This window comes from Pseudarthrobacter phenanthrenivorans (assembly GCF_000813845.1).
GTDB classification, from domain to species: domain Bacteria; phylum Actinomycetota; class Actinomycetes; order Actinomycetales; family Micrococcaceae; genus Arthrobacter; species Arthrobacter phenanthrenivorans_B.
In genome coordinates, this window is sequence record NZ_JWTB01000020.1 from 56,747 (window position 1) to 101,198 (window position 44,452).

The window sequence follows — 44,452 nt, forward strand, 5'->3', positions numbered from 1 at the left end:
CGGTGCTGCTGATCGCCGTCGGACTTATTGTCACCCGGATGGTGCCGCTGTTCCGCAAGATGCAGGCCCGGATCGATACCGTGAACCGCGTCCTGCGGGAGCAGTTGACGGGCATCCGCGTGGTGCGCGCCTTCGTGCGGGAGGACATGGAAACCGCGCGCTTCGCCCGCGCCAACACGGACGTCACGGACGTGGCCCTCCGCGCCGGCCAGCTGATGGCGCTCATGTTCCCCGTAGTAATGCTGGTCCTGAACGTTTCCAGCGTGGCGGTGATCTGGTTCGGCTCGTTCCGGATCGAGGACGGGTCCATGCAGGTGGGCACCCTGATCGCGTTCCTGAGCTACCTGATGCAGATCCTGATGTCCGTCATGATGGCCACCTTCATGGCGGTGATGATTCCGCGCGCGTCGGTGTCCGCGGACCGCATTGGCGAGGTGCTGGGCACCAGCTCCAGCGTGGTGCCGCCCAAGGCGCCGGTCACCAGCGCGGTCCGGCGCGGTGAGCTGGAAATGCGCGACGTCGGATTCGCCTACCCGGGTGCCGACCAGCCCGTCCTGTCCGGGATCAGCTTCACCGCCCGCGCGGGGGAGACGACGGCGATCATCGGCAGCACCGGCTCGGGCAAGACCACCCTGGTGAACCTCATGCCCCGGCTCTTCGATGTCACTTCCGGCGCCGTGCTGATGGACGGCGTGGACGTGCGGGACCTGGACCCGGACCTGCTGTGGGGGCACATTGGCCTGGTGCCGCAGAAGCCTTACCTGTTCTCCGGCACCGTGCGCAGCAACCTGTTGTACGGCAACCCGGACGCCACCGAGGATGAGTTGTGGGACGCGCTGGAGATCGCCCAGGCCCGCGACTTCGTGGAGCAGATGGAGGATGGCCTGGACGCGGCCATCTCCCAGGGCGGTACCAACGTCTCCGGCGGGCAGCGGCAACGGCTGGCGATTGCACGGGCGCTGGTGAAGCGGCCCGAGCTCTACATCTTTGACGATTCGTTCTCGTCCCTGGACACCGGGACGGACGCCCGGCTGCGGCAGGCGCTCAAGCGCAGCACCGCCGGTGCCACCATGGTGATCATCGCCCAGCGCGTGTCCAGCATTACGGACGCGGACCAGATTTTGGTGCTCGACGACGGCAGGATCGTTGCGCACGGCACGCACCATGAGTTGCTGGAGAGTTCGGGGACATACCGCGAGATTGTCTCCTCCCAGCTGGCGGCGGAGGAGACGGTATGAGCCACGGACCCACTCCAGTGCGCGGTGCCAAAGGCGCGCCCTCTGGTACCGCAGGCGGGGGCAAAGCCGGCCAGGCCGACGTCGTACGCATTCCGCGCCCGGCAGGCGGACCCGGAAGGGGCGGACCCTTTGCCGGGATGAATGTCCCGGCGGAGAAGGCAATGAACTTCAGTGGCTCCGCCAAGCGGCTGCTGGCTACCCTGCGGCCGGAACGCGCGTGGCTGATCCTGGTGCTGGTCATGGCCGTGGCGGGTGTGGTGCTGCAGGTCATCGGGCCGCGGCTGCTGGGTGAAGGCACCAACCTGATCTTCGCCGGGGTCGTGTCCAAGCAGCTGCCGCCGGGCATGACGCAGGCGCAGCTGATTGCGATGCTGCGGGCGTCGGGGGAGAACCAGAAGGCAGACATGCTCAGCGCCATGACGCTGACGCCGGGAATGGGGATCGACTTCGGGGCGCTGGCCAGTGTGCTGACGTGGGCGCTGGTGCTGTACGTGCTGGGTTCGGCGTTCATGTGGGGGCAGGCGTATGTGCTGAACGGCGTGGTGCAGCGGACGGTGTTCGGGCTGCGGGAAAAGATCGAGGCGAAGATCAACCGGCTGCCGCTGCGGTACTTCGACTCGATCCAGCGCGGTGAGCTGCTCAGCCGGGTGACCAACGATGTGGACAACATTTCGCAGAGCCTGCAGCAGTCCATCAGCCAGGCGGTGACGTCGCTGCTGACGGTGCTGGGCGTGCTGGTGATGATGTTCATCCTCTCGCCCACGCTGGCGCTGATCGCTCTGGTGACCATTCCGCTGACGCTCGGCATCACGGCCCTTATTGCCAAGCGATCGCAGAAACTGTTCGTGCAGCAGTGGAAGAACACGGGCGAGCTGAACGGGCAGATCGAGGAGACGTACACCGGGCATGCGCTGGTGAAGGTGTTCGGTCGGCAGCGTGAGGTGGGGGAGCGGTTCCGGCAGAAGAATGCCGAGCTGTATGACGCCAGCTTCGGTGCGCAGTTCATTTCCGGGCTGATCATGCCGGCCATGACGTTTATCGGGAACCTGGTGTATGTGGGGATCGCCGTGGTGGGTGGCCTGCAGGTGGCGTCCGGTGCGATGCAGCTGGGCGATGTGCAGGCGTTCATCCAGTACTCACGGCAGTTCACGCAGCCGCTGGCGCAGCTGGGATCCATGGCGAACCTGCTGCAGTCCGGGGTGGCCTCTGCGGAGCGGGTGTTTGAGCTGCTGGACACGGAGGAACAGACCGCCGATCCCGTGGGAGCTGGGTTGCAGAGCCCGGATAGTGCCGTGCGCGGGCGGCTGGTGTTTGAGGATGTGTACTTCTCCTATTCGCCGGACAAGCCGCTGATTTCCGGGCTTTCGTTGGTGGCGGAGCCGGGGCAGACGGTGGCGATTGTGGGGCCGACCGGTGCGGGCAAGACCACGCTGGTGAACCTGATGATGCGGTTCTATGAGCTGGATGCCGGCCGGATCACGCTGGACGGCGTGGATATCACCACCATGAGCCGAAATGACCTGCGCTCGCGGATGGGGATGGTGCTGCAGGATACGTGGCTGTTCGGCGGGACCATCCGGGACAACATCGCGTACGGCCGGCCCACTGCTTCCTCGGAGGAGGTGCTTGAGGCCGCGCGGGCAACGTATGTGGACCGGTTCGTGAAGTCCCTGCCCGAGGGGTACGACACCGTGCTGGACGACGAAGGTGCCAACGTATCCGCCGGTGAGAAGCAGTTGCTGACGATCGCGCGGGCGTTCCTGGCTTCGCCTTCTGTTTTGATCCTGGACGAGGCCACATCTTCCGTGGACACCCGGACCGAGGTGCTGGTGCAGAAGGCGATGAGCGCTTTGCGGTCCGACAGGACGTCCTTTGTGATTGCGCACCGCCTGTCCACGATCCGCGACGCCGACCTCATCCTGGTCATGGAGAACGGGCAGATCGTGGAGCAAGGGAACCACGGTTCTTTGTTGGCCGCCGGCGGGGCTTACGCGCGGCTGTACGAGGCCCAGTTCGCGGCGCCCGTGGCGGAGGTTTGAAGGCGGTTTTCAGGTATAGGGACGCTTCTGTGGTGACAATGCCGTGCCATTTAATTACTTGATGATGAGACGTGAGGGGAGGGATAAGGAAGAGTTTTTGTCCCCGGAGCTGCAGGAAACTCCGCGCTGTTCGGAACTAGATTCAGTCCTAAGCTTCGCTTCGCTTTATCTAGTTGTCCGCTGGATCCAGATCTGAGGCCATTAATTCCTGAGTCAGAGGTCCGTCGGGGGATACAATGTATTGATCCTTCCAGACCGGATCAATGATAATAAGGGTTTTGTCATTTCCCGGAAATTCGGCCTGATAATAATGTTGTATTGCGCGTTTCTCAATTTCACTCAAAGCCGTACTAGAATCAAGGACGTCCAAATTTTCATTCACTGTTCTAAAATCTAGGATCGCAGTGCGCCCCCTAATAACCTTGTAGGCTTTGGTCGTGAAACTTTGTCCCTTGTAACGTTCACCGACGGAGACGGGGGTCGGGTTAATAACGGGCACCGTAAGTGCTTTGTCAAAGTCTCTAACAATGCGCAGCAGCTCATCAATTTTCTCGGTATCGGGCCGCTCGGGAGTTTTCGTCCTAGTTGCGGCTTCCTTCTTAAGCTTCTCGACAGCATCTTGTAGCTGCGGCCATTCCATGTCTATACGGGAATCTAAGGTTTCCTGCTTGATATTTGGGCCATATTCATTCAAGGACTTCATTAGTGATTTGAAGCCCTGTATGTTAGCCATCTTCATTTGGAAATTTTTGAAAGGACCAGCGACGTCGCTTGTGTCTTCAAAGTTTAGGAGGAGTACCCCTAGGCGCTTCCTGCGGTCCGAAACTTGCCGCGACAATGCTCCGGCCTCATAGTTCAGCCACTGTTCTAGTTGATTCTCTCTTGATACGCATATGATCCCAAAATCCGTATCATTGAGCTCCTCCTCAATTTGCGCCAGCCATTGCTCCCCCGCGGGAATCTCTGGGCTGTAAAAAGTAGTAACGGTGTCAAAAAGTCGTCCGATTGCCTCATTGAGCACCCCTGCAAAGTGGCAGGAGTTTTTGGACCAACTAATAAAGACTTTCAAAACGGTTCATCTCCCAGGGAGTTCGCGCTTATCGGTGACAGTATCAACTCGGCTGGCTTGAGTGGCTGGAACTTTATAGGTAGCTCTTCACCGTGGCCCGAAGAGCCTCAGTGTGTTCGTAGATCTCCTCGAGCGAGTTGATGGGCACTCGAGTCTCTTCTTTGCTTTCGTCAAAGATGCCGATGTACTTCTGCGTTCGGTTGAAGTGCAACCGGGCAATGGGCTTGCGGTTGTTGTCGTCGAGGAGCACCGCGAAATAGGACTTTGCATCACGCTGGGCCACCCGAGCCGGTTTGACCTCGCTGCAGACAATTGCGCGCACGATTTGGTAGCCCTCGATTTCTTCAAGCGTCGTCTCGAGTCCATCGGCTTCCGCGAGGTCGGCTTCTGCGACCGGGGCGCTGGTGACAGCCAAGGGTGCGGCGGTGTCCTCAGTTTGCGGGAATCCAGGATTGCCCAAGGCCTTCTTCAACCGCTCGTTCACTTGGTCATTGAGGAACTGCTTTGTAGCCTTTCCGACCAGCGTTGTGAACTGCTCCCGCACTTTTTGCGTGTACGGCCCGGAATAGACCCTGGCTGTCAGGAACTTGACCCATTCATCTTCAGGCTCCTTGAACTGTGCTGCCAGGGTCCGCTTGAGCTCGCCGATGTATTTAAGTTCGCCGGCGGCACTAATAATCGAGTCGAGGTCGAAAACGTCCTTGGACAGCTTCTGCAGCTCAGGGATAAGCGACTGGTCGATGTCGTTCAAGTCCAGCACAAGGAAAGGCTTGGCATCCATGCGGTTTGGTGCGTCAAGGTCCGTGAAGAACTGGTAAACCTCGCCGTTAGTAAGGATGGCGATCCGCGCGTTGGTGACGGCAAAGTAGCGGAAGAGCTGTGATGCGTGCTCGATCTTCACGGGCTCCGTGGACTTCTTGCACTCAATCAGGATCTGCACCTCGCCGTCCTTGACGATGGCGTAGTCGATCTTTTCGCCCTTCTTAAGGCCGACATCGGCAATGAACTCGGGAACGACCTCCAGCGGATTGAAGACGTCATAGCCAAGAATCGTCGAGATGAACGGCATCACGAAGGCGTTCTTTGTTGCCTCTTCTGTCTGGATTACGCCCCGCTGCTGACGCACCTTTGCCGCCAAAGCTGAAAGCTTCTCTGCGAATTCCATTTCGTACCCCCAGTAAGTTTCCTGTAGCCGGACACCACCATGTGCCCGACAGCAATTTCAAGCTGCTGCAGCAAAACTTACATCCGAGGAGCGACATTTACACGCAAGTGGCTAATGGCCGTCGTCATGTTGCACACAGTCGCCATCAGCTAGAGGCGGGGGGATTGAACCCCATCCCACGCACGAACAAAAGCGGACGACGCCGTGTCCCCACCCACCGTCGTCCGCTCCCTCCAAGCGGTCCGGGGCGGCTGGGTGCCGGAAGCCAAAATGTCACACCCCCCTGCCAAGCTTTGGGTATGGAAACCTGGGCGGTGGTGGATGCAGGAGGCAGTGCCGGACTGCCCGCTGCCGTTACCTCCATAAGGGGGCTGGCGGACGAGCTGGTTGACGTCCTTGGCCCGTCTTCAGGAGATTCGGACGGCGATCACCGGGATGCTTACGATCCACTGGGCCAACTTGCTGATTCGTACCTGGACGGTCTGGGTGTTGTGGCCCGGATCGAAGCCGCCATCGCCGCCGTCAAAGTGCGCCTCCTCGCCGGGTATGCGGAGGCAACCGCTGCCATGGAGGGACCGGCGGACAGCGCATATGAGTCCTCAGCACGCGAGATGAGCCTGGTGGCGGAAGTCGCCTGCGTCCTGACTGTTGGGGAGCGTGCCGCGGCGGCACTGCTGGGTGAGGCGCACGCGCTGACCACAACGTTGCCCGCGGCACTGGATGCGTTGCAGTCGGGAAAGATTTCCTGGCAGCACGCCCGGATCATCGTCGATGAAACCACCGGCCTGGACAAGACCGCCGCCTCCGCGCTGGAGGCGCATTTCCTGGACCCGGAGGCTCCGAATGCGGCCAGGGGTGCCGCGGCAGGGGAGCTGGCGCCAGCCCGGTTTAGGCGGAAGGTACGGGCCTGGCGGGAACGCCATCAACCCGAATCCCTTGAGATCAGGCACATGAGGTCCGTGGAAGACCGGCGGATGGAATACTCTCCGGACCGCAATGGCATGGCATGGGTCTCGCTCTATATGCCTGCGGACAAGGCCTGCGCCATTTGGAACAAGGCCACAGCCCTGGCGCGTGGACTGCAGGGACCGGAAGAACCGCGGACCCTCACCCAAATCAGGGTCGACGAGGCCGCCAGATTGTTGCTTGGCACCTCAGGCGGGAATGCCGGGGCCGGGCCATCCCTCACAGCGGACGTCCTGGTCACAGTGCCGGTCTTCTCCCTCTTGGGCGCCACGGATGAACCCGCGGACCTTGACAACTACGGACCCATCCCGGCATCGATGGCTCGCAAACTCGTCGCGGAAGGTGCCGGTTCCTTCTACCGGGTGTTGGTGGACCCGCGGGACGGGGCGCCGCTGGAAATCGGCCGCACGAGCTACCGGCTTCCGGAATCCTTGAAGCGGTGGCTGCGGATGCGCGATGGAAAGTGCACGTTTCCCGGCTGCAGCAATCCGAGCCAGGACAATGAGGCGGACCACCTCACGGCTTGGGAGCATGGAGGCGCCACGGGGATCAGCAACCTGGGTCAGTTGTGTCCCAAGCATCATCGGCTCAAGCATCGAACCCGCTGGGGTCCGGGACCTGCGGCCAGGAATGAACCGCCCGGCTGGGTCTCGCCGTCGGGCCGCAAATACAACGCCGAACGAGCGGACCGGGAACCAACGCTCTGGCCTCCAGGGTGCCTCCCGAACGGAAACAGCCCGTTGGAGTCACTCATCGTTGATTTCCTCGTTGCCTCGTAACCGTCCCACTGGGCCCGGGCGCAGCAAACCGCTGCTGTGCCCGGGCATGCGGGGAGGTCTCGCGCTTCCCGTGCCGTTCACCAGCCGTCAACCAGCAGGCCCCACAGCGTTTCGGCAGACCCAGCAGTCTTTTCACGCACCCTCCCGCCCGGCACCCCCAGCCTGGACGGTCATCCCCAAGGCACCAGGAGTCTTCCGTGTTCGTGAAAAGAACCATCGCTGCCGTCGCTGCCCTCACTTTCCTGGCCGGGACAGCCGCCCCAGCCCAGGCGCAGACGCAAGCCCAAACCCAGGCCCCGGCTGAGGCACCCAAGCCGGCTCCCGTCGTCGTCGGCCAACCCCTCGCCGGAACACACGCCCACAACGATTACGAGCACGACCGCCCCCTGCACGACGCGCTGGAGCACGGCTTCACCAGCGTTGAGGCGGACGTATGGCTGGTGGACGGCGAGCTGCGCGTGGCCCACGACCTCGCGGATGCCAAGCAGGGCGTCACCCTGGAGAGCCTCTACCTTGACCCGCTCCAGGACCTGGTCCGCAGCACGCCCGGGCACAGCGTCTACCCCCACTGGGACGGCAGCCTGCAGCTCCTCATCGACATCAAGAGCGAGGGCGAGGCCACCTACGCTGCCGTCGAGCAGGAACTGGCCGAACACCGCGACATCATGAGCCGCTACACCAATGGCAACGTCAAGACCGGCCCGGTCACCGCGGTGATCAGCGGCAACCGCCCGCTGGCCACCATGCAGGCGCAAACCCAGCGCTCCAGCTTCTACGACGGCCGCTCCACCGACCTCGCCTCCGGCCTGCCCGCCTCCCTGATGCCGCTGGTCAGCGACAACTGGACCAAGCTCTTCACCTGGCAGGGCGTCGGCCCCATGCCAGAGGCCGAGCGCGCTAAATTGCGCGCCTTCGTGGCCACCGCCCACGCCAATGGCTACCGCGTCCGCTTTTGGGCCACCCCGGACCAGCCCGGCGCCGCCCGCGATGCCCTTTGGACCGAGCTCGCCAATGCAGGCGTGGACCACATCAACACCGACGACCTCGCCGGCCTCCAGCAGTTCCTCACCGCCCGCGCAGCCTAGGCAACCAGCAGAAACAGGAGCAATTCCATGCCCACAAAGATCGTGAAAACCACGACGGCGGCGCTCGCCCTGGCGCTCGGCCTCCTTGCGTCCCAGCCCGCCTTCGCCCAAACAGCACAAGCGGACAGCACCAGCAACGACAACCAGGCCTTCACCTTCGCCGCCATCGGCGACATCCCCTACGGCGCCGCGGAGATCGCCAAGTTCCCGTCCCGCATCCAGGATCTCAACGCGGACAAGGACCTGACGTTTGTAGCACACGTGGGCGATATCAAGAACGGTTCCTCCGTTTGCTCGGACGAGTACTTCTCCTCCATCCGCGCCCAGTTCAACACCTTCACCCATCCTCTGGTCTACACGCCCGGCGACAACGAGTGGGTGGACTGCCACCGGACCAACAATGGCGCCTACAACCCGCTGGAGCGCCTCGACAAGCTCCGGGAGATCTTCTTCAACCAGCCCGGCAAAACCCTTGGTGCCACCATGCCCGTGAAGAGCCAGGAGAACCTGGGACTCCCGGAGGACGTCAGCTTCACCAGGAACCGGGTGGCCTTCTCCGTGCTCAACGTCCAGGGCAGCAACAACTCCCTCCTGCCATGGACGGGCCTGGGCAAGACGGCGCCCACCCCGGAGCAGTTGGCGGAGGTGGACTACCGGACGGATGCGGTCATCGCCCAGATCCGCCAGACCTTCGCCGATGCGCGGCGCAGCAATGACCGGGCCGTGGTCCTTCTGCAGCAGGCGGACATGTTCGACCCCTCGCTGCTCGAGGCAGCGACCGCCAACCCGGACACGGTCTCCGGTTTCCGCCGGATCGTGCAGGCCATCGTCGAAGAGACCAACCGCTTCGACGCCCCGGTCTACCTGGTGAACGGCGACAGCCACGTTTTCGCCGAGAACCAGCCCCTCGCCGCGGGCTCACCCTGGCTGGACATCTACGGCTCACCGGCTGCGGACAACCTGCAGCGCATCACCGTGGACGGCGCCAACAACGCCGTGGACTATGTCCGCTTCACGGTCGCCGGCAACGGCGCCAAAGGCGCTGACGTGCTGAGCTGGGAAAAGGTCCCCTTCAGCCAGTAGCCACCTGGCGGAAACGGACGACGGCGGGTGCCCACCCGCCGTCGTCCGCTGTGGATTATTGGGTCTGGACACAGGTGGCCGCCGGATTTATTGTGCAAGCGTGGCGGCTGCCTGACTGGCAGGATGGCAAGCTCTGCCGGTCCGCTGTTGCAGCCGTCCATCATGAGGAGGCAGCAGATGACACACGTTGAAGAGGTTGAGGAGACCGTGGAAGTGGCTGTCCCGGTTCGGACGGCTTACAACCAGTGGACCCAGTTCGAATCCTTTCCGCAGTTCATGTCCGGCGTCGAGTCGATCACCCAGCTGACTGATACCACCAACCACTGGGTCACCAACGTGGGCGGCGCGAAGCGGGAGTTCGACACTGAAATCGTCGACCAGGAGCCGGATGACAGGATCGCCTGGCGCAGCACCGACGGCAAGTCGCACGCCGGCATCATCAGGTTCACGCCGATGGATGCCAACCACACCAAGGTCAAAGTGCACTTCGAATGGACTCCGGAAAACGCCACGGAAAAGGTAGGCGCGGCCCTGAAGATCGACGAGATGCAGGTCAAGGCCGACATGCGCAGGTTCAAGGAATTCATCGAATCGCGCGGCACGGAAACCGGTGGCTGGCGCGGCGACGTCTAGGAATGAAGTCCAGGAAAACGGAAGCGGGCGACGGCGGCTGCCCACCCGCCGTCGTCCGCTTTCCTTATGTGCCTGGCAGGTGCCTGGCTAGAGTCGGAGCTCCATGAAGACGCTGTTTGGGTCCGGCACGTAGTCGGCGAAGGGCGGGCATTCGGTGAAGCCGTGGCGGGCGTAGAGGCGGCGCGCGGGTGCGAAGTAGTCCTCGGTCCCGGTTTCCAGGCAGACCCGCTCCAGGTTCCTGGCCCTCGCGTCGTCGAGGATGTGCCGGAGCATGCGGGTGGCTACGCCACGGCTCCGGGCGGATTCTGTGGTGCGCATGGACTTGAGTTCGCCATCCGTTGCCTGGCCCGTGGGGGAGTCCAGGAGCTTCAGGGCGCCGCATCCCAGCAGGTTCCCGTCCTCCCGGGCCGTCCAGAAAGTGATCGACGGCGCGGACAGCGCGGAGTGGTCCAGGGCGTGGACGCTTTCGGCCGGCGAGGTGGCGAACATGTCCGCCAGGTGTTCGCTGAGGAGCTGCTGGACATCACTGCGTGCGGCGTGGTCCCGGTCAATGGAAATCATCGCCCTCAAATGTACCCGTTGCGCGGCGCGGTCCGGTGTGCCATGATTCCCGTGATCGTGACCCGTCCCCAGGAGGTGAGACCCATGAAAGCTGTATCCGTAATGGGTGCTCCCTCGCAGCCCACGATCACGCGGCTGAACTAGTCGCCGCCGGGAGCGCCGCACAGGCAATTCGCGAAAGGCGACTCCCATGAATTCAACACCTTCTTCCATCGCACAGTCCGTGCCGGCCTCCCGCCGCGCCCTGGTCCTCGGCGGCGGCGGATCAACCGGCAACGCATGGCTGATCGGCGTCCTTGCCGGCGTGGCCGATGCCGGGCTGGATGTGACCACTGCTGACCTGGTCATCGGAACCTCGGCCGGATCCACCGCGGCGGCCCAAGTTTCCGGCGCCGCGCCGGCGGACCTGTACGCCGCCGTCGTTGACGCCGCGCCTCAGCAGCGAACGGCTCCGGCCGGGGCAGCCGGTGGGGTCCCCGCCGCCAGGCCGGTGTCCGACCACCTTGAGCGGACCGGCCGGATTATTGCCTCCGCTGAAGACCCGGCCGACATGCGGCGCCGGATGGGCGCCCTGGCGCTGGACCTTGCTGCCGGACACGACGCCTCGGGGCGGTGGCGTGCCACCGTGGCGGCCCGATTGCCTGCAGCGTCCTGGCCGCAGCATGATCTGCTCATCACCGCCGTCGACGCACACACCGGCGAGCCGGCGGTGTTTCACCGCGACAGCGGCATCGACCTGGTGGATGCGGTTGCCGCCAGCTGTTCCAGTGGTTCGGCCTACCGGATCGGTGCCAACAGCTATATCGACGGCGGCTACCGGCGCAACGAGAACGCGGACCTGGCCGCCGGTTGTGGGCGCGTCCTGGTCCTGTCGCCCTTTGGCGGCAGGACGCGGATGCCGCTGGAGTGGGGCATGCAGCTTGCGGCGCAGGTCGAGGAGTTGCGGGCGGGCGGGAGCATGGTGGAAACAGTCTTCCCGGAGGGCGACGCCGAGTACATGTTCGGCGCCAACGCCATGGACCTGTCCCTGCGTCCGGCCGCCGCCCAGGCGGGGTACAACCAGGGGAAAGGCCTGGCGGGAAAGCTCGCGGAATTCTGGCGCTGACTGCCTGGGAAGTAGGGAAGCGAAAGCAGCGGGAAGCCAGGCAGAGCACACGAAGGAGGCGGACGGCGCCGGGGATGTCCCGGCGTCATCCGCCTCCGTGCGCCTGCTAGTCCTCGATGGTGACCCCGCGCCAGAACGCCACCCGGTCCTCGATGTGCTTGGCGCGCGGCTTGGGCTCCGGGTAATACCAGGCCGCGGCCTCATTCAGCGCACCGTCCACCTCGAGCGTGTGGTAGCTGGCCTGGCCCTTCCAAGGGCAAAACGTATTCTTGTCGCTGTCCCGCAGGTAGTCGGCCTTCACGGCGTCACGCGGGAAATAGTGGTTGCCCTCCACCACCACGGTGTCCGCGGATTCGGCGATGACTTTTCCGTTCCAAATAGCCCTGACCATAGGGTTCCCTTCCGTGGCTGCCGCATGCTGCAGGCAGTGCTTCCTAGAGCTTCCAACGGTGCGGGCCACCCGCTTGTTCCCGGAAGTCCACGGCCCGGCACGCCTGAAGCGGTGCCCGGGTGTTCCGCAAAGGGTACATTCTGGACTCATGACAGAAATCCGGTGGCTGGAGGCATTCGTCGCAGTAGCGGAAGAGCTGCACTTCGGCCGGGCGGCAGAGCGCCTCCACACCTCGCAGTCCCCGCTGAGCCAGGTCATCCGAAAGCTCGAGGCGGACCTGGGCACCCGCCTCTTCGAGCGCAACACCAGGAGCGTGGCCCTCACCCCGGCCGGACATGCCCTCCTGCCCCGGGCCTACAGGGTCCTCCGGGAAATGCGGTTGGCGCGGGAAGCCGCCCAAGCCGAAGTTGAGGGGGTCCGGGGCAGCATCAGGATCGGATTCTCGGGTGCGGTAAACCACCTGACCCTTCCGCCGCTGACGCGGGCCGTCCGCCGCCGCTACCCGGATATCAAAATGGAACTCACCAGCCGGGTGCGCACGGCCGATGGCCTGGCCAGCGTTGCGAACGGAACGCTGGACCTCGCTTTCGTCGGTCTTCCCGAGAATCCGGGCCCGTCCGTGCTGACCCGCCTGGTGGCAAGCGAGGAAATTGGCGCTGTGCTCCCGCTGGACCACCCGCTCGCGGGGAAGGAGTCGATTCCCCTGCGGTCATTGGCCGGCGATGATTTCATTTCACCGCCGCTGGATGGCTCCTCGTCGATGACGGAAGTGATGCTTGCCTCCTGCCTCGCGGCTGGATTCCGCCCGCGTGTGGTCCAGGAGCTCTCCGACCCCTACATGGTGTTGACCTTCGTGGCGGCCGGCGTGGGGGTCACCCTGATGAGCAGCGGGATATCCGGCATCATCCCCTCAGGAGCAACATATGTGCCCCTCGACGACCCGCCGCACTTCATGAACCACGCCATCGCCTGGTCTGCCGAAAACGATTCACCCGTCCTGGCCGCCGTCCTCGCCGTCGTCGAAGAGGTCTTTCCGGACAGCGCGCACACTTCATCGGGATTAAGTGAAAATCACACAAAGTGATAGACCGTTTTAGTCGTGGACTTACTAAGTGATGGCAGCCACACTGGATGAAGAAGCCGCCTAACGCGGCAAACCATCCTGCGGCCAGGACCGTCCCCAGGGCCCCCGGGACGGTCCTGGCCATAAGAAAGGGAACACCATGTCAGTGTCGACAGTGGGTACAGTGCGCCCAAAAAACAATGCAAAAATCGCTGCAGTTTCAGGGTTCGTAGGCAGCGCCCTTGAGTACTACGACTTCTTCATCTTCGGCTCGGCGGCCGCCCTGATCTTCGGAAAGCTGTTCTTCGCCCCGGGTCCGTCGTCCATGCTGTTGTCCTTTGCAACGGTAGGGGTGGCCTACGTAGCCCGCCCGCTGGGAGCCGTGATCTGCGGACACTTGGGCGACAAGTTCGGCCGTAAACGGGTCCTGCTCCTTACCCTCCTGCTGATGGGCACCTCCACCTTCCTCATCGGCTGCCTGCCCACCTACAGCCAGATCGGAATGGCAGCGCCTGTCCTCATTGTGGTTCTCCGCCTGGTCCAGGGGTTGTCGGCCGGCGGCGAATCACCCGGCTCAAGTTCGCTCACCCTTGAGCACGCCCCGGACCGGAAGCGCGCCTTCTACACCAGCTGGACCATGAGCGGCATCATGTTCGGCATCGTGCTTTCCACCCTCGTCTTCATCCCGGTGGCGTCCATGCCTGAGGACCAACTGCTCTCCTGGGGCTGGCGGATTCCCTTCCTTGCCAGCGCCGTGGTTACGGTCGTCGCGTTCATCCTTCGCCGCCTCCTCGAAGAACCCACAGTGTTCGCCGAAGTCAAGGAACACGACGACGTGGTGAAGGTACCGCTCATCACCCTGTTCCGGCACCACTGGGCCACCGTCCTGCGTGTCACCATGATGTCCCTCTTCACCATCATCAACACGATCATCAACGTCTTCGCCCTCTCCTACGCGACTTCCGTTGTGGGCGTGGAAAAAGGGCTGATGCTCACGGTCATCGCCGTAGCCAACCTTGCCGCCGTCGGGATGGGCCCGCTGACCGGGATGCTTGCGGACCGGATCGGCCGCAAACCCGTCTTCGTCTCCGGGCTCCTGCTGCAGACGGGCATGGTCTACGTGTTCTTCACGGCCCTCACGTCCGCCAACGTCCCGCTGATCTTCGTCACCGGCATCCTGCTGATCGGCGTTGCCTACACCGCCACCAACTCGATCTACCCCGCGTACTTCCCCGAGCAGTTCCCGGTGAAAGTCCGGTACTCAGGCATGGCCATCAGCCTCATGTTCGGCCTGCTCCTGGCGGGATTCGCGCCCGCCATTTCCGAGCTGCTGATCGGCGGAGACAAGGCCAACTGGCTTCCCGTGGCTACCTTCGCAGCCGTTGCCTGCGCCATCTCCGCCATCGCGGCCCTGATGGCACCGGAAACGTTCAAGACGCCGACTGCCCTGCTGGGACTGAGGAAATCCGATCCCCGCCTCCGTACGTCGTCCGTCAGTAGTCCGACGGCGGCCGCTGAGTCCGCAGCCGATTCCGGCCCCGCCGGTGCGGCCACCAGCAAGGTGCAGGCATGAGGGAGCAAACCCTGCCGGTCCCGCCGTTCCTGACCCGTGAAGCCGACATCAACCACCGCCATGTTGTGGGGCTGCTCGGGGCCGGGATTGGCGGCTCGCTTACCCCGGTACTCCATGAGGCGGAGGCAGACAGGCTTGGCCTTGCCTATACCTACCGGGTCATCGACCTTGATGCCATCGGACAGCCGGCAGAAATGTCTGCCGCGCTGGTCCGAAGTGCGGCAGACTTTGGCTACGACGGCCTGAACGTGACCCATCCGAGCAAACAGCTGGTCCAGGAGGGCCTTGACGAACTTTCGCCCGAGGCCCGCGTCCTGGGCGCGGTAAACGCCATCACCTTCCACGGCGGCAAAGCCGTGGGCCACAACACCGACCACTCCGGCTTCATCGGCGGCCTCCGGGCCGGTCTTCCGTTTGCTGCCACCAGTTCGGTAGTGCAGATCGGGGCCGGCGGGGCCGGCGCGGCCGTGGCATTCGGCCTCCTGGGCGCAGGGATCACCCACTTGGTCATCGCCGACATCGACCCGGCCCGTGCCGAGGCCCTGGCCACCAGGCTGGCCCCACATTTCCCGGACAGCACCCTGTCAGTTACGGGTACGGACGCCGTGGCCGCAAGCCTTCAGGCCGCTGAAGGCCTGGTGAACGCGACCCCGATCGGGATGGCCGGACACCCCGGCATCCCCGTGGACCCGGCCTGGATCCATCCCCGGCTGTGGGTTGCAGACGTGGTCTACCGGCCGCTTGAAACCCAGCTGATCAAGGCGGCGCGCAGCAAGGGCTGTGCCGTCCTCGACGGCGGGCGCATGGTGGTGGGGCAGGCAGCGGCTTCCTTCGAGCTCTTCACCGGCATCCGCGCCGACGCCGACCACATGCTGGCAACGTTCCAGCAGGCAGCAGCCGCATGATGAACCACCCATCACCCCGCACCATCGCAGAATCCTGCTGCCTGGTGATCGGAGCGGCCAGCGGCATAGGGCAAGCGACCGCAGAACTCCTGCGGGCTTCCGGCGCCGCCGTCGTGGGAGCGGACCTGCCCTCGGCCGCCTGGCCCGCGGAATCCGGCGCCCGCTCACTCGCCCTGGACGTCACCGATCCGTCCTCTGTTGCAGCGGCCGTGCTGACAGCAACGGAGGATATGGGAGGGCTGGACGCGGTCGTGAACTGCGCGGGCATCCTTGGTCCCGTGGCATCGGCCGCGTCCACGTCAGTGGAGGACTTCGAACGCATCGTGAGGATCAACCTCACGGGGGCATTCATTGTCTCGCAGGCGGTCCTGCCTGGGATGGCCAAAGCGGGCTACGGCCGGCTGCTTCACATTTCCTCCACCGCGGGCAAGGAAGGCGTGGTCAACATGCCTGCCTATTCCGCCAGCAAGGCCGGGATCCTGGGCCTGGTCAAATCCTTGGCCAAGGAATTCGCCACCGATGGCATCACCGTGAACGCCCTCGCACCGGGCAACGTGGTAACCCCGCTTTTCGCCGAAGTTCCGCCTGCGCAACAGAAGGAACAGGCCGCCAAGATCCCCATGGGCAGGTTCGGCACGCCCGCCGAGGCAGCAGCGCTCATCGAATTCATCGTTTCGCCGGCGGCCTCCTACACCACCGGCTTCGTTTTCGACCTGTCCGGCGGCCGTGCCACCTACTAGCAGCCCCACACCCACCAGCACCAGAAAGACGGCACCACCGATGACCCCCTCATCACCCAACACCACAAGCGCCCTGCGCATCGGAATCGCAGGATGCGGCGCAATCTCCCGCAACCACCTAGAGGCGTTCCGCGCCCTTGACGATGTCCAGGTTGTGGGAGTCTGCGACATCGACAAGGAACGGGCACAACAAACCGCGCAGGCGTGGGGGATTCCTTCGGCCGTAAATACGGTCCAGGAGCTCCTGGCGCTTGACCTGGACATCCTCTCCGTCTGCACCCCGCACCCCACCCATGAAGAAGTGGTGCTGCAGGCTGCTGCGGCCGGGGTCAACGTACTGTGCGAGAAACCGATCGCCATCGACCCGGCTTCGGCGGAGCGCATGGTCAAGGCCTGCGACGACGCCGGCGTGAAGCTGGGCGTGCTCTTCCAACGCCGGTTCTGGCCGGCAGCCCAGCGCATCCGCGCCGCGATCGACGACGGCTCGCTGGGGCGGCCCATCATGGGCCAGTGCTCCGTGATGCTGCACCGGGAACCGGAGTACTACTCCCGGGACGCCTGGCGCGGGACGTGGGCCAATGACGGCGGCGGGGTCCTGATGACCCAGGCCATCCACTACATCGACCTGCTCCAGTGGTTCATGGGCGACGTGGCCGAGGTCTACGGCAGGATCAACACCTACAAGCACGGCGCACACATCGAGGTGGAGGACTCGGCAGCGGCCGTCATCACGTTCACTTCCGGCGCCATGGCCACGCTGGAAGCGTCGACGGCGGTGTCCCCGAGTTTGGGCGTCCAGATCCGGATTACGGGGGAGACAGGGGCGTCCGCGTCGCTGACCGAATTCCCCGAAGGCAGCGACGGCCGGGTGGACCTGTGGGCAGTGGGCGGCACCGTCAGCACGGAGCCCGCCCACCCGGAAGGAGTGGAGCCGAACGTCCCCCTGGCCACCGTCAACGGCCAACTCATCCCGCACCACACCACGCAGGTCAGCGATTTTGTCCGCGCAGTCCGTGACGGCTCGGAACCGGCCATCACCGGCAGCGACGCCACCAAGGCCCTGCGGATCCTGCTGGCCGTCTACGAATCTTCCCGCACCGGCCTTCCCGTCCGGTTCGCCGGACCACACACGACACCGCAAAATGACGCCCGCCCCCTCGCACCGGTTTCGGACTAAGGAACAGCATGGACAACACCCCACGGTTCGCCGCCCTCCCCTTGACCCTGGGCCGCAACGGACGCACACCGAAGACCCTCCGCAACCGCCTGGCCTCGGCCCCCATGGAACGCAACTATGGCACTGCCGACGGGCAGATCACCGCGCAGTACATCGACTACCTGGTGACCCGGGCCCGGGCAGGCCTGGGCCTGGTGACCACCGAGGCCACCTTTGTCCGGGAAGACGGCAAGGGCCGCACCCACCAGCTGGGCCTGCACAGTGACGCCATGATCCCGGGCCTGCGCAAACTCACTGATGCCCTGCACGCCGAAGGTGCGCTGGCCGCCGTCGAGCTTAACCACGGTGGCCGGACCGCCCAGGCCGCCCTCTCCGGGCACAAGAACGTTGCGCCGTCACCCGTGGCGTGCCAGGTGGCAGGCGGCGAGGTTCCCCGGGAACTCAGCGCCGCAGAATGTTTCGAACTCGTGGACGCCTACGCGCTCGCGGCCAGCAGGGCGGTGCAGGCCGGCTTCGACGTCATCAACATCCATGGCGCCCACGGCTACCTGATCCACCAGTTCATGTCGCCGCTCAGCAACCACCGCACCGACGAATTTGCCGCACCCGAACATTTCATGAACCTGGTTATCGACGCCGTCCGGGCCGCCGTTCCTGACACTCTTGTTGGCCTGCGGGTGTCCGTGGTGGAGGGTCCCGTTGACGGCATCACGGCCGAACAGCAGGTGGCAATCATCGCCAAAGCACACCTGGCGCAACTCGACTTCCTCGACCTGTCCGCCGGCAGCTACGAGGCAGGCGAATGGATCGTGCAGTCCGGCGAATGGAAACCGGGGATCCTGGCCGACTACGCCAAGGCTTACCGCCAGTTCGGGCTTCCATTGGGCATGGCCGGCCGGCTCAACTCCCCGGGAATCATCGAAGAGGTCCTCCGGGAGGGGACCTGCGACTTCGTCAGCCTGGCCCGGGCCATCCATGCCGACCCCGCCTTCGTGGGCGGAGTCCTCAACGGTGAACGCTACCGCCCGTGCATCGCCTGCAACGTCTGCATCGACAACCTGGGACTCGGCCAGGTCACCTGCACGGTCAACCCTGCCGTCGGCCGTTCCCGAGTCCCCGTACCCACCCCCGCAGTCCCCGAAGGCACGCGAGTGGTGGTGGTCGGGGCAGGCCCCGCCGGGCTCACCGCAGCCCGGGAACTCGCCGGGGCCGGGGCCGACGTCGCAATGTTCGACGACGGCGCGCGCCCGGGCGGCCAGTTCGGCCTCGCCGAACGGATGAAATCCACCCCCGACTTCCACCGCTTCACGGAATGGTCCGCTGCGGAGAACGTCCGGCTCGGCATTGACGTCCGGACGGAGACACACGTTGATGCCGGCAGCCTTGGAGCCCTGGTCCGGGAAACGGCGGCAGACGCCGTCGTCCTGGCCACCGGCGGCCTCCGGTCCGGCCCCGGGTTCGCCGGCGAAGATTCCGCGAACGTCGTGGATGTGCGCGAATGGCTAGCCTCGCATCCGGACGTCCTGGATCCCGGCAGCCCGAAGGCCGCGGTGCCCGATGCCGTCACCATCTGGGGAGCGGATTCCATCGCCATGAGCGTCGCCGACACCCTCGCGGACCGGGGGACCGCTGTGCTGCTGGTAGGCCCACAGGAGGTCATCGCCCCCGAATCCGGCCGCAGGGCAAAGATCCTGGCGGTGCCGCGGCTCGAGGCCAACCCGGGCGTCCGGATACGGCTTGGTTCAGCGATCGAAGAGTACGACGGCGCCCGGATCCGGGTCACCGCCCCCGGCCTTCCGCCCGGCGGCGAATGGCTGGACGCGCCGGGACCGCTCCTGGTCTCGCGTTCGGTCGTGCCCCTGGACGGTTCCGTGCCTGCGGAACGTCGCGACGCACACCTCAGCCGCGAAGCCGGGGTGCCGGTAACACTCGCCGGAACCGTAGTGGACCAGACCCCTGCCATCGCCTCCAACGCCGTCAAGAGCGGTTACGACGCAGCCCAGCGGATCGCTGGCCTGCTGGCTGCCCGCGCGGCTGCCACCACCGAACTGACCCTGAACGGAGCACAGTCATGACCACCCCCGCAACCAGGCCCATCGGCCTGGCCCAACTGTCCCTCCTCAACACCGCTCCGCCCCACCTGGTGCGCCTCGCCGCCGAAGCCCGGTTCGACTTTGTGGGCGTCCGGGTCCGGCCGGTAACGCCCACCGAACGCCCCTACGACCTCCAGCCCGGCTCACCGATGCTGCGCGAAACACTGGCAATAATGCAGGACACCGGTGTGGGAGTGCGGGACATCGAATTCCTGCTCCTGGACGGCAGCGACCAGCGGGAGGGCTGGCTCCGGATGATGGAAGCGGGTCAAGCACTCGGTGCCAGTTCCCTCACCGTGGCAGGCGGCGATCCAGACCCCGCCCGGCTGGCGGACACGCTGGCAAGGATGGCCGACGACGGCCGAGGCTTCGGCATCACCCCCACCCTGGAGGCGATCTCCTACCAGCCAATCGCCTCAATCGCACAGGCTGCGCGCATCGCCCGCCAGGCAGGCACCCGGATCGTGGTGGATACCCTGCACTTCAACCGCTGCAACGGCCCGGACGCGGACACCCAGTGGGAGCAACTGCGCAGCAACTCAGACCTCGTGCCACTCCTGCAGCTGTGCGACGGGCCGGCGGCGCGGCCAGCCACCCGCGCGGACCTGGTCACCGAATCCCGATCTGAACGGGAGGTTCCCGGCGAGGGCGGGTTTGACCTCGCCGGGGTGGTGGCGGCACTACCGGACGGCCTCCCGGTCAGCGCGGAGGCGCCGTCGGACCGTCGGGTCGCCGAACATGGGGAGCTGGGCTGGGCGCGCAGGCTCAAGGCCGGCGTCGATGCCGTGCTGGCGGAAGCGGACTCGCGGCGAAAAGCATCAGTGCTCCACCGGGCAGGTGCACAGTGAGCGGCCTGACGCAGGAAACCACGACGGCGGAACTGGCGCCAGGCGTGGCGATTCCGCTTATCGGGCTGGGCACCTGGCCGCTCACGGGTGGGGACGCGGCCGCAGCCGTTTCGCAGGCCATTGCCAACGGATACCGGCATCTCGACACCGCCGAGAACTACGGCAACGAGGAAGCCGTGGGTGACGGAATCCGCCGCAGCGGAATTGACCGCGGGCAGTTGTTCCTCACCAGCAAGTTCAACACGCAATGGCACAGCCGAAACGGAGTCCGCGACGCTTTCGAGGCATCGGCCCGGAGGCTTGGCACTGACTACCTGGACCTGTTCCTGGTCCACTGGCCCAACCCCGCGCAGGGCCGGTTCGTCGAGGCCTGCGAAGGACTGCAGGGCCTTGTTGATGGCGGCTTCATCCGGGCTTGGGGCGTCTCAAACTTCAAACCGGACCACCTGCGCCTTGTCCGGTCCGCCGGCCTGGACGTTCCGCTGAACCAGGTCCAGATTGACCCGGAACACGGGCAGCAGGAGCAACTCGCTTACCACCTGGACCACGGAATCCTGACCGCCGCCTACAGCCCGCTCGGCCGGAACGGTACTTTCCTTGCCCACCCCGCCGTCACCGGCCCGGCCACGGAGCTGGGCAGGACACCGTCCCAGGTCGTCCTGCGCTGGCATGTCCAGCACGGCCGCGTCGCCATCCCAAAGTCCGCAAACAACCAGCGCCAACGAGAAAACCTGGATGTTTTCAGTTTTGCCCTGACCCAAGCGCAACTCGATGCGATCGACGCGCTCGAAACCGGCGCGTCCCCGCGCCTGGACTCTGACACCTTCTTCCACTGAGAAAGCACTGACATGACTGCACCCCTGAATACTCCCGCGGCCCGGCCGGCCCTGGACTGCGATGTCCTGGTGATTGGCTCGGGCGCGGGCGGCCTGTCCGCCGCCGTCACCGCCGCGTACCACGGCCTGGAAGTCATCGTGGTGGAAAAGGCCGACGTCTGCGGCGGCGCCACCTCCTGGTCCGGCGGATGGGCGTGGACCCCTGGCAACCCACTGGCCAAAGCCGGCGGAGTCAACGAGGACCGCGGGCTGTTCCGCACCTACCTGCGCCACTGCCTCGGCAGCAACTACCGGGAAGACCGGGTTGAGGCCTTCCTGGAAGCCGTCCCGCACATGGTGGGCTTCTTCCACACCAAGACAAGCCTGCAGTTCGTGCCCGGCACTGCGATCAAGGACATCTACGGAACCACCCCCGGCGCGGGCACCGGCAACCGATCCGTGGGGCCCAAGCCATTCAATGCGCGCCGGATCAAGCCGGAACTGCGGGCAAAGATGCGCCACCAGCTGTATGAGACCTCGTTCCTGGGCATGGGCATCATGGCCGGCCCGGACCTCACCAAATTCCTCTCGGCCTCGCAAGGAAGCGTCCGGGGCATCGTCCATGCCGGATGGCGGGTGGGGCTGCACCTGCTGGACCTGCTCACCCACCGCCGCAACATGCAGCTGGTCAACGGCACCGCACTGACCGGACGGCTGCTGAAATCCGCAGACGACCTGGGGGTGGAGATCCGCGTCTCCACACCGGCCCGGCACCTGGTGGCCGACTCCACCGGGAGGGTGACGGGCGCCGTCGTCGATTCCCCTGAAGGTGAGCTGCAGATCAACGCCTCACGCGGCGTCGTCCTGGCCTCCGGCGGGTTCCCCAACGACGTCGCACGCCGTAAGGAGCTGTTCCCCAAAACGCCCACCGGGCGCGAGCACTGGACCCTTGCGCCCAGGGAGACCACCGGCGACGGTATCACCATGGCGCAGGAGGTAGGCGCGCGGTTCGACACGGACGTCGCGTCGCCTGCTGCCTGGTGCCCGGTCTCCCTTGTGCCGTACCGCAACGGGCGCACCGGGACGTTCCCACACATCATGGACCGGGCCAAGCCGGGCAGCATCGGGGTGCGCCGGGACGGCAGGCGGTTCGTCAATGAGGCCAACGGCTACTACGACTACGTGGAAGGGCTGCTGACGGCAACTCCGGAAGGCGAGCCCGTGGAAGCGTGGCAGATCGCCGATGCGGAGTTCGTGCGGAAGTTCCCCTTGGGCATGGCCAAGCCGCTGCCCGTCCCGCTGTTTCCCTACCTGCGGTCCGGGTACCTGAAGAAGGGAAAGACGATAGAGGAACTGGCCGCCGCCTGCGGCATCGATCCCCAGGGCCTGGCCGCCACGGTGGAAGCATTCAACAGCAACGCGCGCAAGGGGATCGACCCCGATTTCGGCCGCGGCGCAACAGAGTTCAACCGGTACGGAGGCGACCCGCGGAATGCCCCCAACCCCTCGCTGCGGCCTTTGGAGAAGGGGCCGTTCTATGCCGTGAAAATTGTCCCCGGATCCTTCGGCACCTTCGCCGGACTGGCAGCCGATTCCCGGGCACGGGTCCTGGACACGCAAGGCGAGCCGATCGACGGCCTCTACGTCGCCGGCAATGACCAGGCTTCGGTGATGGGCGGCCACTACCCGGCCGGCGGCATCAATCTCGGCCCCGCCTTGACCTTCGGTTACATTGCCGGCCGCGACCTTGCGGGAGCCACCCGCTACGAGGACCAGGACGCGTCGGATTGGGACGAAGTTGCGGCGGTTTGATCCTGGCGGCGGTGCCTAGCCCTGGCTCTTGTCGATGACGCAGAACCGGTTCCCGTCCGGATCCTCGAGGACCACAAAATCCGGGTCGTCCGGGTAGAGGTCCCAGTCCACGCGCTTGGCGCCCAGGGAAACCAGCCGCTCCACCTCCGCGTCCTGGTTATCCGCATACAGATCGAGATGGACCCGCGGGTGGTCCTGGACGGGGGTTTCGCTGATCATGAGCGACAGGTGCGCGCCGGTGCCCGACGCCGGAGCAAGGGTCACCCAGGTGTCGTCACCGGGCTCCCGTGGGACATAGCCGATGGCATCGCGCCAGAACGTGGTGGCGGCGGCAACGTCGTTGACGCCGAGGACAATGGTTCCGATGGTCAACATCCGCCCAGCCTAAACCGCGGGGATGCAGCCCGGCTAGACTCGCGTGCATGGGGGAAAACAACACACCTGGGGAACGCCAGCCGTCCAAACGCACCAAACTGCCTGCCGCCGTCGTGCCTGTCCTGGGGCTTGCCGCGCTGATGGCCGGCGGCCTGATTGCCTACCTGAACCGGGACTTCGTGGGCTGGTTCGCGTATGCACCGCTGAGCAATCAACCGTTCAGTGCCAACGGGGCGGCCTTCATCACCCAGGGCACCCAGGCCGGACTTGCCCTCATGGGCGCAGGGCTGCTGGTGCTCGCATTCTGGGCAGGCTACCGGGTTGGGCGGCGGGTCAGTCCCGGATCCAGGTAATTGGCGGATCCGGGACGCGCTGGCCAGTGGCGGCGGTGTCCACGATATGCACCGGGGGAAGCTTTTCGAACGCCGGCTTCGCAAACCAGTACCCCTGGAAAAGGCGCACGCCGGTGGCCTTCAGAACCCGAAACTCCGCTTCGGTTTCGACGCCTTCGGCGAGCACCGAGATGTTGAGTTCCCCGGCGATGGACACAATGCCCGCAACCACCGCCCGCCGCGCAGGGCTGGCCTCAATACCCCGGATCAGCTTCATATCGATCTTGATCAGGTCCGGCTGGAAATCGACGAGGAGTCCCAAGCCTGCATGGCCGGCCCCAAAATCGTCGATCGCTGTGGTGAAACCGTGCTTGCGGTATTCGGTGATGATGTTGGTCAGGTGGGCAGTGTCCGTGACCTCTTCGTTCTCGGTGAACTCGAACATGATGGATGACAGGGGAAAGCTGCAGCGTGCGGCCGCGAGCAGCGTGGCGCGAAGGCAGGCCGCGGGTTCATAGACCGCGTTGGGCATGAAATTGATGGACAGCATCAGGTCCCCGCCGGCCGGAAACAAACGGGCCGCCAGTTCGATCGCCTTTACGCGGCAGTCCTGGTCAAAGCGGTACCTCTGTTCGGGGGAAACCTTCGACAGGACCTCGTACGCACCCTCGCCCGCGAGTCCCCTGACCAGGGCCTCGTATCCCCACACGCGTCCAGCGGCAGCGTCATATATCGGCTGAAACGCCATGCTGAAGTCGACATCAAGCCGTGAAGATGCAGTGCAGCCGTTGCATGCCAAAGTGGGAGTCCTCTCGATTGTTACTCAAGAGTAGGACGCGGCTGGGGCCGGCGTCACCACGGGCGGTTGATACGTCGGAGATTTCCGACATATACTTCAGGGGTGCTTCCCGATGTCTTTGCCGCAGTCTCCAATCCGGCGCGGCGCGTCATGCTGGACGAACTCCGCAACGGTTCGAGGACAGCCGGCGAGCTCACCAGCCTGGTGGACCTCAGCCGGCCCGCAGCATCCGAACACCTGGCCGTCCTCCGTGGGGCAGGCCTGGTCCGTGAGGAGCGGCAGGGCCGCAACCGGGTGTACCACCTCCAGCCGGCCGCACTTGCCGAGATCGGCGGCTGGGTGAAGAACTTCGAGCACTACTGGAACCAGCGGCTGGACGCGCTGGCAGACCTTCTGAACGAGGAGAAACCGTCATGACCGACAATGCCATCAGGCTCCAGCGCCGCTTTCCGCACCCCCCTGCGGCGGTCTGGGCCGCCCTGACCACACCGGAACTGTTGGCCAGGTGGTGGGCCGCCGGCGACATCGCACCCCTCGTGGGCCATCGCTTCACCATGGACATGGACGCCTGGGGCCAGCAGCAGTGCGAGGTCCTTGCCGTGGACCCGGGCAGTTCCATCAGCTTCCTGTTCTCCGAAGGCCAGCTGGACACAACCATCACGTGGCGCCTGGAGCCGGTCGACGGCGGCACCATCCTCCACTTTGAGCACGCCGGCTTCCGCCTCGACACCCCGATGGGACGCCACGCCATCGAAGGCATGGGCAACGGCTGGCCGGGCCTGTTGGCCCGCATCGACGGGCTCCTCGCCGAAGTTTCCTGACGTCCCTGGTGGGCGTACGACGGCGGGACGCGCCCGCCGTCGTACGCCCACCTGAGGCGCCTTCTGCCCGTTTACCGGCGGAAGGAGCGGGGTAACCATGGAATATGACTGATTTCGGAGATGGCGGGGCCACCGACCCCTTTGACGGCAACGACGAGATGGTGGCCGCGGCTGGCCACGAAGAGACCCCTGAAAGCATCGCCGAGGATGTCCGCCACGAGATCCAGCTGGGCCACGTGCAGGACGACGTTGCCCATGTCCTCGAGGAGCGCTTCGAGGAAGCGGGCATCAACGCCCGTCCCGAGGACGTGGATGACCTCGCCGAGGAGATCGAGCGGGATGCCTCCAGCTGACCTCGGCCCAGAAGCTGCAGAGACCGGGCGGGCCTGAAACGGCGGGTAACGACCTGGACCAGTGCGCTGGCCGTGTTGGGCGCATGGCCCCCAGGGGTCATACCGGTGGTCCAGGTGGCCCGTCCCGCACGGGGGTTTCCGCCGCCGCGCCCAAACAGTTCCACGCCGGGAGGCCATTGCCGGCGCCGTCTCCGGCAGAATGGGCCTATGTGCGGCAGATACGTAATGTCCAAGGCCACCGGTGACCTGCTGAGCTACTTTGACGCCAAAGAGGTGGAAGGCACGCCTCCGCCACCAAGCTGGAATGTTGCCCCCACCGAGCCGGTGCCGATCGTCGCCGAGCGGCTGGACGAAGGCAGCATCGAACGGCACCTGCTGGTGGCGCACTGGGGCCTGGTTCCGTCCTGGGCCAAGGACGTCAAGATCGGCAACAAGCTGATCAATGCCCGCAGCGAGAGCATCCTGGAGAAGCCCGCCTTCCGCAAGGCCGCAGTGAAAAGACGCGCCATTCTTCCCGCGGACGGCTACTACGAGTGGCAAAAGACGGAGGACGGTAAAAAGATCCCCAACTACCTGTACTCGGAGAAGGAACCGATGCTGGGCTTCGCCGGCCTGTACGAGTGGTGGGCCGATCCGTCCGTCCCCGAGGATGACCCGGGCCGCTGGCTCCTGAGCTGCACCGTGCTGACCACCACTGCCCAGGACGCCCTGGGGCACGTCCACGACAGGTCGCCGGTGATCATCCCGCGGGAGCGCTTCGCAGAGTGGCTGGACCCGGACCTGACGGAGAAGGACGACATCCAGAACCTGCTGGACTCCCTGCCCGAACCCACCCTGACGCCACGCGTGGTCAGCACCATGGTCAACAGCGTGCGGAACAACGGCCCGGAACTGATCGAGCCTATTGAGTAGCGGGTTCCGCGGTCAGGGCCAGTCGGCCCGGGTGAACCGGATGGGGCTCTTCAACGTGAGCAGGCAATCGGATGTCCACTCCGCGGTTTTCTGCTGTCCGTCCAGGGAATCAGGCGCTGCGGCCGGCTGCGCATCCTGGTTCTTAATATCCTGAAAACCTTCAGCTGAGCTTTTCACATGTCCCCCTTGGCAAGACCCGTGTGCCAACCATAGGGATCCTGCAAAAGCACGGGAAGAGGGTTAATCCACCAGCGGGATAAACTTCGCAAATCTTGAGGAACCCGTTCATCCTGCACCGGGAAGTCACTTTCCGGCGCGCGAAAAGACCGAATCAAAGAAAGCTGACAGGGCGTCCGCCTTGGCCTGCGCTTCGGGCTGGGAGGCGGTCCTCGCGCTCGCTTCGACCGAAAGTGTCCCCCGCCGGGCGCCGCTCCTGACGTGCCATTCGCCTGTGCCGTCGGACAGCTGATAAGCCACGGCGTAGCTTGCGTCGGCGGGAATGGTGACTGCCAGGTTGGAAACAGCAGACCAGGTCCGGCTGCCGCCGCCGAATAGGCTTTCCTGGATACTGGTGCAGCCCCTGAGGCGGTCTACGCGGGAGTCGAACGGGAACGGCGTGGCCATAGTGGAAGGCATGCTGACGACGGTGAAGTCCGTGTAGTCGATCTTGCTGGTGCCCTCGATCTGTCCCTGTCCCGAAACGGAACCAATGAGGGAGCCAACGTACGACTCGTCATTGAAGGTGCAGGGAGAATCGGACGTCTGGGGCGGGGCGGCCGGGGTGAAGTTCGGGGACGCCGCGATGATCGTGGCTTGCGGCAGGGTCACGGCCTCCCCACCGGGGCCCGTCATGCCGTTGAACATGCCCACAAGCTGCTCGGGCGTCAGCGCGTTCGGGACCGGCGGCGCTACGGATGGCGGGGCCTTCACCGACTGTTCAATAAGCTCCCCCGCCAATCCCGCCATCTCCTCCAGCGCGGGTTTGGCGTCCGCCTCGGAGTTAAGGTTGGCAACGGCAAGGTTCAGCGTGATGGAGAGCGTCCCCGCCAGGACCCGCAATCCAACAGATCCGAAGTCGCCGGGTCCCTTCGGCTTGGTCACCTGCATGAATGCCTGCTGCCTGTCGGCCACAGGGGGAGCGGCAAGCAGCTGAATGGCGTACGTGGAGGTGCGGCCAGCCTCAGTCGAGGCCATATCGAACTGGCCGCACCGCGTCACGAGGTCATCCGTGTAGCCAAAATCCGCTGTGGCGATGGCCTCTTTCTCCGCACTCCTCAACACGATCATCACGGTGCTGGTGGGGCCCGACTGCCCGCCCGCGGGCGGCATCGCTCCTTCTGCAAACTGGATGCCCTTGTCCGCCCAGCGGGCAAAAGGATTTTGGGGGAGGAGTGCGAGGCAATCGGCGGGCGTGGTCTCCATGCTGGTGGACGGAAGGGAGCCGTTTACTGTGGCGCTGCGGAGGGAAGTGGAGTCGTGGGCCGGGGGAAACGGCAGCTGGCGGCTCTGGCCCACCCCGTTAATGATGGCTGCGAGCTCCGCGTCGGTGAATACAGCGGACGGTGCCGTAGTCGACACCGACGTGGCGGCCGCCGACGGCTGCGGCGGAGCCGCTGAGCTGCCCGACGGGCTGCCTTGGGTGTTGCCGCTTCCGGATGAGCACCCGGCCAGCGTCAGCAGGAATGCCGCCATGCAGCCGGCCCAGAGCCTGCCGCACTTTCCCGATGAACCGCCGCGACGCCCCGCAACTCGACGAACAGCCATCGCCGGCCTCCTTTGCCAGCACCAACGCTAGGCAGTGCTCCCCGGCCCAGCTAGGGGCGTAGGACCCGGCTTGGTACCGCTGTGCCGAAAACGGGCGCGCCGCCAGCCGCCGCGAGGGCGATGACCTCCATCCGCGCGCCAGGGCCCGCCAGCACCAGCACATGCTGCGCCGCAATACCGTCCAGGGCCGCCGACACCTGCCGGATGGCATCCTCCACCCCGGGCGTGACAGACGGCAAAGGACCGTACGACGGCGAAAGCCCGGTGCCGCCGTCGTCCGCCCTCAGCCACGTGGTCACCTTGGCGCCTCCGGCGGCATCACCGATGCCGCGGGCCAAAGCCGCGGGGTCGACGGCATCCACTGGATAGCCGCTGACCAAGGTAACGCTCTCAAGCACCCGCCGGCGCGATGGCCCCGCCGCAGCGAGCAACGCGCGGTCGTGGCGCCACAGGGCGAAGTGGTAGCCAGCGACCAGGCCTGCAGCCACCAGCAGGCCGAAAGGCGCGCGGATACGGTCCAGCAGGCTTCCGCCGGACACATCACCGAGCAGGAATTCAAAGAGCCGGTAGCCGATCACCAGCAGCGTCACCAGGGCCACCACGGCGCTCACCCCGAAAAATGCCACCAGGTAGACGCGCCTGCCCGGTGGAATTGCGGCTGCCGTCGCAGGCTGGTGCCCCGGCTTCCACGCCAGCCACCAGACCGGGCTTCCCACCACCAGTGAGCTGAGACCGCCCAGGAGCAGCGTGCGCGTGGAACTGCCTGCCAGCGGCGATACCGCTGCCGCAAGCAAAGCGTTGACCACGACGCCGACTCCGGACGCGGACGCAGCCAGTGCCACCGCCGATGTGACCAGAAGGCTGGCGCGCCGGGTCTGTGGCGAGCGGTGGGCGGACACGGTGCGGTGGTAGCGCCACACGATGGCCCCGATGACCGCCGCGGCGATGGCCGGGGCCAGTGGCTCGAGCAGGTCGTTCAACGGGTCGCTGCGGTCAAACGAAAGCCGCAGGAGGATAAACAGGATGACGCCCAGTCCGCCGAGGGCGGTGAGGCCTGCCGCGAAGATCCCCACCGTGATGATGGTGACGTCCACCAGCCCGGTCTGGAACCGGCGGCCACCCTCCCGGAACCAGTGCCACCACCACACCAACGCGCCACCGGCTGCCCAGACGAGGGGCCTGACGACGTCGAACCACCAGGGTTCAAAGCCCGCCGTTGCCGTGAAACCCCGGATTGCTGCATCCAGGAGAACGCCCAAAGCCGCGATCGCGGCGCCGGCACCCAGCAGCAGGCCAAAGACGGACCCGATGACGGCCCTCACGTCCTCAAGGTGCGACGACGGTTTGCGGGGGTGCTTCCACATCCAGCGGTGCCACCACCAGATCGCGGCCCAGACTAGGCCGTTGGCCAGCGGGGACGGCCACTGGTTCCCGTGGGCGCCAATGAAGGACGCGGCCAGCTCCAGCAGCGATGTGGTGGTGATGATCAGCGGGACCGTATACATTCCGGTCAGGTAGAGGCCCCAGCCGGGTGCCCTGCGTTCGGATTCGTCGTCCAGCCGCCGCCAGACGAACCACCACAGCAGAAGCGTCAGCGGGCCGCCGATCAGGGTGAACGCCAGCGAGAGGGCCAGTCCGGCGACGTCACCGCTCACCAGTACCGATGCCGTGCGGAAGAGGCGTTCCAGCAGGCCGCTGAGTCCGGAGGCTGTGATCACCACCAGGGCAAACAACAGGACGTACAGGATCAGGCGGCGCAGGGTTGCCAGGCCACCGGCCGGAGCGGGGGCTGCGGCAGCCGCCGGCGCCGTCATTGCTTCACCGGAACCTGGGTACAGGCCAGCAGGGGATACGGCGGCTGGTCAATCATCCATCGCCCGTTCACTTTGAGGAGCAGGAAGGCGTCCTCGGTCTCATACTCGGACGGGCCGAAAGGGCCGCCACCCTGGGCCGCGTGCACGATCGAAACCCGCACGGTGGCTGAATCGGTGCGTTCCGTCGTCGAAACCAGGACCACGCGGGCCGGCCGGGGCTCGCCGTAGTAGGAGCCGCTGCACCGGCTCCTGGCACCCTCGGTGAGGAAGGATTCCGCGGCGGGGACGTCGTCGTCGATCACTGCCCTGCTGTACCGCTGGACCACTCCCGCCGGGCTCGCCTCATCCAAGGGGGCAGGCTCGCCCCGGCTGAAGACCACTGCCAGGGCAACCACCACCAGCACCACCACCACGCCCACCAGCGCGAGCAGGATCCGGTCAGGTCTTCGCTCAGTCCGCTCGGTGGCGGCGGGTTCGTCCATGGCGCCAGTATGGTGCACGTGGAAGCCGCGCGCCCGTGCCGTAGGACCTGTCTTGAGAGCACAGCCAACAGAATTTCAAGATAGTTAGGAAAAGGGGTTGTTTGAGTGAATATATTCACTATAGTTGTGTGAGTAAGCTCACCCAGTGAAAGACAACCAATGACCACCGAGAGTAGCACCACCGCATCGCCGGCCACCAGCGAACTGCTGGCCACCGTTGGCAACAAGGTGCGGACCATGCGCAAGGAAAAGGGCATGACCCTGGCCAAGCTCTCGGACATTACCGGACTCAGCCAGGCGATCGTCAGCCAGATCGAACGCGGCATGGCCAACCCATCCTTCACTACCCTTGCCCAGCTGGCCCATGGACTGGACATCCCCGTGGGAAGGTTCTTCATCGGCCAGGACCAAACCAAGTCACCCGTCGTCCGCAGATCCGCACGGCGGAACCTGAAAAACGTCACCCGCGAGTCCGTGGGGGAGGCGGTTCACGAACTGCTCACCCCGGACCGCGATGGCACCATCGAAGCGCAGTGGATCCTGACGCCCCCGGGTCACGACACCAGCGCAACACCCTTTACCCACAGCGGGGAAGAGTTCTGCTACATCATCTCGGGCCGGAAGGACGTCTACTTGGACGGCGTCTGCTACAGCCTGGAAGAAGGCGACTCCATCACCTATCCGGCTGAAACCCCGCACTGGTACAAGAACAGCTACGAAGAGGTATGCGTAGCCATCTGGGTCAACGCACCACACAAGTGGTAGGCCAGCCGGTCCCCGCCGGCCCCAGCGTTTCCCCGTAACTGCCCGGATCCAACAGTGGCCCCGGACAATCCTTGCCACCTTCGCATCATGCGCCTGCCCCGCCAGGTGCCCATGCGTCATACCCTCCTGCGCCCTTTCAGGCGCCAGCGTAAGGACACTCCCATGCTCGACATCCAAGCAACGGACAATGCCGTCCCGTCGTCCCGTTCCACCACCTCATCCCCCCGCAACCGCGACAAATTCACTCCCGAGGTCCGCAAAGGCCTCCTGGGCCTTGGCCTGGGCAACGCCCTCGAATGGTACGACTGGATGGTTTTCGGCCTCCTGTCGGCCTTCATCGGACCCAACTTCTTCCCCAATACCGAGCCCCTCTCCGCCACCTTGAACGCGCTGGCCGTGTTCGCCGTCGGATTCGCTTTCAGGCCACTGGGCGGCATCCTGCTCGGGACGCTGGCGGACCGCATCGGCCGCCGCCGCGTGATGCTGCTGTCCATCATGCTGATGGCCGGCACCACCCTGGTCATTGCCATTACCCCGAGCTACGCCACCATCGGCGCCTGGTCCGGCATCATCCTGGTGGCGTGCCGGGTCCTGCAGGGCATATCCACCGGCATCGAAGCCCCTCTGTCCACGTCCCACGCCGTTGAACTGGCTCCGGAGGGCCGCGAAGGCTACGTGGCCGGCATCATGTCCTTCTACGTCAACATCGGCATCCTGCTCGCCTCCCTGGTCAGCTTCGTCTGCAGCCTGGCGATCGGCGGAGCTGCGATGGGGGAGTGGGGCTGGCGTGTCCCGTTCATCATCGGTGCCCTGTTCGGCTTCGTGGTGCTCTACCTGCGGCGTTCGCTGCCCGAAACACTCAAGGAAGAAGAGCGCGCCGCCAACACCGCCAAGACTGTGTGGTCCGGTGTGGGCAAGCACTGGCTCTCCGTCCTGGCCATCATCTTCGTCGTGGGTGCCGCCCAGGCCTACAACTACGCCTGGAACGTGGGCCTGCCCAGTGCGGCCCGCAGCGGCTTCAAGGAAGACCCCACTGCCGTCTTCGCCCTGACCACCGTCCTGGGCGTCATCCTGGTGGCGGGCAGCTGGATCATCGGCAAGCTGGCCGACGGCCGGTCAATGTCCCGCTGGTTCCTGGTGACCCGCGTCCTGGCCATCCCGTCCGTGTTCCTCATGCTCCTGTACGTCCAGCCCGGCATCGGCGGATTCGCAGCAGTCCTGCTGGGCGGCTCGATCGTCCTGGTCCTGAACATGACCCTCTACAACGTGGTCAGCTCCTCCCTGATGCCCAAGAACATCCGTGGCACCGGCGTGGCCCTGGGCTATGGCATTGGCGTCGCTGTCTTCGGCGGAACCGCCTCCTACCTCCTGGTGTGGCTGCAGTCATTGAACCTGACCTGGGTCTTCCCGGTCTATGTAGCCGTCCTGTCCCTCCTCAGCATTGTTTTCTACCTCGCCGCCCGCCGCTCCAACGGCATCTTCGTCGGAAAGTAAGGACTTCCCCATGAACACGCTCGAACTCAGCACTACAACGGCGGACCTCACCGCCCCGGTGATCTCCCGGTCCAATGTCCTGGTGGTTGGTGGTGGCCCCGCAGGTGTGGCCGCGGCCGTCACCGCCGCCCGCTCCGGCGCCAAGGTGACCCTGCTGGAGCGCTACTCCTCCCTGGGCGGCCTGGCCTCCGGCGGCATGGTGCTGGTCCTGGACGACATGATCAACGGCCAGGACATCACCGTGACCGGCATCGTGTCCGAATACGTGGAACGGCTGCAGAAACTGGGCCTGGCCATCGTCCCGCCCGCCGAAGACCGCCGCACCTCGGAGGAACTGTGGAACAAGTGGGGCCGCTTCGGCACCTTCGACTTCCACTCCCACACCACCCCCAAACCCATCTGCTACGCCGCCGCGTTCGACCCTGACGGGTGGAAGCGGGTCTCCAACGACCTGGTCCGTGAGGCCGGCGTGGAACTGCGGCTGCACTCCTGGTTCTCCCGCCCCATCGTGGACAACGGCGTGATCAAGGGCGTGGTCTGCGAAACCAAGCTTGGCCCGCAGGCCTTCATGGCGGACGTGGTCATCGACACCACCGGCGACATCGATGTTGCCTCCCGCGCCGGGGCCAGCTACGCCAAGGACAACTACCTCATCACCCTGGTTTTCCGGCTGGGCAACGTGGACACGGCAGCCGCCGAGGCCTTCGAACAGGCCAACCCCAAGGAAGCCCGCGCCATCAACCGGAAGATCAAGCGCCTGTTGGGCGGTGCCTGGGAACTGTGGTGGCTGAAGACCCCCATCGACGGCGTGGTCTGGTGCAACGCCCCGCACATGACCGGATACGACGGCGTGGACCCGGCGGACATGACCGCCGCGGAATTCGCCGCCCGGGACAAGATCTCCGAGGCCGTCGACTATGTCCGCGCCAACCTGCCCGGCTTCGAGAAGTGCTACATGCTGGACGTCGCCTCCCAGATGGGTGTCCGCCAGACCCGCCTGCTGCAGGGCGAGTACGTCATGACCAAGGACGACGTCACCTCCCGCCGCCACTTCCAGGACAGCGTGGCCCGCGGCCGCGACTACTACTACCCCTACCGCTCACTGCTGCCCAAGGAAGTGGACCAGCTGCTGGTGGCCGGCCGCCACTACTCCGCCACCCCCGAAGCGCAGAAGATGTCCCGCGAAATCCCGCCCTGCATGGCCATGGGCCAGGCCGTCGGCGTCGCCGCAGCCCTCGCCGTCGAATCGGGCGTGCTGGTCCGCGACGTGGCGGCAGCGGACATCCAGCAGGGCATGCGCCGGCACGGCGCCGACCCCGGCGACGTCCCGTCGTCGAACGCCACCATCGATTCCGATGCGGCGGTGCCGGCATGAGCGCGGCAACGGCAGAGCGGGTGGAGGAACTTACGACGGCGGCAGGCGCCAAGGCTGCTGAGTCACCGGTGCCCCTTCCGCTGGAAGGCATCCGGATCGTGGACTTCACCCAGGTGTTCATGGGCCCGTCCTGCACCCAGCTGCTGGGCGACTACGGCGCGGACATCATCAAGGTGGAACGTCCCGGAGCAGGCGACATCTCCCGCAATTCCTTCCCGGACCAGGACGGCCAGGACAACCCGATCTTCCTGTCCATTAACCGCAACAAGCGCAGCGTCTCCGTGGACACCCGGACCGACGAAGGCCGTGAGGTGCTGCACCGGCTCCTGGCCGACGCCGACGTGGTGGTCAGCAACTTCCGCTCCGGCGTGATGGAGCGGATGGGCTTCGGCTACGAGGACCTGAAAGCGCAGAACCCGGGCATCGTCTGGGCCTCCGGCACCGGCTTCGGCCCCGTGGGACCGTACTCGCACAAGGGCGGCCAGGACGCCATCGCCCAGGCCTACTCCGGCGTGATGTGGCGCCGCGAGTCGGATGACCAGAAGCCGGCCATCTACCCCACCACCCTCTGCGACTACATCACGGGCATGCACCTCATGCAGGGCATCCTGCTGGCGCTGCGCACCCGGCAGGCATCGGGAGTGGGCCAGAAGGTGGAGGTGACCATGTACGACTCCATGCTGCACCTGCAGATGCAGGAGGCCTGCATGCAGCTCAACCGCGGCTACGAGGTCAACTGGGGTGCCATGCCGCTGAGCGGCGTCTTCGAAACCACCGATGGCGCCGTGTGCATGGTGGGCGGCTTCACCCCTGACCCACTGGCCCGGATCTCCGACGCCCTGGGCCTGGACGAGGACCTCACCGAACGGCCCGGGTTCGCTACGCTGGAGCAGCAGTTCAAGAACAAGCCCGCGCTGCAGGCCATCTTCCGGGAGCACTTCGCCAGCAACACCACCGAGTACTGGACCGGGAAACTGGAAGAACAGGGGCTGCTCAACGCCCCCGTCCACACCCTGGAACAGGCGCTCGCCGACGCCCAGACCGAGGCAAACGGCATGATCGTGGAAGCGGAACACCCGCGCGTGGGAACGGTGAAAATGCTCAACGCCCCCATCCGGCTCTCCGCCACCCCGCCCACCATCCGCCGCGCGGCACCGCGCCTGGGCGAGCACAATGTGGAGGTCCTGCTGGAGAACGGGTTCGACCGGGACACCATTGAGCGTCTCCAGCAGCTGGGGGTCCTGCGGTGACGGCCGTGGCGCAGCGGGTTGACGAGGTCACCCTGAGGATCAATGACGGCGTTGCAACCGTCACCATCGACCGGCAGCACGTCCTGAACGCCGTGGACGGGACCGCCTGGGAGCGGCTCAACCGGATCTGGGAACAGCTCGAACAGGATCCGTCCGTGCGGGCCGTGGTGGTCACCGGTGCCGGGTCCAAAGCCTTCTGCGTCGGAGCCGACATGTCCGCCTCGGCGGTGGACAAGACGGGACTGGAGTACTGGGCCGGCCTGGACCCCAACGGTTTCGGCGGATTGAGCCTGCGCACCACCCTGGACGTCCCCGTCATCGCCAGGGTCAACGGCTACGCCTTGGGCGGCGGCATGGAAATGGTCCTCGGCGCGGACATTGTGGTGGCCGCGGACAGCGCCAGGTTTGGACTGACGGAGCCCCGGGTGGGGCGGTTGGCGCTCGACGGTGGCATCCACCAGCTGGTGCGCCGCGTCCCCTACACCCAGGCCATGGGCATGCTGCTCACGGGCCGGAAAGCCGACGCCGCCGAGATGCGGGCCATGGGCCTGGTCAACGAGGTGGTTCCGGCTGCTGAGCTCGACGACGCCGTGCAGCGCTGGCTGGACCAGATCCTCGCCTGCGCACCCACCTCCGTCCGGGCGGTCAAGCAGATGGCCGTCCGGACTTCGCACCTGACGGCCGCCGAAGCGCGCGGCCTGCGCCTCCCGGCACTTATGGCCGCGCTGGACAGCGGCGACTCCGCAGAGGGAGTCCGCGCCTTCCAGGAAAAACGGCCGCCCGTGTGGCCCGGCTGCTGACTACCCGTTTCCCCCTCAGAGTTCCACTAATAGAAGGACCACTCATGCCGCAATCCGTCGCGCCTGAAAATCGTGAATCACTTGCCCCCGGCGTCTGGGTCGTCGTTGCCACCCCGTTCCAGGGCAGCACCCTGGACGTGGACCTGGACAGCCTCTCGGACCTCGTGGAACGCTACGAAACCATTGGCGCCACGGGCCTGACCGTCCTTGGCGTTTTCGGGGAAGCAGCTGCCCTGACGGGGGAGGAACGCCGCCAGGTCCTGGAAATCGCCGTCGAATGCACCGGGCTGCCACTGGTGGTGGGGGTAACCGCCCTGGCCACCCGTCCGGCCATTGAGGAAATCCGTGCGGCCCAGCAGATCGCCGGCCCCCGGCTCGCCGCGGTGATGGTGCAGGCCAACTCGGCAAAACCGGACGTCGTTGCTGCGCATCTGGACGCCATCCACCGGGCCACGGGAGCCAAGGTAGTACTCCAGGACTACCCCCTGGCCAGCGGTGTTGCCATTCCCACCGCAGCTCTGGTCACCGCAGTCAAGGCAAGCCCCTGCGTCATCGCCATCAAGGCGGAGGCGCCTCCTACCAGCGTCGCCATCGCAGAGCTCACCGCCGCTACAGGGGTCTCCGTGTTCGGCGGACTCGGTGGCCAGGGCCTGCTGGACGAACTCCTGGCCGGCGCGGCAGGTGCCATGACCGGTTTCTCTTACCCGGAGGCGCTTATCGCGTGCGTCCGGGCCTGGCAGCGCGAAGGCTACGCAGCCGCGGCCGCCCAACTGGTGCCGTACTTGCCGCTCATCAACTTCGAGCAGCAGGCCAGGGTGGCGCTGGCCATCCGCAAGGAGTGCCTCCGCGAACGGGGCTGGATCCGGGATGCAGGAGTCCGGGCGCCGTCGGGCGTTTTCCCGGAACACCTGCGCCATGCCATGGAGGTCCATCTCCGCGAAGCGGACGTCGCCTTGAAGATGGGCACGCCTTTGAGCCGGACCGGGAGCCTCTGATGGACCTGGACATATCCGGCAGGACGGCGCTCGTGGCGGCTTCCACCGGCGGGCTGGGGCTCGCCGTGGCGCGGGCGCTGGCCGCGGAAGGGGCCAAGGTTGCCATTGTGGGCAGGCGGCGGGACCGGGCGCAGGAGATCGTGGCAGAACTTGAGGCGGCGTATGGTGGCCTTCCCGGCTTCGGGGCTACCGCCGTCGAAGCCGACCTCACCGCCCCTGGGGGCGTTGAGGAGGCCGTAGCGAAGACCGAATCAGGGTTGGGACCCATCGACATCCTGGTCCTCAACGGCCCCGGACCCAAGCCCGGCGCCGCTGCCACCCTGGGCTCCGGGGACATCTCCGCGGCGTTCGACACCCTGGTCAGGCCGCACCAGGCTATCGTGTCCCACACCCTGCCGGGCATGCGCGAACGGCGGTGGGGGAGGATCCTGGCGATCGGCTCCAGCGGCGTGGCCGCGCCGCTGCCCAACCTGGCAATCTCCAACACCGGCCGCGCCGCGCTGGCCGCCTACCTCAAGACCCTGGCGGCAGAGGTGGCGCTGGATGGCGTCACGGTCAACCTGCTCCTGCCCGGCAGGATCGCCACCGACCGGGTCACCGAACTGGACCAGGCAGCGGCCAAACGCCGCGGCACCACGCTGGAGGAGATCCGGCTCGAATCCCGCAAAACCATCCCCGCGCGGCGGTATGGGGAACCCGCCGAATTCGGTGCCGCTGCCGCCTTCCTGTGCAGCGCACCGGCGTCGTACATCACCGGCGTGGCACTGCGGTGCGACGGCGGCCTCATCCGCAGCCTCTAGCCCACCCACCCTCGTCCGAAGGAACACCATGACTTCCACCGCACTTGACCCCGGTACCACTACGCACGCACACCTGACCGCCCAGCACCTCATCAACGGCCAGTGGCTGGGCCAGGCGGGAACCCGGCGCATGAACCCCGCCCGGCCGGACGAACTGGCGGCACTCTCACCCAGCGGCACCGCCCAGGACGTGGACGCGGCCATCACCGCCGCCGCAGCGGCGCAACCAGGTTGGGCCGCGCTGCCCGCCCCTTCCCGCGGCGCCATCCTCCTGGCCGCCGGGAACCTGCTGATCGAACGCCAGGCCGCGATTGCCGAGGACCTGGTGCGCGAGGAAGGCAAGACCCTGGCCGAAGCCAAAGGTGAGGTGAAGCGCGCTTCCGACGTGCTGCGCTTCTTCGGCTCGCTCGGCTGGGCAGCCAGCGGCGAAGTGCTGCCCAGCGGCCTGCCGGACACCACCATCACCACCCGCCGCGAACCGCTCGGCGTGGTGGGCCTCATCACCCCCTGGAACTTCCCCATCGCCATCCCCGCCTGGAAAACGGCGCCGGCGCTGATCAGCGGCAACGCGGTGGTGATCAAGCCCGCTGAGCTCACACCGCTCTCCGCCACCCATCTGGCCCGCGCCCTGCAGGATGCGGGACTGCCGGCCGGCGTCTTCAACGTGGTGCACGGCAAGGGCCGCGTGGTGGGTGATGCCCTGGCCCGTGATCCGCGCATTACCGGGATGTCCTTTACCGGGTCCACCCACGTGGGCCTGGGCCTGCAGGAGATCCTCAACGGCCGGCGAGCCCGGGTGCAGCTGGAAATGGGAGGCAAGAACGGCGTCCTGGTCCTGGACGATGCCGATCCCCGCAAGGCAGCACAGGTGGTTGCCGCCGGCGCCTTCGGCCTCACCGGCCAGGCCTGCACCGCCACGTCCCGCGTGTACGTCACCCCCGGCGTACGGTCAGCTTTCCTGGACGCGCTGGTGGCGGAGGCTGCCAAGTACACGCCGGGTGACGGGCTTGAATCAGCTATGGGCGCCGTGGTGAGCCCCCAGCAGTTCGAGCAGGACCAGGCGGCGGTGCGCGGCGCCGTCGAACGTGGTGCCACTCTCCTGCACGGACAGTACGACGGCGATTCCTCCGACGCGTTGTTCTTTCCCGCCGCCGTGCTCACCAACCTGGCCCTCGACGATCCCGCCGTGACCGAAGAGATCTTCGGACCGGTGGTGGCCGTCCTGGAGGTCCCCGATTACGAAGCAGGCCTGGCAGCCATCAACGATTCCCGGTACGGCCTCACCGCCGGCATCTGCACCGACTCCCTCGCGCTGGCAACGGATTTCGCGGCGCGGGCCCAGGCCGGCGTCATCAAGGTCAACCGGCCCACGGCAGGCCTGGACCTCAATGTTCCCTTCGGCGGCGTCAAGGACTCCTCCACCAACACCTTCCGGGAGCAGGGCCGGTCCGCCCTGGAATTCTTCACGTGGGGCAAGACCGTCTACACGGGCGTCTAGCTCCATGACGTACGTGATCGCCCAGCCCTGTGTGGACGTGAAGGACAAGGCGTGCATCCAGGAATGCCCTGTCGACTGCATCTACGAGGGCGAGCGCTCTTTGTACATCCATCCGGCAGAATGCGTGGACTGCGGGGCCTGCGACCCCGTCTGTCCTGTTGAAGCCATCTACTACTCCGACGACGTGCCGGAGGAATGGGCCGACTACGTCAGGGCGAACGTGGAGTTCTTCTCCGACCTGGGGTCACCGCAGGGGGCGTCGGCCCTGGGGAACCTGCACCGGGACCACCCGGTGATAGCAGGGGAACCCGTTCCTGCCCTGTAGCACCCAGCACTTCCCTTCAATGGCCGTCAAGCCCTTCGCTTGGCGGCCATTGCTGCGTTTAAACCCCGTGCTTCACTCTTCTTACAACGCTGTTGCTTTTGGTGCAATGAAGGCTTTGCGTGCGGGCTGCGAACCAAGCTGCGGAGATCGCGGTTGAGGTGGCCGCTACATCGGCGATTAATCATTAAGAAACCTATTGACTGTGTTGCGCGTCACCGCCTATCTTGAAACAACCACGTTGCAAGCAATGCAACTCCAACTTTTATTGGTGGTTTCATGAGTACCGAACAAAACTCACCCGGGGCAGGAGTGGTTGCCGCTGACGCCAACCCTTCGGCCCGGGCAGGCCAGGGCGCGGGCAGTGCTGTGGCCGGCAAGGACGTACGACGCCGGGTCGTCACCGCCAGCTTCATCGGCAACTTCGTCGAATGGTTCGATTACGCGGTGTACGGCTATCTGGCCGCAGTTATTTCCTCAGTGTTCTTCCCCGAAGCCGACCGGCAGACCGCGCTGCTGGCCACCTTCGCCGTCTTTGCCATCTCGTTCTTCGTCCGTCCCCTGGGCGGCTTCTTCTGGGGCCACATCGGCGACAAGCTCGGCCGGCGCAAAGCCCTGTCCCTGTCCATCGTCATTATGTCCGTCTCCACGTTCTGCATCGCCCTCATCCCGGGCTACGGAACCATCGGACTGCTGGCCCCGGTCCTGCTGCTGCTGGTCCGCGTGGTCCAGGGCTTCTCGGCCGCGGGGGAGTACGCCGGGGCGTCGGCCTTCCTGGTGGAATACGCGCCGGCCCATCGCCGCGGCCTCTACGCCGCCGTCGTCCCTGCCAGCACCGCGGCAGGCCTGCTCCTGGGCTCACTGATCGCGGCGCTCCTCAGCTCGGTCCTGAGCACTGACCAACTGCACGAGTGGGGCTGGCGGCTGCCGTTCCTGCTGGCGGCTCCCATGGGCCTGATCGGCCGCTATATCCGCACCAAGCTGGAGGACACCCCGGCCTTCCGCGCCCTGGCTGACCAGGAGGAATCCGCTCCCAAGGCACCGGCGCTGGACATGTTCCGGACCTACCGCAAGCAGCTCATCATCGCCTGCGGCGCCGTGCTGCTCAACGCGGTCGGGTTCTACGTCATCCTCAGCTACATGCCCACGTACCTCTCCGAGGAACTGGGCTTTGGACCCACCGAGTCCTTCCTTGCCACCACCATCGCCCTGGCCAGCTACATCGGCTTCATCTTCCTGACCGGCATCGCGTCGGACCGCTTCGGCCGCAAGCGCATGCTGATCACCGCGTCAGTGCTGTTCATGCTGCTGACCGTTCCCGCCTTCATGCTGCTGGACACCGGCAACTTCCTGGTGATCGTGCTGATCCAGATCCTGCTGGGCGGCATGCTCACACTGAACGACGGAACGCTGCCCAGCTTCCTGGCGGAACTGTTCCCCACCAAGGTCCGGTACAGCGGCTTCGCCGTCAGCTTCAACCTCTCCAACGCCCTGTTCGGCGGCACCGCCCCGTTCATGGCCACCCTTCTGATCGGCATGACGCAGAGCAAGCTGGCGCCCGGCTGGTACCTCGTGGCCGCCGCTGCCGTGTCCCTCACGGCGGTGCTGTTCGCCGCCGAGACGTCGCGGAAGCCCCTCAAGCACCTCTGACCAAGAGGTCTCCACAAACCATCCTCATTACGCAAACCAACACCGGCTGCACATCAGCGGCCGGCACCCATTAGAAAGGCACATCTTCGTGACTATCACCGCTGACAACGCGTCCTCCATCGCCGAACTCGAGCGCCTCAAGGTCCTGCACATCGGTTCCAAGGGCAAGCTCACGTTCTCTGACGCGGAGTTCGAGCGCCGCCTCGGCGGCTTGCGCCGGATCATGGCCGCCAAGGACCTGGACGCCGTTATCCTCACCAGCTACCACGGCATCAAGTACTACTCTGACTTCCTGTACACCACGTTCGGCCGCAACTACGCCCTCGTCGTCACCGCGGATGACTCGGTCACCGTCACCGCCAACATCGACGCCGGCATGCCGTGGCGCACCTCCTACGGCGAGAACATCGTCTACACCGACTGGCGCCGCGACAACTTCTACTTCGGCCTGCAGGAGGCATTGCGCCAGCGCGGCGTAAAGGCCAACCGGATCGGCGTCGAGGACGACTTCCTCCCCGGCCTGACCCGCGAAAAGATCGCCGCAGCCTTCCCCGGCGCCCAGCTGCTGGACGTTTCCCAGGACGCCATGCGCCAGCGCATGATCAAGTCCGCCGAGGAAATCGAGGTTATCAAGCACGGCGCCCGCATCGGCGACCTGGGCGGCGAGGCCATCCGCGCCGCCATCCGGGAAGGCATCAGCGAGTACGAGGTCGCCCTGATCGGCACCGAAGCGATGGTGCATGAGATCGCCAAGACTTTCCCCCACCGCGAAGTCCGCGACACCTGGGTCTGGTTCCAGTCCGGCATCAACACCGACGGCGCCCACAACTGGGCCACCACCCGCAAGCTGCAGCAGGGCGACATCCTCTCGCTGAACTGCTTCCCCATGACCTCCGGCTACTACACGGCCCTGGAGCGCACCCTCTTCCTGGGCCAGCCGGACGAGCGTTCGCTGGAACTGTGGAACATCAACGTGGAGGTGCACCGCCGCGGACTGGAACTCATCAAGCCCGGTGCCGTCTGCAAGGACATCGCCGCCGAACTTAACGAGATCTACATCAGCCACGGCCTGCTGGCCAACCGCACCTTCGGCTACGGCCACTCCTTCGGTGTCCTGAGCCACTACTACGGACGGGAAGCCGGGCTGGAACTGCGCGAGGACATCGACACCGTCCTGGAGCCCGGCATGGTGGTCTCCATGGAGCCCATGATCACGGTGGCGGACGGCCTGCCGGGCGCCGGCGGCTACCGCGAGCACGACATCCTGGTCATCGGCGAGGACAACTCGGTGGAAAACATCACCAAGTTCCCGTTCGGTCCGGAACACAACATCATCGGGGCATAAGCCCCGCCCCTGGAAGCGGCGCCGTGCAGCACGGCGCCGCTTTCGGCGTCCCCTGCCAGCGATAGGGAAAGATAGTGTCCACCATGACTCCTGCACAAACCTCCGACACCAACGGCAACGGAACCGGCGCCAGCGGCGGGACGGACGCCAAGGGCGCGTCCGTCGTCGTCAATGCCATCGCCGTCCTGCGCACCTTCACCGCGGACGAACCGCTGCTGGGGGTTACGGAAATCGCCAACCGCGTCGGCATGCACAAAAGCAGCGTTTCCCGGATCCTGGCAACCTTCGAGCAGGAAAACCTGGTGGAACGGGACCCGGAAACCAAGCGGTTCCGGCTGGGCCTGGGCCTGATCGCCGTCGCCGGGCCGCTCCTGGCGGAGATGGAGGAACGGCGCGTGGCCTATCCGGTCCTGCGCCAGTTGACCGAGCAGACCGGCGAAACCAGCGCCCTCATGCTGTGGAACGGGGATGAGGCCATTTGCGTCGAGCAAATCGCCAGCCACCACCAAATCAAGCACACCACGCCGCTGGGCGCCCGCTACCGCGACGCCATGAGCGCCTCCGTCCAGGTGTTCCTGTCCACGCTGCCCGCTGAGCGGGTGCGGGAACTGCTCCGGAGCGGCACCATCAGTTTTCCGGGACTGGACGACGCCGGGCTGGCGGCTTACGAGGCCAGGCTCCACGACGTTGCGCAGCGGGGATGGGCCGGGAACTACGGGGAATCATCCATGGACGAGGTGGGTGTGGCGGCGCCTGTCCGTGACCACCGCGGGGACGTGGTGGCTGCCGTCCTGATCCCGGCGCCCCGCTTCAGGGTGTCGAAGGAGCAGTTCGAAAGCCTCGGGGATGCCTGTGTGGCCGCAGCCGCCAAGGTCACCACGCGGCTGGGCGGCCGGCCTGCAACCTGATGTTGCCGTACCGGCCGCCCTTTTCCGCCGCGGAACGCCGTCCCCGCCGCAGGGGACCCTAGAACCAGGTGATGTAGGAGCCGGTGCGGCTCACATGGATCACGCCGCCCTGGTAGTTCTGGGCCACGCCCCCATCACCGCCCGTCGCGTACTCGTCACTGGTGGGGTAGCCGAGACGGCCCGATTCATAGCCCGTGGAGGCCCAGATGGATCGGATCGCGCCCAGGGAAACGTGGGCCCCTGTGGCTGGTGACCAGATGATGGCGCCGCCCTGGTAGTTCTGGTAGACGCCGCCGTCCCTGAGGCCGCCCACTTCATTCGTGACCGGGTAGCCGAGCTTACCGTTCTCGAATCCCGTGGCTGCCCAAGCTCCCCGGATTGCGCCTACGGAAATGTGGGCTCCTGTAGCCGGTGACCAGATGATGGCGCCGCCCTGGTAGTTCTGGTAGACGCCGCCG

43 protein-coding genes (1 of these 43 only partly in view) are annotated in these 44,452 nt (G+C 65.7%); 33 read left to right on the forward strand and 10 right to left on the reverse strand.

Features of this window, described 5'->3' with window-relative positions:
- Positions 1–1,238: the 3' portion of an ABC transporter ATP-binding protein gene (locus tag RM50_RS11175; RefSeq protein WP_043452578.1), read on the forward strand. Its footprint begins 496 nt before the window's first position; 1,238 of the gene's 1,734 nt are visible here — the last part of the coding sequence; the start codon falls outside the window, past its left edge; it ends in the stop codon at positions 1,236–1,238.
- Positions 1,235–3,277, forward strand: a complete 2,043-nt coding sequence (locus tag RM50_RS11180; protein ID WP_043452579.1) for an ABC transporter ATP-binding protein — start codon at positions 1,235–1,237, stop codon at positions 3,275–3,277. The genes RM50_RS11175 and RM50_RS11180 overlap by 4 nt, the downstream gene beginning before the upstream one ends.
- 169 nt (positions 3,278–3,446) lie before the next feature.
- Here RM50_RS11180 and RM50_RS20380 read toward each other — a convergent pair whose 3' ends face one another.
- Both RM50_RS20380 and RM50_RS11185 read right to left on the reverse strand, forming a co-directional pair.
- On the reverse strand, positions 3,447–4,346 hold the full coding sequence (locus RM50_RS20380; protein WP_082007048.1) for a TIR domain-containing protein: 900 nt from the start codon (positions 4,344–4,346) through the stop codon (positions 3,447–3,449).
- 73 nt (positions 4,347–4,419) lie between these two features.
- Positions 4,420–5,511, reverse strand: coding sequence for a type I restriction endonuclease (locus tag RM50_RS11185; protein ID WP_043452580.1), 1,092 nt, complete (start codon positions 5,509–5,511; stop codon positions 4,420–4,422).
- 299 nt (positions 5,512–5,810) lie between these two features.
- On the opposite strand from RM50_RS11185, the gene RM50_RS11190 reads away from it, so the two are divergent.
- The 4 genes from RM50_RS11190 (at position 5,811) to RM50_RS11205 (ending at position 10,057) form a co-directional block, all read left to right on the forward strand.
- Entirely contained in the window at positions 5,811–7,256 is a 1,446-nt protein-coding gene (locus RM50_RS11190) for an HNH endonuclease signature motif containing protein (RefSeq protein WP_043452582.1), read from the forward strand.
- A gap of 197 nt (positions 7,257–7,453) precedes the next feature.
- A complete protein-coding gene (locus RM50_RS11195) occupies positions 7,454–8,341 on the forward strand; it encodes a phosphatidylinositol-specific phospholipase C/glycerophosphodiester phosphodiesterase family protein (RefSeq protein WP_043452583.1) in 888 nt (295 codons plus the stop codon).
- 27 nt (positions 8,342–8,368) lie between these two features.
- Complete coding sequence (locus RM50_RS11200) at positions 8,369–9,424, forward strand: hypothetical protein (protein ID WP_043452585.1); 1,056 nt, start codon at positions 8,369–8,371, stop codon at positions 9,422–9,424.
- A 177-nt stretch (positions 9,425–9,601) separates the two neighbouring features.
- A complete protein-coding gene (locus RM50_RS11205; protein WP_043452587.1) occupies positions 9,602–10,057 on the forward strand; it encodes an SRPBCC family protein in 456 nt (151 codons plus the stop codon).
- Positions 10,058–10,144: 87 nt separating this feature from the next.
- On the opposite strand, the gene RM50_RS11210 is transcribed toward RM50_RS11205, so the two are convergent.
- Entirely contained in the window at positions 10,145–10,618 is a 474-nt protein-coding gene (locus RM50_RS11210) for a GNAT family N-acetyltransferase (RefSeq protein ID WP_043452589.1), read from the reverse strand.
- Positions 10,619–10,808: 190 nt separating this feature from the next.
- Between RM50_RS11210 and RM50_RS11215 the strand changes: the two genes are divergently transcribed.
- Positions 10,809–11,723 carry a patatin-like phospholipase family protein gene (locus tag RM50_RS11215; RefSeq protein WP_043452590.1) on the forward strand — a complete coding sequence of 305 codons (915 nt, stop codon included), beginning with the start codon at positions 10,809–10,811 and terminating at the stop codon, positions 11,721–11,723.
- Between the two features lie 106 nt (positions 11,724–11,829).
- Here the strand turns inward: RM50_RS11215 and RM50_RS11220 are convergent, their stop codons facing one another.
- Positions 11,830–12,114, reverse strand: a complete 285-nt coding sequence (locus RM50_RS11220; protein WP_043452591.1) for a DUF427 domain-containing protein — start codon at positions 12,112–12,114, stop codon at positions 11,830–11,832.
- Between the two features lie 148 nt (positions 12,115–12,262).
- On the opposite strand from RM50_RS11220, the gene RM50_RS11225 reads away from it, so the two are divergent.
- The 9 genes from RM50_RS11225 to RM50_RS11265 all read left to right on the forward strand — a co-directional run bounded on the left by RM50_RS11225 (position 12,263) and on the right by RM50_RS11265 (position 23,140).
- Positions 12,263–13,198, forward strand: a complete 936-nt coding sequence (locus RM50_RS11225; protein WP_052260165.1) for a LysR family transcriptional regulator — start codon at positions 12,263–12,265, stop codon at positions 13,196–13,198.
- Between the two features lie 139 nt (positions 13,199–13,337).
- Positions 13,338–14,750: an MFS transporter gene (locus RM50_RS11230; RefSeq protein ID WP_052260166.1), complete on the forward strand. Its 1,413-nt coding sequence runs from the start codon at positions 13,338–13,340 to the stop codon at positions 14,748–14,750.
- Positions 14,747–15,655 carry a shikimate dehydrogenase gene (locus RM50_RS11235; RefSeq protein WP_082007049.1) on the forward strand — a complete coding sequence of 303 codons (909 nt, stop codon included), beginning with the start codon at positions 14,747–14,749 and terminating at the stop codon, positions 15,653–15,655. The genes RM50_RS11230 and RM50_RS11235 overlap by 4 nt, the downstream gene beginning before the upstream one ends.
- Positions 15,652–16,395: an SDR family NAD(P)-dependent oxidoreductase gene (locus RM50_RS11240; RefSeq protein ID WP_043452593.1), complete on the forward strand. Its 744-nt coding sequence runs from the start codon at positions 15,652–15,654 to the stop codon at positions 16,393–16,395. Before RM50_RS11235 ends, RM50_RS11240 begins: the two co-directional genes overlap by 4 nt.
- A gap of 40 nt (positions 16,396–16,435) precedes the next feature.
- A complete protein-coding gene (locus RM50_RS11245; protein WP_052260169.1) occupies positions 16,436–17,572 on the forward strand; it encodes a Gfo/Idh/MocA family protein in 1,137 nt (378 codons plus the stop codon).
- Positions 17,573–17,580: 8 nt separating this feature from the next.
- Positions 17,581–19,647, forward strand: coding sequence for an FAD-dependent oxidoreductase (locus tag RM50_RS11250; protein ID WP_043452595.1), 2,067 nt, complete (start codon positions 17,581–17,583; stop codon positions 19,645–19,647).
- Positions 19,644–20,513: a sugar phosphate isomerase/epimerase family protein gene (locus RM50_RS11255; RefSeq protein ID WP_052260170.1), complete on the forward strand. Its 870-nt coding sequence runs from the start codon at positions 19,644–19,646 to the stop codon at positions 20,511–20,513. The genes RM50_RS11250 and RM50_RS11255 overlap by 4 nt, the downstream gene beginning before the upstream one ends.
- On the forward strand, positions 20,510–21,349 hold the full coding sequence (locus RM50_RS11260; protein ID WP_082007050.1) for an aldo/keto reductase: 840 nt from the start codon (positions 20,510–20,512) through the stop codon (positions 21,347–21,349). Before RM50_RS11255 ends, RM50_RS11260 begins: the two co-directional genes overlap by 4 nt.
- Positions 21,350–21,361: 12 nt before the next feature.
- Complete coding sequence (locus RM50_RS11265) at positions 21,362–23,140, forward strand: FAD-dependent oxidoreductase (protein WP_052260172.1); 1,779 nt, start codon at positions 21,362–21,364, stop codon at positions 23,138–23,140.
- 15 nt (positions 23,141–23,155) lie between these two features.
- Here RM50_RS11265 and RM50_RS11270 read toward each other — a convergent pair whose 3' ends face one another.
- Entirely contained in the window at positions 23,156–23,515 is a 360-nt protein-coding gene (locus tag RM50_RS11270; RefSeq protein ID WP_043452597.1) for a VOC family protein, read from the reverse strand.
- A 47-nt stretch (positions 23,516–23,562) separates the two neighbouring features.
- Here RM50_RS11270 and RM50_RS11275 point away from each other — a divergent pair, with 47 nt between their 5' ends.
- Positions 23,563–23,868 (forward strand): hypothetical protein, encoded by a 306-nt coding sequence (locus RM50_RS11275; protein WP_043452599.1) that lies wholly within the window; start codon positions 23,563–23,565, stop codon positions 23,866–23,868.
- Here RM50_RS11275 and RM50_RS11280 read toward each other — a convergent pair.
- Positions 23,849–24,595, reverse strand: coding sequence for an EAL domain-containing protein (locus RM50_RS11280; protein ID WP_156133866.1), 747 nt, complete (start codon positions 24,593–24,595; stop codon positions 23,849–23,851). The two genes, RM50_RS11275 and RM50_RS11280, sit on opposite strands and share 20 nt — an antisense overlap.
- 153 nt (positions 24,596–24,748) lie before the next feature.
- On the opposite strand from RM50_RS11280, the gene RM50_RS11285 reads away from it, so the two are divergent.
- The 4 genes from RM50_RS11285 (at position 24,749) to RM50_RS11300 (ending at position 26,732) form a co-directional block, all read left to right on the forward strand.
- On the forward strand, positions 24,749–25,063 hold the full coding sequence (locus RM50_RS11285) for an ArsR/SmtB family transcription factor (protein WP_043452602.1): 315 nt from the start codon (positions 24,749–24,751) through the stop codon (positions 25,061–25,063).
- Complete coding sequence (locus tag RM50_RS11290) at positions 25,060–25,467, forward strand: SRPBCC family protein (protein ID WP_043452604.1); 408 nt, start codon at positions 25,060–25,062, stop codon at positions 25,465–25,467. Before RM50_RS11285 ends, RM50_RS11290 begins: the two co-directional genes overlap by 4 nt.
- A 104-nt stretch (positions 25,468–25,571) precedes the next feature.
- On the forward strand, positions 25,572–25,820 hold the full coding sequence (locus RM50_RS11295) for a hypothetical protein (protein WP_043452605.1): 249 nt from the start codon (positions 25,572–25,574) through the stop codon (positions 25,818–25,820).
- A gap of 207 nt (positions 25,821–26,027) precedes the next feature.
- Positions 26,028–26,732, forward strand: a complete 705-nt coding sequence (locus RM50_RS11300; protein ID WP_082007052.1) for an SOS response-associated peptidase — start codon at positions 26,028–26,030, stop codon at positions 26,730–26,732.
- 303 nt (positions 26,733–27,035) lie between these two features.
- On the opposite strand, the gene RM50_RS11305 is transcribed toward RM50_RS11300, so the two are convergent.
- Genes RM50_RS11305 through RM50_RS11315 form a run of 3 tightly spaced genes read right to left on the reverse strand, consistent with a single transcriptional unit; the run spans position 27,036 to position 30,792 of the window.
- Positions 27,036–28,496: a hypothetical protein gene (locus RM50_RS11305; RefSeq protein WP_082007053.1), complete on the reverse strand. Its 1,461-nt coding sequence runs from the start codon at positions 28,494–28,496 to the stop codon at positions 27,036–27,038.
- Positions 28,497–28,546: 50 nt separating this feature from the next.
- Entirely contained in the window at positions 28,547–30,310 is a 1,764-nt protein-coding gene (locus RM50_RS11310; protein WP_043452610.1) for a DUF5671 domain-containing protein, read from the reverse strand.
- Positions 30,307–30,792: a hypothetical protein gene (locus RM50_RS11315; protein WP_043452612.1), complete on the reverse strand. Its 486-nt coding sequence runs from the start codon at positions 30,790–30,792 to the stop codon at positions 30,307–30,309. Before RM50_RS11315 ends, RM50_RS11310 begins: the two co-directional genes overlap by 4 nt.
- 159 nt (positions 30,793–30,951) lie before the next feature.
- Between RM50_RS11315 and RM50_RS11320 the strand changes: the two genes are divergently transcribed.
- The 12 genes from RM50_RS11320 to RM50_RS11375 all read left to right on the forward strand — a co-directional run bounded on the left by RM50_RS11320 (position 30,952) and on the right by RM50_RS11375 (position 43,994).
- Positions 30,952–31,557, forward strand: a complete 606-nt coding sequence (locus RM50_RS11320) for a helix-turn-helix domain-containing protein (protein WP_043452613.1) — start codon at positions 30,952–30,954, stop codon at positions 31,555–31,557.
- A gap of 162 nt (positions 31,558–31,719) precedes the next feature.
- Positions 31,720–33,051 (forward strand): MFS transporter, encoded by a 1,332-nt coding sequence (locus tag RM50_RS11325; protein WP_043452614.1) that lies wholly within the window; start codon positions 31,720–31,722, stop codon positions 33,049–33,051.
- A 10-nt stretch (positions 33,052–33,061) separates the two neighbouring features.
- The gene (locus RM50_RS11330; RefSeq protein WP_043452616.1) at positions 33,062–34,426 is read left to right on the forward strand and encodes an FAD-dependent oxidoreductase; all 1,365 of its coding nucleotides are present in this window, start codon (positions 33,062–33,064) and stop codon (positions 34,424–34,426) included.
- Positions 34,423–35,676, forward strand: a complete 1,254-nt coding sequence (locus RM50_RS11335) for a CaiB/BaiF CoA transferase family protein (protein WP_043452617.1) — start codon at positions 34,423–34,425, stop codon at positions 35,674–35,676. The genes RM50_RS11330 and RM50_RS11335 overlap by 4 nt, the downstream gene beginning before the upstream one ends.
- The gene (locus tag RM50_RS11340) at positions 35,673–36,476 is read left to right on the forward strand and encodes an enoyl-CoA hydratase-related protein (protein ID WP_043452619.1); all 804 of its coding nucleotides are present in this window, start codon (positions 35,673–35,675) and stop codon (positions 36,474–36,476) included. The genes RM50_RS11335 and RM50_RS11340 overlap by 4 nt, the downstream gene beginning before the upstream one ends.
- A 44-nt stretch (positions 36,477–36,520) precedes the next feature.
- Entirely contained in the window at positions 36,521–37,471 is a 951-nt protein-coding gene (locus RM50_RS11345; RefSeq protein WP_043452621.1) for a dihydrodipicolinate synthase family protein, read from the forward strand.
- Positions 37,471–38,271 (forward strand): SDR family oxidoreductase, encoded by an 801-nt coding sequence (locus RM50_RS11350; protein WP_043452623.1) that lies wholly within the window; start codon positions 37,471–37,473, stop codon positions 38,269–38,271. Before RM50_RS11345 ends, RM50_RS11350 begins: the two co-directional genes overlap by 1 nt.
- Before the next feature lie 28 nt (positions 38,272–38,299).
- Positions 38,300–39,769: an aldehyde dehydrogenase family protein gene (locus RM50_RS11355; protein WP_043452624.1), complete on the forward strand. Its 1,470-nt coding sequence runs from the start codon at positions 38,300–38,302 to the stop codon at positions 39,767–39,769.
- A 4-nt stretch (positions 39,770–39,773) separates the two neighbouring features.
- Complete coding sequence (gene fdxA, locus RM50_RS11360) at positions 39,774–40,094, forward strand: ferredoxin (protein ID WP_043452626.1); 321 nt, start codon at positions 39,774–39,776, stop codon at positions 40,092–40,094.
- Between the two features lie 276 nt (positions 40,095–40,370).
- Positions 40,371–41,741 carry an MFS transporter gene (locus RM50_RS11365; protein ID WP_043452627.1) on the forward strand — a complete coding sequence of 457 codons (1,371 nt, stop codon included), beginning with the start codon at positions 40,371–40,373 and terminating at the stop codon, positions 41,739–41,741.
- Between the two features lie 88 nt (positions 41,742–41,829).
- Complete coding sequence (locus RM50_RS11370; RefSeq protein WP_043452628.1) at positions 41,830–43,086, forward strand: aminopeptidase P family protein; 1,257 nt, start codon at positions 41,830–41,832, stop codon at positions 43,084–43,086.
- 83 nt (positions 43,087–43,169) lie between these two features.
- Positions 43,170–43,994, forward strand: a complete 825-nt coding sequence (locus RM50_RS11375) for an IclR family transcriptional regulator (protein WP_043452661.1) — start codon at positions 43,170–43,172, stop codon at positions 43,992–43,994.
- Positions 43,995–44,052: 58 nt separating this feature from the next.
- On the opposite strand, the gene RM50_RS11380 is transcribed toward RM50_RS11375, so the two are convergent.
- A partial coding sequence (locus RM50_RS11380; protein WP_430929405.1) for an LGFP repeat-containing protein occupies positions 44,053–44,452 on the reverse strand: 400 nt, incomplete at its 5' end.

Excerpts from the sequence above, each read along its gene's own strand:
- RM50_RS11365 (WP_043452627.1), top strand. The coding sequence starts at position 40,371 with ATGAGTACCGAACAAAACTCACCCGGGGCAGGAGTGGTTGCCGCTGAC.
- RM50_RS11325 (WP_043452614.1), top strand. The coding sequence starts at position 31,720 with ATGCTCGACATCCAAGCAACGGACAATGCCGTCCCGTCGTCCCGTTCC.
- RM50_RS11295 (WP_043452605.1), top strand. The coding sequence starts at position 25,572 with ATGACTGATTTCGGAGATGGCGGGGCCACCGACCCCTTTGACGGCAAC.
- RM50_RS11335 (WP_043452617.1), top strand. The coding sequence starts at position 34,423 with ATGAGCGCGGCAACGGCAGAGCGGGTGGAGGAACTTACGACGGCGGCA.
- RM50_RS11240 (WP_043452593.1), top strand. The coding sequence starts at position 15,652 with ATGATGAACCACCCATCACCCCGCACCATCGCAGAATCCTGCTGCCTG.
- RM50_RS11205 (WP_043452587.1), top strand. The coding sequence starts at position 9,602 with ATGACACACGTTGAAGAGGTTGAGGAGACCGTGGAAGTGGCTGTCCCG.
- RM50_RS11200 (WP_043452585.1), top strand. The coding sequence starts at position 8,369 with ATGCCCACAAAGATCGTGAAAACCACGACGGCGGCGCTCGCCCTGGCG.
- RM50_RS11315 (WP_043452612.1), bottom strand. The coding sequence starts at position 30,792 with ATGGACGAACCCGCCGCCACCGAGCGGACTGAGCGAAGACCTGACCGG.
- RM50_RS11215 (WP_043452590.1), top strand. The coding sequence starts at position 10,809 with ATGAATTCAACACCTTCTTCCATCGCACAGTCCGTGCCGGCCTCCCGC.
- RM50_RS11350 (WP_043452623.1), top strand. The coding sequence starts at position 37,471 with ATGGACCTGGACATATCCGGCAGGACGGCGCTCGTGGCGGCTTCCACC.
- RM50_RS11250 (WP_043452595.1), top strand. The coding sequence starts at position 17,581 with ATGGACAACACCCCACGGTTCGCCGCCCTCCCCTTGACCCTGGGCCGC.
- RM50_RS11180 (WP_043452579.1), top strand. The coding sequence starts at position 1,235 with ATGAGCCACGGACCCACTCCAGTGCGCGGTGCCAAAGGCGCGCCCTCT.
- fdxA (WP_043452626.1), top strand. The coding sequence starts at position 39,774 with ATGACGTACGTGATCGCCCAGCCCTGTGTGGACGTGAAGGACAAGGCG.
- RM50_RS11225 (WP_052260165.1), top strand. The coding sequence starts at position 12,263 with ATGACAGAAATCCGGTGGCTGGAGGCATTCGTCGCAGTAGCGGAAGAG.
- RM50_RS11255 (WP_052260170.1), top strand. The coding sequence starts at position 19,644 with ATGACCACCCCCGCAACCAGGCCCATCGGCCTGGCCCAACTGTCCCTC.
- RM50_RS11330 (WP_043452616.1), top strand. The coding sequence starts at position 33,062 with ATGAACACGCTCGAACTCAGCACTACAACGGCGGACCTCACCGCCCCG.
- RM50_RS11265 (WP_052260172.1), top strand. The coding sequence starts at position 21,362 with ATGACTGCACCCCTGAATACTCCCGCGGCCCGGCCGGCCCTGGACTGC.
- RM50_RS11300 (WP_082007052.1), top strand. The coding sequence starts at position 26,028 with ATGTGCGGCAGATACGTAATGTCCAAGGCCACCGGTGACCTGCTGAGC.
- RM50_RS11210 (WP_043452589.1), bottom strand. The coding sequence starts at position 10,618 with ATGATTTCCATTGACCGGGACCACGCCGCACGCAGTGATGTCCAGCAG.
- RM50_RS11185 (WP_043452580.1), bottom strand. The coding sequence starts at position 5,511 with ATGGAATTCGCAGAGAAGCTTTCAGCTTTGGCGGCAAAGGTGCGTCAG.
- RM50_RS11290 (WP_043452604.1), top strand. The coding sequence starts at position 25,060 with ATGACCGACAATGCCATCAGGCTCCAGCGCCGCTTTCCGCACCCCCCT.
- RM50_RS11275 (WP_043452599.1), top strand. The coding sequence starts at position 23,563 with ATGGGGGAAAACAACACACCTGGGGAACGCCAGCCGTCCAAACGCACC.
- RM50_RS11270 (WP_043452597.1), bottom strand. The coding sequence starts at position 23,515 with ATGTTGACCATCGGAACCATTGTCCTCGGCGTCAACGACGTTGCCGCC.
- RM50_RS11245 (WP_052260169.1), top strand. The coding sequence starts at position 16,436 with ATGACCCCCTCATCACCCAACACCACAAGCGCCCTGCGCATCGGAATC.
- RM50_RS11345 (WP_043452621.1), top strand. The coding sequence starts at position 36,521 with ATGCCGCAATCCGTCGCGCCTGAAAATCGTGAATCACTTGCCCCCGGC.
- RM50_RS11320 (WP_043452613.1), top strand. The coding sequence starts at position 30,952 with ATGACCACCGAGAGTAGCACCACCGCATCGCCGGCCACCAGCGAACTG.
- RM50_RS11235 (WP_082007049.1), top strand. The coding sequence starts at position 14,747 with ATGAGGGAGCAAACCCTGCCGGTCCCGCCGTTCCTGACCCGTGAAGCC.
- RM50_RS11280 (WP_156133866.1), bottom strand. The coding sequence starts at position 24,595 with ATGGCGTTTCAGCCGATATATGACGCTGCCGCTGGACGCGTGTGGGGA.
- RM50_RS11190 (WP_043452582.1), top strand. The coding sequence starts at position 5,811 with ATGGAAACCTGGGCGGTGGTGGATGCAGGAGGCAGTGCCGGACTGCCC.
- RM50_RS11230 (WP_052260166.1), top strand. The coding sequence starts at position 13,338 with ATGTCAGTGTCGACAGTGGGTACAGTGCGCCCAAAAAACAATGCAAAA.
- RM50_RS11305 (WP_082007053.1), bottom strand. The coding sequence starts at position 28,496 with ATGGCTGTTCGTCGAGTTGCGGGGCGTCGCGGCGGTTCATCGGGAAAG.
- RM50_RS11310 (WP_043452610.1), bottom strand. The coding sequence starts at position 30,310 with ATGACGGCGCCGGCGGCTGCCGCAGCCCCCGCTCCGGCCGGTGGCCTG.
- RM50_RS11355 (WP_043452624.1), top strand. The coding sequence starts at position 38,300 with ATGACTTCCACCGCACTTGACCCCGGTACCACTACGCACGCACACCTG.
- RM50_RS11375 (WP_043452661.1), top strand. The coding sequence starts at position 43,170 with ATGACTCCTGCACAAACCTCCGACACCAACGGCAACGGAACCGGCGCC.
- RM50_RS11220 (WP_043452591.1), bottom strand. The coding sequence starts at position 12,114 with ATGGTCAGGGCTATTTGGAACGGAAAAGTCATCGCCGAATCCGCGGAC.